Here is a 50,336-nt window from a genome sequence, read left to right as displayed (position 1 = left end):
GTGTCCGGGGGCGGTCCCCCGGACACCCGGGTCGTGCGTCAGCGGGGGCGGACGACGAGGGCGCTGCCGCCGCCGAGGCGGGTGGGTTCGGCCACGGCCAGCACACGGTCGCCGTCGAGGAACTCCAGGGCGGTGGCGGCGCCGAGCGGCCACGGGGCCCAGGGGGGCGGCTCGAAGGCGTGGCCACGAGCCGTCAACGCGGCGCCGTACTGCTCGACGAAGCCGGGTTCGGCCAGGGTGACGGGCAGGTTGAGCTGGCCGGCCCGGGGAGCGGCCACCGCCTCGGGCAGGGGCATCCCGAAGTCGACCCGGTTGAGCAGGATCTGGATCACGGTCGTGATGATGGGCGTGCCGCCCGGTGACCCCAGCGCGAACAGCGGCCGGCCGTCACGGAGCACGATCGTCGGCGCGATGGAGGATCGCGGCCGCTTGCCCGGCCCGGCCAGGTTCGGCCCGCCGGCCGAAGGGTCGACGGTGAACCCGGACAGCTGGCTGTTGAGCAGGAACCCGCGCCCGGGGACGACCAGGCCGCTGCCGCCGATCTCACCGAGGGAGACGGTGTAGGAGGCCACGTTGCCCCAGCGGTCGGAGACCACCAGGTGCGTGGTGTGCCCGCCTTCGGCGGACGAAGCGGCGGACGGCGAGGCCGACGAGGGCGCGCCCGGGGCCTGGCACGGCTGGTAGGAGCCGTCGGGCGAGCCGGGGGCGGCGGGGTGCGGCATGGCGGCAGGCCCGATGAGGCAGGCGCGTTCGCGGGCGTAGCCGGGGGACAGCAGCTCCGACACCGGCACCTCGGCGAAGTCGGGGTCGCCGACGTAGCGCTCGCGGTCGGCGAAGGCCAGCCGCGAGGCCTCCAGGTAGCGGTGCAACGCCTCGACCCGGTCGGCGGGCGCGTCCATGGCCGACAGGATGGCGAGAACCTCGCCCACGGTGGTGCCGCCGGAGGAGGACGGCGGCATGCCGTACACCTCGAGGCCACGGAAGCGGGATCGGGTGGGGGCGGGTGACAGCGTGCGGTAGGCGGCCAGGTCACGGGCGGCCATCAGACCGGGGCGGATCCGGCGGCTCGCCGAGGGGGCGACGGGCGGCTGCTTGACGGTCCTGACGATCTCCCGCGCGACCGGGCCGCCGTAGAACCAGGAGGACCCGTGCCGCGCCAGTTCCTCGTAGGTGCGGGCCAGGCCGGGGTTGCGGAAGACCGAGCCCACCGGCGGCGGCCGGCCGCCGGGCAGGAAGAGATCCTTGGCGGAGCTGACGTCGGCGAAACGGTCCTGGTTCAGCGCGGTCTGCGCGTTGAACTCGGCGTCGACGAGGAAGCCGGAGCGTGCCACGCGGATGGCCGGGCGCAGCGCCTGCCGCAGCGGGATGGTGCCGAACGCGCGCAGGATCGTCTCCCACTGGTGCACCACGCCGGGGACGCCCACGGTCAGGCCGCTGGTGACGATCTCGTCCTCGGGGATGGGCGTGCCGTCGTCCAGGAAGGAGTCGGCCCGCATGGCGGCGGGGGCGCTCTCCCTGGCGTCCAGGCTGTGGACGCGGCCGGTGCGGGCCTCGTAGTACATCAGGTAGCCGCCGCCTCCGATGGAGGTCATGTGCGGTTCGGTGACGCCGAGCGTGGCCGCGGCGGCGACCGCGGCGTCGGCGGCGTTGCCGCCCCGCCGAAGGATCTCGAGGGCGGTACGGCTGGCGTCGGGGTCGACGGTGGCCACGGCGCCGCCGGTGCCCTCGGCGACGGGCCGTCTGCCGTCGGCGGTCACCGGTTCGGCCGTGCCCTCGGTGGCGGGCCGCTCGTCGTCCGAGACGGCGGCCGCTCCGGGCACGGGGATCATGCAGGTGCCGACGATGAGGCAGAGCGCGGGGTGCAGGATCTTTCGCATGGCTCACGGCTCCCTGTCGGCGCCGAGCCCGATGCCGGCGTACACGTCGGGGCGGCCGGCACGGACACGCAGCGCCCAGACGACGCCGGCGACGGCGGCCAGCGGGTAGATCGCGGGCAGGATCCAGCGCCAGGGCGAGCCGGGGCCGACCCCGAGCACGGTGTCGAAGTTGCCCACCCCGAAGGCGAGGACGACGCCCAGCGCGCAGCCGGCCAGCCCGGGGGCGATCAGCCGCCGCCAGAGGTTCTCGACGCCCGGCCGCCGGGCGAAGAAGACGATCACCGCGACGGAGGTGACGACGAGCAGGGCCAGGGTGCCGAACCCGCCGAAGCTGCCGACCGCGACGAAGAGCTGCCGGACGGGGTCGAGCCCGGCGGCCGCCCACAGCACGATGACGAGCAGCGCGGCCCCGCTCTGGGCCAGGGAGCCGGCCACGGGCGCGCCGCGCCGGGAGGTGCGCGCGAAGACGGCGGGCAGGGCGCGCTCGCGCCCGAGGGCGAAGACGTAGCGGGCGATCGCGTTGTGGAAGGCGATCAGCGAGGCGATCACGCTGGTCGACCAGACGATGTAGGCGACCGAAGCCGCGCCCGCCCCGGCGTTGGCGCCGAGCAGGTTGAAGAACAGCGCCGAGCTCTCCCCCTGGGAGCGCGCGACGACCTGGCCGGTGCCGGTGGAGACCGCGGTGCTCCAGGCCGACAGGGCGTACAGGCCCGCCAGGACGGCCAGGGCGAGGAAGGTGGCCACCGGAATGGTCCGCGCCGGGTTCTTGGCCTCCTCGGTGAAGACCGCCGAGGACTCGAAGCCGGCGAAGGAGGCGATGGCGAAGACGAACAGCGCCCCCACCCCCGGCACGAAGAGCTGCTGCGGGCTCAGCGGCGCGAGATCCAGGCCGCCGGCGGCCGGGTTGAGCAGGTTGGCGGCGTTGAAGAGCAGCACGACGGCCAGCTCGCCGAGCAGCAGGACGGCCAGCACCTTGCTGTTGACGTCCACGCGCAGCATGCCGAGCAGCGCGACCACGGCCCAGGCCACGAGCGCGACCGCCCACCAGGGCACGGTCAGGCCCGACAGTTCGGCGACCAGGGGACTGGTGGCGGCGCCGACCAGCCCGTAGAGGCCGATCTGCAGGCCGTTGTAGGCCAGCAGCGTCATCCAGGCCGCACCGACCCCCAACGGCCTGCCCAGCCCCTGCGCGACGAAGGCGTAGAAGGCGCCCGCGTTCCGCACGCGGCGCGCCATCGCCAGATAGCCGAAGGAGAACAGCGCGAGAACCGCGCCCAGCAGCAGGAAGGCCAGGGGGAGGCCGAGCACGCCGGTGATGGCGTAGGCGGCCGGCACGCCGCCGGCCACCACGGTGAGCGCGGCCGTCGCCGAGATCACGAAGTAGACCACGGCGGGGATGCCGAGGCGGTCGCTGGCCAGGCCCCGCGCGGCCGGCCGGAGTCGGGGTGGTCGGTCGGTGATCGTCATCGGGCAGCTCCGTGGGTGTGCGTCACGTGAACACGTGTGGTGCGGGTTCTTCCTCGGGCGTCATCTCGGGGCTGAGCCGCCCGTAGCGCCGGGACAGCCGGAGCACCGGGTCCAGCAGCGCGCTGTCGACCCGCCCGTCGTCCCACACGCTGGGCTCCACGTGGATGTGCACGACCCGGCCGATCACGAGGTTGCCGTTGCCCACGGGGTGCACGTCGACGAGCCTGCACTCCATGTGCGCCTTGGCCTCGGCGACACGGGGCGCGCGCACCACGGCCGACGGCGCCGCGGTGACCCCCACCTCGACGAACTCGTCCAGCTCCGGCGGGAAGGACGAGCCCGAGCGGTCGAGCATGTCGAGCAGGCTGCGGTCGGCGACGTTGACGACGAACTCCCTCGTCGCGCGGATGTTGCGCAGGGTGTCCTTCTCGCCGATGGAGCTCACGGCGATGTGCGGCGGGTGGTCGGCGACCAGGCTGAAGTAGGAGTACGGCGCGAGGTTGCGCCGGCCCGACATGGACTGCGTCGACACCCACGCGATCGGCCGCGGCACGACGAGGGAGGTGATGAGCTGGTACAGGTCGGGCTTCGGCAGCGCGTCGGGGTCGATCTCCCGGCCCGTGGCGAGTGTCGGGGACACGGTCATCTGGTCGTCACCTCATCGGGTCTGCGGCTTGTCGCGGTCACCCAGCGATCGCCGAACCGCATGTACTGGCAGTAGGCCGCGGCACGCAGGTGCCGCATCTTGCGCAGCGTGCTGGCGGCGTTCTGGACGGTCGTGCCCGGCTGGACCAGCGAACGCTCGCCGCCGACCATCGTGTCGGCCACGATCACGTGCCGCTCCAGGTCGATCAGGTCGGCTTCGAGCACGGCGTTCCTGGCCTCCGCGAGGGCCGGCGCGCGGGCGGCGAGCTCGTCGTAGGGGGCCGGCAGCTCCTCCAGGAGGCGGCCGAGCGCGGCGCGATACCTGCGGTGCTCGAGCTGCATGACACCCGTCAGGTTGGTCCGGACGTGCGGCGGGGCCATCGTGGGCCGGACCACGTCCAGGTAGTAGCGGGCGGGGAAGGCGCAGGAGTGCACCATGGCCGCCGTGAACCCCCTGACCAGCACGGCCGCCTGGTCCATGGCCGCGGCCGCGGGCTCGTCGCGGCCGTCGCGGGCCAGCTCCGCGGCCCGGTCGAGCCGTTCGGCCGCGAGCAGGTTGAGCAGGAAGTAGTAGTGGTGGGCCAGGAACCAGCGGTCCATCCAGTCGCCGCCGGGCACGTACCACGACTCCGGCGCGCTCTCGGAGGAGGGGTCCGCGAGCTCGTGGCTGGGCTGCGGGCGCAGCAGCTCCATCACCGTGATCATGCTCTCGACCTCGCACAGGAGGTCGTTCGGGTCGAGCATGGCGACGTCGAGGTCGGCGAGCATGCGGGAGATCAGGATCGCGGCCGTCGTGGCCTGCTGCTCGGCGGTGAGCGGAGCATGCCGGATGCGGAAATAGTCCGAATGCACGGGCACGGGGGGCGGGTACGCCGACGGATCAGGCAGCGGGACGGCCGCCGCCAGCGACCTGGCCACGGCGTCGGTGGCCACCGCGGCCTGCCGTACGGGCCGGCCCGAACCTGAGCCGACGGCGGCCACGACGGCACGCAGGGCGGCCAGGCCCTCCGCCCAGAGCCCGCACAGGGAGGGGCGGAGCAGGGCGGTGGCGCGCTCCACCGGGTCGGCCAGCAGCGCCATGGGGACGGCGCTGCCATGGCGGGTGTTCATGGCCTCTCCCTCAGCCGATCGTCGCGGACACCCGGCCCAGGCTGACCGGCATCCGGGACAGCCCGCGCAGCGTGGCGTTCTCCCACCACTGCAGCTCGCCCGCCAGCCGCACCTCCGGATAGGTGCGGAACAGCGTGGTGAGCACGACCCGGCCCTCGATCCTCGCCACGGCGTTGCCGAGGCAGGAGTGGGTGCCGCGGCCGAAGCCCAGGTGCGGGTTGGGGTGCCTGGTCAGGTCGAGCTCCTCGGGCCGGTCGAAGCGCTCCGGGTCACGGTTGGCGGCGGCGAGCACGGTGACGACGAGGTCGCCGCGGCTGATCTCCCGCCCGCCGACCTCGGTGTTCTTGGTGCACATACGGCTGACCACGTGGACCGGGCCGGAGAAGCGGACCAGCTCCTCGACCGCCGTGTCGACGTCCTCCAGCGTCCCCTCCAGCAGCTCGGGATGCCTGAGGAGGGTGGTGACGGCGTTGCCGAGGAAGCGCGCGGGCACCTCGAAGCCGGCGTGCCAGAAGGCGCGCAGCGAGTTGCACAGCACCTCGTCGGAGTAGTCGAGCTGGCTGCGGTTGTCGGCCACGTAGGCCGAGATGCCCTCGGTGGGCTCGCCGGCCAGCCACCGGGCGACGTAGTCGCTGAAGGCCTCGCGGGCCGCCAGGCCGGCCTCCTCGCTGTCGGGGTCGAGCCCGGCGTCCATGCTGCGGTGCAGCTGGTCGTTGCGCCGGCGCCACTCCTCGTCGGCCTCCGGCGGCGGCATGCCGACCAGGCGCGAGATGGTGCCCAGCGTGAACGGCGTGGCGAAGTCGTGCACGAAGTCGAAGGTCTGCCGGTCGCGCAGGCCGTGGAGCAGGACCTCGGCCCGCTGCCAGGCGTCCCGCTCCAGCTCGCCGAAGTCCTGCGCGCGCATCGCGTCGATGGCGAAGTGCCGCAGCGGCGTCTGGTCGGGCGGGTCCAGGGTCTGCAGGCTGAGCAGCGGCCCGGGGGTGGGCACGCCGACCTTCCTGAAGTCGGTGGTGAACAGGTCGGGGTTCTTCAGCGCGTGGGTGCAGTCGGCGTGCCGGGTCAGGATCCACGCGCCGAGCTGCTCGTGCCAGTAGACCGGATCGGTCTCCCTGAGCCTGCGGTAGATGGGATACGGATCGCGGATGACTTCCGGGTCGAGCGGGTTGAACAACTCGTCTCGCTTGCTCACGGCGACCTGCCCATCCGGCCTGAGGGCCGACTCTGATTCGTGCGGCGGTGGCGGGAATCGCGGCCCGAATTCCGGTAATTGATTCAGGCCGCGATCCACCGGTTTTCATTAGTGGAGGTAACGCACGTCGATCCCCTCCTCTCCGGTTCCCGGCAGGGCTTGGAAGTCGAGGATGTAGGGCGTGATACCGCCTCCGCATAGCCCTCATCATCGAGCGCCAGCACCTCGGATTCTTCGGACCACCAACCGATCCCGTCAAGAAACTCAGACAGATCTTTCGATCCCCTTCAGATACGCAAGAAGTCCGTCAGGAACGGCCGTACGGCATTTTCACTTATTAATGTGACCAGAACTGGATAGTCCAATGAATTGCGCCCGACAGAGAGGACGCGGTGCGGTGTCAACAGTTGCCGATGAGGTCGGCCGGCTATCGGAACAAGACAAACGCGCGCTCCTGGCACAGCTCCTCGGCCAGGACGGTGACCAGGGCGGGGAACGCCTGCTACCCGCGCAGCGCCGCTACTGGGTGTTGCACCAGATGGCTCCCCAGCTGCCCACACACGTCGTCCGCGTGCTCGAGGTCGGCGGAGAGCTGGACCACGAGGCGTTGCGGTCGGCGCTGGCCGCGCTCACGGACGCGCGCGAGGAACTGCGGGCGCGCTTCCTGTCGATCGAGGGCAGGCCGGTACGGCCCGTCGCCGACGCAGGGACCGTCGCGCCGGAGCTGAAGACCTTCTCTGTCGCCGACGCCGAGGAGCTTCGCAAGGTCAGGCACCGCGAGGCCGGCCGCCCCTTCGACCTGGAGACGGCGCCGCTGCTGCGGGCGGCGGCCATCAGGGTCGCGGAGGACCGGCACGAGGTGGTGCTGACGGCTCACCAGGTGGTCTGCGACGAGGTCGCCATGGACCTGATCGTCGGCCAGTTGCTGGAGGCCTACGACGCCGTCCGGCGCGGCGAGCGGCCCGAGCCGCAGCCCAGCGGGATTCCCTACGCCAAGGTGGTCGACCGCCAGCGCGCCTGGCTGCGCACCCCGCTGGCGCGCCGCCAGCTGGCCTTCTGGGCCAAGGCGCTCGCCGGGATCACGCCCGTCGACCTGCCCACCGACCACCCCAGGCCGGTGGGGCGCATGCCGTCCCTGCGCGGCGCCAGGCGAAGCCGTACGCTCAGCGCGCAGGCCGCGCGCGGCGTCGGCGAGCTGGCCGCGCGGTGCGAGGCGAGCAGGGCGTCGGTGCTCCTGGCCGCCTACGCGGAGGTGCTGGGCCGCTACACCCGCGAGCGTGACATCGCCGTCGGCATCCCCGCGCCGGGGCGCGACCACACGCAGAGCGAGATCCTCGCGCCGCTGGAGAACACGCTCGTGATCCGCGCTTCCCTGGCCGACGAGCCCACCTTCGAGGAGCTGGTCCGCAGGGTCCACGCCGCCTGGGCCAAGGGCCGCGACCACCAGCTGATCCCGTTCGAGCACATCGTCGGCAAGGTGCAGCCGGACACCGACCTCGGCAGGGCGCCGTTGCACCAGGTCCGGTTCGTCCCCCACCAGGCGGCCGAGCCGCGGCGTTCGGGCGGCGCCACCTGGACCGCGACCCCGGCCGATGTCGGGCTGTCCGCGTTCGACCTGAGCGTGCACCTCGTCGAGGGCGCCGACGGCGGCCTCGACCTGCACGCCGACTACAGCACCGAGCTGTTCAAGCCGGACAGCGTGGACCTGGTGCTCGGCCACATCGAGGTGCTGCTGGCCGCCGCGGCGGCCGATCCCGCCAGCCCGAGCCACCGCCTGCCCATGCTCTCCGACCGCGAGCTGGACACGGTGATCGAGCAGTGGAACCGCACCGACAGCCCCTTCCCCGGCGACCGGTGCCTGCACGAGCTCATCGCCGAGCAGGTGGCGCGCACCCCCGACGCGCTGGCCGTGGTGGCGGGACCCGACCGGCTGACCTACCGCGAGCTCGACGAGTGGGCCGGCCGGCTGGGCAACCGCCTGCGCGCCGAGGGCGTCGGCCCCGAGACCCTGGTCGGCGTCGTCGCCGGCAGGCGGGTGGCCACCGTGGCGGCCTTCCTCGGCGTGCTCAAGGCGGGCGGCGGCTACGTCCCGCTCGACCCCGAGCAGCCGGCCGAGCGCACCCGCGCGATGATCGCCGACGCGGGCATCAGGATCGTCGTCGTCACCGACCCCGAGGCCGCGGCGCCGCAGCCCGAGCCGGGCGAGGCGTGGATCGACGTCCACGGGGTGGGCGAGGAGTCCGCGGACCTGGCGCCGGCGGACGTCGACCCGGCCAACGTCGCCTACGTGATCTACACCTCGGGCTCCACCGGGCAGCCCAAGGGCGTCGTGGTCCCGCACCGCCAGATCGTCAACTCCACGCTGGCGCGCGGCGCCGACGGCCGTCCCGCCCCCGAGGCGTACGCGATCCCGGTCTCCCTGACCTTCGACGCCTCCGCCGCCGGGCTGTACTGGACGCTCGTCAGCGGCGGCCGGATCGTGCTCCCCAACGAGGACGAGGTCGGCAACCCGGCGCTGCTGGCCCGGCTGGTGCAGGCCGAGCAGGTCACGCACATCACCCACATGCCCTCCTACTACCAGCTGCTGCTGGCGGCGGGCGGGCGCAAGCTCATCTCGCTGCGCGACATCTCGGCCGGAGGCGACGTCTTCCCCTCGCAGCTGGCCGTCGACCACTACCGGACCCTGCCCTGGGCCAAGCTCTACAACGACTACGGGCCCACCGAGGTCACCGTCTGGGCGACCGCGCAGCTGGCCAAGGCGGACGAGGACGGCGCCAGCGTGCCGATCGGCCGCCCGATCCAGAACACCAGGATCTACCTGCTCGACGAGGAGCTGAACCCGGTCCCGATCGGGGTGCCGGGGGAGATCCACGTCGCGGGTGAGGGCCTGGCCCGCGGATACGTGAACGCCCCGGGCCAGACGGCCGACCGGTTCATCCCCGACCCCTTCTCCCCGGCCCCGGGCGGGCGGCTCTACCGGACCGGCGACCTGGCCAGGTACCTGCCCGGCGGGCAGCTGGAGTTCATCGGCCGGGCCGACACGCAGGTCAAGGTCCGCGGCTTCCGGATCGAGCTCAGCGAGGTCGAGAACGCGCTGCAGCGACACCCCGAGGTGCTCAGCGCGGTGGTCGACGTCCGGCGCAACCTGGCCGGCGACGAGAACGAGCTGATCGCCTACGTGCTCCCGGCGGAACCCGGGCGGGAGGTGGACACCGAGCACCTCGCGGCCCACCTGCGCACGATCCTGCCCGACTACATGATCCCGGCCACCATCGTCGTGTGCGAGCGGTTCCCGCTGAACGCGCACGGCAAGGTCGACCGCAAGGCGCTGCCCGACCCGCAGGTGCGCACCGTGACGGTGCCCACCGAGGCCGTCCCGCGCAGGCGCATCGAGCGCGAGATCGCCGAGGTGTTCGCGGAGGCGCTCGGGCTGCCAGGGGTCGGCCTGCACGACGACTTCTTCTCCTTCGGCGGCAGCTCGCTGCAGCTGTCCAAGGTGGGCGCCAAGCTTGCCCAGGTCTACGGGCTGGAGCTGCCGCTGCACGCGCTGTTCAGCACCCCGACCGTGGCCGGCGTGGCCTCCCGCATCGAGCTGTTCGAGCGCGAGGGCTTCGAGGGACTGCGCGCCACCCGCGACCCGGCCGACGACCTGGACAGGGAGGCGTTCCTGGAGGAGTCGATCACCGCGGAGAACCTGCCGCTGGCCGACATCTTCTCGCCCAGGGCGGTCCTGCTCACCGGCGGCACCGGCTACTTCGGCGTCTTCCTGCTCGACCAGCTCATCGCGCAGACCACCGCGGACATCTACTGCCTGGTGCGGGCCAAGGACGCGGCCGCCGGGCTGGCCCGGCTCAAGGCCAGCTGCGAGCAGTACGAGGTGCCCTGGGACGACCGCTTCGACCGGAGAGTCAAGGCCGTCAACGGCGACCTGGGCCGGCCGCTGTTCGGGCTGTCGCCCGAGCAGTTCGACGACCTGGCCAAGCTGGTGGACGTCATCTACCACAACGGCGCCCTGGTCAACTTCTCCATGCCGTACTCCGCGCTCAAGGCCCCCAACGTGGACGGCACCGTCGAGATCCTCCGCCTGGCCTCCCGCTACAAGGCCAAGCAGGTGCACTTCGTCTCCACGATCGACGTGTTCATCGCGGGCCACATGACCCGGCCCTTCCTCGAGGTGGAGCTGCCCAGCAAGCCGCCCCAGGTGCCCTTCAGCTACCCGCAGAGCAAGTGGGTCAGCGAGAAGATCATCCTGAAGGCCAAGCAGCGGGGCCTGCCCATCACGATCTTCCGGCCGTCGATCATGATGGGGCACCCCAAGACGGGCGCCTGCCACGCGCAGAACTACGTCCTGACGGCGCTGCGCGGCTTCCTCGAGTTCGGCATCCTGCCCGACTACGCCGAGTCGATGAACGCGATCACGCTCGACTACGCGAGCGCGGCCATGGTGCACGCCTCCCGGCAGGAGTCGTCGGTGGGCAACATCTTCCACCTGTGGAACACCGACGCGATCTCCCACAACATGCTGTACCCCTGGATCCGCTCCTACGGCTACCCCTTCGAGGTCGTGCCGTTCGACGAGGCGCTGGAGCTGGCCATCAACGCCGGTCCCGACCACCCGATCTACCCGATGGTCCCCGTGCTCCTGCTCTACTCCAGCGGCGACGCCGGCGTGGAGATGACCATGGAGACCGAGGACGCCATCGACAACCGGCTGGAGTGCGTCAACCTGCTCGAGGCCATCAAGGGCACCGGCTGGGAACCCGCGCCGCTGAACGAGAAGTACATGCACGACTGCCTGGACTTCCTCGTCAGACACGGCCAGCTCGACCCGCCCGACCGTTACCCGCGCAAGCGCTGACAGGAGAGGACCGATGAGCGACATCGACGCCGCCACCTTCACGGTGGTGGTCAACCACGAGGAGCAGTACTCGGTCTGGTGGGCGGACCGGAGCCTGCCGGCCGGGTGGCGGGAGGCGGGCTACCGCGGCACCAGGAGCGAGTGCCTGGCCCACATCGACCAGGTCTGGACCGACCTTCGTCCCCTCAGCCTCAGGGAGCGGTCACAGTGAGCGACGCGAAGCAGGGCTCCGAGCTGTCGGAGCTCAAAGCGGCCCTGCTTCGCCAGTGGCGTGAGGGCAGGGTCGCGGCACCGGCGACACCGGTCATCCCGGTGCACGGTCCCGGCCCCGCGCCGCTGTCGTACGCCCAGCGCCGCCTGTGGTTCCTGGACCAGCTGACCCCCGGCTCCTCCGCCTTCAACCTCAGCCACTGCGTGCTGCTCGACGGCCGGCTGGATCCGGCCCTGCTCGCGCGGGCACTGGACGACCTGGTGGCACGGCACGACACGCTGCGCACGGTGATCAGGGTCGTGGACGACGAGCCGCTCCAGATCGTGGACGAGACGGCCAGGCCGTCCCTGGAGACCGTCGACCTGCGTGACCTGCCCGCCGCGCAGGCTCTCGAGGCGGCCCTGAGCAGGGCGCGGGCGGCGGTGGACGGGCCGATGAACCTGGCCGGCGGCCCGCTGGCCCGCCTCCTGCTCATCCGGCTGCCCGAGCAGGACATGCTCGTCATGGTCGTGCACCACATCATCGGCGACGGCTGGGCGCTGGCCGTCGCCCTGCTGGAGCTGTCGTCGGCCTACCAGGCCAGGGCCGCGGGCAGCGTCCCCGTGCACGACGCGCTGCCGATCCGCTTCGCCGACGTCGCCGCCCACGAGCGCCGCAGCGGCGGCCAGGCCGGCGACCTGGCGTACTGGCGCGACCGGCTGGCCGGGATCAGCCCGCTCCGGCTACCCGCGGACGAGCCCCGGCCGCCGGAGTTCACCACCGCCGGCGACTGGCGGGCGCTGCCGTTCCACGACGACGACGACGCCCTGATCCGCGCCGCCGCGCGCGCGGCCAACGCCACGCCGTACATGGTCCTGCTCACCGCGCTGGCCGTCCTGCTCAGGCAGACGACCGGGGTGCGGGACATCGCGATCGCCGGCGTGGTCGCGGGCCGGGACCTGCCGGAGACGCGGGGACTGATCGGCAACCTGACCAACACCGTGGGGCTGCGCGTCGACGTGGAGACCCGGCAGAGCTTCCACGAGCTGCTGGCCTCCGTCAGGCGGACCTGCCTGGAGGCGCTGGAGCACCAGCACGTGCCCTTCGACCTGCTGGTGGAGGAGCTGGACCTGCCCAGGGACGCCTCGTCGAGCGGGCCGTTCCCTGTGACGTTCGTGATGCAGCCGCCCTCTCCCGTCAGCGACTTCGCCGGCCTCCGGTTGGAGCCGGTCCAGCTCGGCTGGCGTACCGCCCGCGCCGACCTGGAGTTCTTCCTCTGGGAGCGGCCCGCCGTCCACGGCAGCCTGGTGTTCCGCGCGGACCTGTTCGGCCCGGACACCGCCGAGCTGCTGGCGCGCCGGTTCGTGGCGACGGTGCGGACGCTGCTCGCGCGGCCCGACACGCCGATCGCCGAGCTCGACCTGCCCTCCGCCGAGGAGCGGCGGGAGCTAGCCCGCCTGGCGACCGGCCCGCGGCGGGAACGGCCGCCGGTGTGCCTGCACGAGCTGATCGCCCGGCACTGCCGCGAGCGGCCGGAGGCGGTCGCCGTGACCGGCGCGCTGACGTACGGCCGGCTGGACCGCCGGGCCAACCGGCTCGCGCGACGCCTGGCCCAGCTGGGCGTCGGGGCGGAGTCGATGGTCGCGGTGTGCCTGGAACGCTCGCCCGACCTGGTCGTGGCCGCGCTCGGGGTGCTCAGGGCGGGCGCGGTCTACGTCCCGATCGACCCGGCGCACGGCCCGCGCCGCCGCGCCGAGGTCCTGGCCGACAGCGGCGCCACCGTCGTGATCGGGACGGCGGCGCCCGACCTCGTCCTGGACGAGGACGAGGACGACGCGCCCCCGGACGTCCCCGTGGCACCGGAGAACCTGGCCTACATGATCTACACCTCCGGGTCGACCGGCACGCCCAAGGGCGTCGAGATCAGCCATCGCGCGGCGGTGAACTACGTGCACTCCCTGTCCGAGGTGCACGGCATCGGCCCGGACGACGTGGTCGGCGCGGTCGCCAGCCCCGCCTTCGACGCCTCGATCGCCGAGATCTTCGGCACCCTGGCGCTCGGCGGCCGGATCCACCTGGTCGATCAGGACGACCTCGGCGACGGCCTGGAGAACGCGTTGGCCGAGGGCGGCGTCACGGTCCTGTCGGCCACCCCGACCCTGTGGCGGCTGCTGCGCCCCGGCAACCTGCTCCTCACGGCGCTGGTGGGCGGCGAGCGGGTCAGCCGGCGGCTGGCCACCGAGCTCGCGGCCACCCAGCGGGCGGCCTGGACGCAGTACGGTCCCACCGAGACCACGGTGTGGGTGACGGTGGCCGCGCTCACCCTCGACTCCCCGGTTCCGCTGGGCGAACCCATCGCCAACACCCGGGTGCACCTGCTGGACGAGGAGCTGAGGCCGGTCCCGATCGGGGCGGTGGGCGAGATATGCGTGGGCGGGGTCGCGCTGGCCAGGGGCTATCACGGCCGGGCGGCGGCCACGGCGGAACGCTTCGTGCCCGACCCGTTCGCCACCGTGCCGGGCGAGCGTCTCTACCGGACCGGCGACCACGCCCGCTACCGCCCCGACGGCACCCTGCAGTTCATCGGCCGCAACGACGACCAGGTCAAGGTGCGCGGCCACCGGGTGGAGCCGGGCGAGATCGAGGCGGCCATCGAGGCCAACCCCCGGGTGCGGGAATGCGCGGTCGCCGTCCAGGACGACCTGCTGGTCGCCTACCTCGTCAGCACCAACAAGGCCCTGTACGAGGACACCGAGCTGATCCCCGCGGTGCGCAGGCGGCTGCGCGAGCAGCTGCCCGCCTACCTCGTGCCCGACCGCTTCGTGCTGCTCGACGAACTGCCCAGGACCCGGACCGGCAAGACCGACAGAGCGCGGCTGCCGGCGCCCGCCCAGGGAGAAAGGACATCCGGCACGCCGTACGTCGAGCCGTGCACGGAGCTGGAGATCGAGCTGGCCGCGCACGTCGCCGAGTACCTCGAGGTGGACCGGATCGGGCTGCACGACGACTTCTTCGACCTGGGCGGCAACTCCATCCGCGCCGCGCAGCTGGTGGTGCACCTGCAACGCCGCTACGACGTCGAGCTGGTGCTCCAGAAGGTGTTCCGCACCCCGACGCTGCAGAACCTGGCGCGGATGATCCAGGAGGACCTCGACCGGCGGCGGCAGCTCGCCGACGAAGGGGAACGCATCCGCTCCCTGGTCGAGGAGGTTCCGGCGGACCGGCTCGACGCGTTGCTCGCGGGCCTGCTCGGCGAGCGAGAACAGAGTTAACGGAGGTGAGCCATGCGGTTCGGCATGTTCTTCGAGCTCCAGCTGCCCCGGCCCTGGCGCCAGGACAGCGAGCAGGAGCTGGTCTCCAACGCCCTGGAGTGGGCCGAGCTGGGCGAGGCCGCGGGCATCGAGTACGCCTGGGCGCAGGAGCACCACTTCCTGGAGGAGTACTCCCACTCCACCGCGCCCGAGGTGTTCCTGGCGGCGGTGAGCCAGCGCACCACGCGCATGCGGCTGGGGCACGGCATCACGCTCATGCCGCCCGCCTACAACCATCCCGCCAGGGTGGCCGAGCGCATCTCCATGCTCGACCTGGTCAGCGGCGGGCGGGTCGAGTGGGGCACGGGGGAGTCCAGCTCCCGGCTCGAACTGGAGGGCTTCAGGGTCAACTACATCGAGAAACGCGCCATGTGGGCCGAAGGCGTGCGCGAGGCGGCCCGGATGATGACGGCCGAGCCGTACCCGGGCTACCAGGGTGAGTACTTCTCGATGCCGCCGCGCAACGTGGTGCCCAAGCCGGTCCAGCGGCCCCACCCGCCGCTGTGGGTGGCCTGCACCAACCGCGACACGCTCAAGCTGGCCGCCCGGCTCGGCATGGGCGCGCTGACCTTCTCCTTCATGGACGCCGGGGAGGCGCGGTTCTGGGTGCGCGAGTACTACGACACCTTCAAGCGCGAGTGTCAGCCCATCGGGCAGACCGTCAACCCCAACATCGCGATGCTGGCCGGGGTCATGGTCAACGAGGACGGCGATCTCGCCCGCGCCCGCGGCGTCGAGGGGCAGCAGTTCTTCAAGTGGGCGCTGGCGCACTACTACCGGTTCGGTGCGCACGTGCCGGGCCGTACCAACCTGTGGGAGGAGTTCAAGCGCACCGAGCCCGAGCCGATGGCGGGGCTGGGGGCGGTCGGCACCCCCGAGGAGGCGGCCGAGCACTTCCGCGGGCTGGAGGAGGCCGGGGTGGACCAGCTCATCCTGCTCCAGCAGGGCGGCCGGTACGAGCACGAGCACATCTGCGAGTCCCTGGAACTGCTGGGTCGCCGGGTGCTGCCCGAGTTCGCCGAACGGCACGCCGAGCGCGAGCGGGCCAAGCAGGCCGACCTGGCGCCCTACATCGACAAGGCGATGGACAGGGTCACCCCCATCGAGGACGTGCCGCCCCCGGTCGTGGAGTCCTACCCGCGGCTGTGGGAACGCGACGGAGTCACCGTGCAGCAGGTGGGCACCCAGCGCGCGCTGGACGCCGCCTCGCTGTGGCGGCTGCACATCGGCGGCGCGGGCGGGGGAGAGAGGCCGGGTCATGGCTGACACCCTGGTCGGGCTGGTCCGTGAGCGTGCGCAGGCCGGCGGTGACGGACACGCCTACGGCTTCCTCGTGGACGGGGAGCAGGACCTCAGGTCGATGACGTACGGCGAGCTGGAGCAGCGGGCCGCCGCGATCGGCGCGCTGCTCGGCGAGCGCGTCGCCCCGGGCGGGCGGGTGCTGCTGGTCTTCGAGCCCGGCCTGGACTTCCTGGCCGCCTTCTTCGGCTGCCTGTTCGCGGGCGTGGTCGCGGTGCCCGTCTACCCGCCGGCGCCCGCGCGGCCCGACGCCGGGCTCGCGAGCGTGGCGCGGGTGGCCGCCGACTGCGGCGCCGAGGCGGTGCTCGCCTCCCCGCTGACGGTCGCCCTCGCCGAGGTCGCCGCGGGCCTGGACGCGCTCCGGGGGCTGCCGTGGCTGGTGCCCGACGGACGGCCGGCGGACGCGTGGCGCGCTCCCAGGGTCCGGCCGGACACCGTGGCCATGCTCCAGTACACCTCCGGTTCGACCGGGTCGCCCAAGGGGGTCGTGCTGCGCCACCGGCACCTGCTTGGCAACCTGGCCTCGATGGACTGGTTCACCGGCCGTCCCGCCACCGGGACGGTGGTCTCGTGGCTGCCGCTCTACCACGACATGGGCCTCATCGGCACCGTGCTCTACCCGCTGTTCCGCGGGATGCCCTGTTACCTGATGTCCCCGATGCACTTCCTGCACCGGCCGCTGCGCTGGCTGGAACTCATCAGCAGGGTCGGCGGCACGATCAGCGGCGGTCCCAGCTTCGCCTACTACCTGTGCACCCGGCGGGCCGACGCGATCCCGCAGGACCGGCTCGACCTGTCCAGCTGGGAGGTCGCCTTCAACGGGGCCGAACCCATCAACCCGGACGTGGCGCGGGCCTTCGAGGCCGCCTTCGCGCCCAGCGGCCTGCGGCCGGGCACGGTGGTCGGCTGCTACGGCCTGGCCGAGGCGAGCCTGATCGTGACCGGCGCGCGGCGCGGCGAGCCGAGGTTCGCCCATGTGCTGCGCGGGGAGCTCGGCGAGGGCAAGGCGGTGGAGTGCGACTCCGCCGACCCGCGCGCGGTCGAGCTGGCCGACGCGGGTGGCCTGCCCCCTGATCACGACGTGCGGATCGTGGACCCCGGGTCGGGGCGGGAGCTGCCCGACGGCGTGGTGGGCGAGATCTGGGTCGCGGCGCCCGGCGTGGCCGACGGCTACTGGCGCAAGCCCGAGGAGACCCGGGCGGCGTTCGGCGCCCGGCTGCCCGCCACGGACGCGGGCTATCTGCGCACCGGCGACCTCGGGGTGCTGCGCGACGGGCGGCTGTTCGTCACCGGCAGGCGCAAGGACGTCGTGATCGTTCGTGGCCGCAACGTCTACCCCCACGACATCGAACGGGTGGCCCAGCAGGTGGACCGCCGCCTGCGTCCGGGCGGCGGGGTGGCGTTCTCGATCCAGGGGGCGGACGGCGAGGGCGTCGCGTTGCTCCAGGAGGTCACCACGCGGGATCCGGAGGAACTGCGCACCCTGGCGGCGGCGATCGCCGGGGCCGTCCTCGCCGACCAGCAGGTGCCGATCTCGCGGCTGTACCTGGTGCCCCCTCGCAGCGTGCTCAAGACCTCCAGCGGCAAGCCACGCCGGTCGGCGACCAGGGACGCGCTGCACAACGGAGACATCACGATCTTGCACACGGACGGTGATATCTCGTGAACCGGGATGATCTGCGGGAGTGGCTCACCACCCAGGTCGCCGAGCTGGGCAGACGGAAGGACGCCGACCCCGAGCAGACCTTCGCGGCCAACGGCCTCGACTCGGTGCGCGTCGCCGAGCTGGCCGAGCGCATCGGCCGCCGGCTGGGGCGGCTCATCGACCCCGCCCTGCTGTTCGAGCACTCGACGATCGCCGCGCTCGCCGCCCACCTGAGCCGCCTCGACGGCGGCGGGGACCCCTCGGCGCCGCGGCCCGTCGGCGGCTGGGCCGTGCCCGCTTCCGGTTCCGGGCCCCGGGGCGCCGCCACGGCCGCGCCCGGCCCGGCCCCCGGCCCGGTCGCCGTGGTCGGGCTGGCCTGCCGCATGCCCGGCGCGGCGGACGCCGAGCAGTACTGGAACCTCCTGCTGACCGGCACCGAGGCGGTGCGGGAGGTACCACAGGACCGGTGGCCCGACGGCGTGGCCGACCCCGACCCGGCCGCACCCGGAAAGCTGATCAGCACCCGAGGCGGTTTCCTGGACGGCCTGGCCGACTTCGACGCGGCCTTCTTCCGCGTCTCGGAGGCGGAGGCGCTGCGCATGGACCCGCAGCAGCGCCTGCTGCTGGAGACCAGCTGGGACGCCATGGAGGACGCGGGCAGCCCACCGGGCCGCCTGAGGGGCTCACGCACCGGGGTCTTCGTCGGCATCGCCACCGGTGACTACGCCCACCGCCAGGTGTCCGACCCCGACCGCATCAGCGTCCACACCACCACGGGCAACTCCTTCGCGGTCGCCGCCAACCGGCTGTCGTACTTCTACGACTGGCACGGCCCCAGCGTCGCGGTGGACACCGCCTGCTCCTCCTCGCTGGTCGCCACCCACCTGGCGATCCGCGCCCTGCGGGCGGGCGACTGCGACCAGGCCCTCGCCTGCGGGGTCAACGCGCTGATCGAGCCGGAACCCTCCATCGGGCTGAGCAAGGCGGGCATGCTCGCCCCCGACGGCCGCTGCAAGCCGTTCGACGCCGCCGCCAACGGTTACGTGCGCGGTGAGGGCTGCGGCGTCGTCGTGCTCAAGCGCCTGGAGGACGCGCTGGCCGCGGGGGACCGGATCTACGCCGTCCTCAGGGGGAGCGCGGTGAACCAGGACGGGGCGTCCAACGGCCTCACCGCCCCCAACCCGGCCGCCCAGCGCGCCGTCCTGCACGAGGCCTACGCCGATGCCGGGCTGGCCCCCGCCGACGCCCGGTACGTGGAGTGCCACGGCACCGGAACCCCGCTCGGCGACCCCATCGAGGCCGGCTCGCTCGCCGCGGCCCGCGGTCCCGAGGCGGGCGAGTGCCTGATCGGCTCGGTCAAGGGCAACATCGGGCATCTGGAGGCCGCGGCCGGAGTGGCCGGGCTGATCAAGACGGTCCTGGCCGTGCACCACGGCCTCATCCCGCCCAGCCTCCACTACTCCACCCCCAACCCGCGCATCCCCTTCGACGAGCACCGGCTCCGGGTGGCCACCCGTCCGGCGAACTGGCCGGACGGGCGTCGCCTCGCGGGCGTGAGCAGCTTCGGTTTCGGCGGGACCAACGCGCACGTCGTCGTCGGCGAGGCTCCCGCCACCGCGCCGGCGGCCCCGAGCGCGGGCCCCCTGCTGCTGCCCCTCACCGCGCGCGGTCACGACGAGCTCGCCGAACTCCTCTCCCGTACGGCCCGCCGCATCGACTCCGCCGACGAGCCGGAGATCCTCGCGGTGGCCGCCACCATGGCCACCCGGCGCACGCACCACCGCCCCTACCGGACGGCCGTGGTCGCGGGCGGTCCGGCCGAGCTGCGCCAGGCCGTCGCCGCGGCCCGGCCGGAGGCGTCCCCTGTCCCCGCCGCGCCGCCGCGCGTCGCCTTCGTCTTCTCCGGCCAGGGCAGCCAGTGGCCCGGGATGGCCCGCGCGCTCCTGACCGGCGAGCCGCTGTTCCGCTCGGTGATCCGCCGCTGCGACGAGGCGGCGCGCGAGCTGCTGGGCTGGTCGATCGAAGCGGCGCTCGACGGCGGTGAGCCGGTGGACCTCGAGCACACCGCGGTGGCCCAGCCGCTGATCGTGGCCGTGCAGATCGCCCTGACCGAGCTTCTCGGCTCCTACGGCATCGTGCCCGCCGTCGTGGCGGGGCACAGCGTGGGCGAGATCTCCGCCGCGGTGGCCGCCGGCGAACTGGACCTCGAGGCGGGGATGCGGCTGGCCGTCGCGCGCGGGCGGCTCATGGCCGAGGCCGCACCCGGCGGCGGCATGCTCGCCGTCGGCCTGCCCGTCGCCGAGGCACGCCGGTGGTGCGAGGACGGCGTCGAGGTGGCCGCGGTGAACGCGCCCACCGCCACCGTGCTGGCCGGCCCGGCCGACAGGCTGGCGGAGGTGGCGCGGGCCCTGACCGAGGCGGGCGTCTTCGCCCGGCGCCTGCCCGTCGCCTACGCCTTCCACTCCGCGTCGATGGCGCGGGCCGCCGAACTGCTCGACGCCGAGCAGGCCGGGTCGGCCGGGTCGGCCGAGCCGGAGGTGCCGCTCTATTCCACGATCACCGGCCGCCGCGTGACGGTGACGGACGGCGAGCGGTGGGGCCGCGGGGTCCGCGAGCCCGTCCTGTTCGCCGACGCGGTCACCGCCGCGCTGGACGACGGCGTGGACGTGCTGCTCGAGGTCGGGCCGAAGCCGGTGCTCCAGGCTTCCCTGCGCGCCCTGGCCGGAACCCGCGCACGGGTGCTCACCTGTGTCGACGACGGCGATGGGCAACAGCTCGCCGTGCTGCGCACGCTGGGCGCGTTGTTCGCGCTGGGCGCGGCCGTCCGGTGGCGGCGCCTCTACCCGTCCGGCTCGCCCGTCGTGAGCGCCCCGGTCACGCCGTGGCGCCGCCGCCGCTTCTGGCTGGACCGCCCCGCGGGCGACCGCCGCGCCGGCGCCGACCCGCTGCTGGGCGGCGCGCTGGACCTGGCCACGTCGCCGGGCCACACGATCTGGCAGGGCGACCTGGACCCGGTGACGCTGCCGTACCTGTCCGACCACAAGGTCGGCGAGCAGGTGGTCTTCCCCGCGGCGGGCTACGCGGACCTGCTGCGCCGCGCGGGCGGGCGGCACGAGGCGGTGGCGGGGCTGCGCCTGCACCGCCCGCTGGTGCTGGGCGGCAGACGCCGCCTGCAGACGACCCTCGACAGGGAACGGCGGACGGTCACCGTCCACGCCCGCGAGGACGACGGCCAGTGGCGCGAGCACGCGGCCGGACGTCTCGTGGCCGCCGCGCCCGCCCCCGCCCCCCTGGACCTGGCGCGCGTGCGGGCACGCTGCCCGCACGAGGTCGCGGGCGCCGAGCTGTACGAGCTGCTGCGCCGGCACGGCCTCGACTACGGGCCCGCCTTCCGCGGGGTCGAGCGGGTGTGGAAGGGGAGCGGCGAGGCGCTGGGCGTGCTCTCCGGCGGCGGGGATCGCGTCCGCCTGCTCGACGCGGCCTTCCACGTGGTCGCCGCGCTCGTGGACCCGGGCCGCGGCCCCGCCCTTCCCGTCGCCGTCGAGGAGCTGACGTGGTGGGCCGAGCCGGACGCGGCCACCCACGTGCACGTGACGCTCGGAGCGTCGAGTGGCGCGGAGCTGACCGCGGACCTCGACCTGACCGGTGAGGACGGGGCGCCGGTGGCCCGCGTCACCGGGCTCACCCTGCGGCGTGCCGTCCTGGACCCGCAGGCCGCCCGCCTGCCCGGACTCCGGCTCTACCAGGTGACCTGGCGCCCACGGCCCGTCCCCGCCTGCCCGACCGGCCGGTTCCCCGGCGGGTGGGTGGTGATCGCCCCGCCGGGGGAGCGGCTGGCCGACCGGCTGGCCGAGCGGGCGGGATTCCGGATCTGCCGCACGACCGGAGATCTCCGGCTGGACGCCGAGGAACTGTCGATCGACCCGGGCCAGGCCGGCCACTACCGGCAGCTCGTGCACCACCTGACGGCCACGGGCCCGCTGCGCGGCGTGATCCACCTGCCCGGCGCCGACGCGGACACGGGGACGCTGTCGGCCGCGCTGCTACTGCGGGCGCTGTCGTACGGCATCGCCGGGCAGACCCCGCGGGTGCTCTTCGCCACCACCGGCGCCCAGCCCGTGGGCGGGCACCCGGTGCGCGACCCGTTCGCCGCGGCCGTCTGGGGGCTGGCGAAGGTGATCCCGCTGGAGCACCCCTCGCTGGAGTTCCTGTGCCTCGACCTCGACCCCGACGATCAGGACCCGGTGTCCACGATCCGCGAGGAACTGGCGGCGCCATGGGCGGACGCCGAGGTCGGGTACCGCTCCGGCCTGCGGTACGTCAGGCGGATCGCGCCCGACGACGGACCGGTGGGCCCGCCGGTCACGGTCCGTGCCGACGGCGGCTACGCCATCACCGGCGGCACCGGCGCGCTGGGCCTGCGGGTGGCCGCGCACCTGGTCGAGCTGGGCGCCCGCCGGCTCGTGCTGATCGGCAGGACGGCACGCGAGGGCGCCGAGGTGTCGGCCTGGCGGGCGCGCGGCGTGGACGTGCGCGTCCTGGTCGCGGACGTGTCCGACCGCCACCAGCTCGACGGCGCGCTGCGGCAGGCCCGGGCCGGCGGGCCGCTGCGCGGCGTCGTCCACGCGGCCGGGCTGCTGCACAACGGCCCGCTGCTCGACCTCGAAGCCCGCGGGGTGCAGGACGTCTTCGGCCCCAAGGTGTCGGGCGCTCGGCACCTGCACGAGCTCACCTCCGGTGACGAGCTGGACTGGTTCGCCCTCTTCTCCAGCGCCGCGGGAGTGCTCGGCTCGCCGGGCCAGGCGGGGTACGCGGCGGCCAACGCCGTCCTCGACGCCCTGGCCCACCACCGCAGGGCCGAAGGCCTGCCCGCGGTCAGCTTCGACTGGGGACCCTGGGCGGCGGGCATGGCCGCCGCCTGGGAGACCGACAACGACCGCGAGCTGCGCACCGCGGCCAGGGCCATCCTCCCCGACGCCGGGGCGGCCGCGTTCGCGAGCCTGGCGGCGGGGGAGCGCGCGCAGCCCGTGGTGCTGCCGTTCGACCTGCGGAACCTGGCGCAGTTCTATCCGTCCGACACGGGCCGGTCGTTCCTGTCCGAGATCGCCACGGCCGAGGTGGACCGGCTGCGGTCCATCGGCACGCAGTCCTCGCACCGGCCCGACCTGGCGACGGAGTACGTCGCGCCGCGCAACGACCTGGAGCGGCAGATCGCGGCGATCTGGCAGAAGGCGATGAGCATCCAGCCCATCGGCGTCCGGGACGGATTCTTCGAGCTCGGCGGGGACTCGGTGATGGCCAACCAGATCCTCATCGACGTCAACCGCGCCCTGGGCGTCACCGTCTCGCCGGAGCGGGCCTTCGACGACTTCTCCATCGCCAACCTGGCGGTGCTGGCCGAGCAGGAGATGCACCGGCTGCTGGAATCACTCACCGACGAGGAGGCCGAACGGCTGCTGGCCCAGGGCAGGGCCGCCCACAGCACGAGCACCTGAGCCGACGGCGGCCCGCGACCGGGATCGGGCGCCTCCACCGGGAAGGCCCGATCCCGTCGCGGGCCGCCGGCGACGCCCGCGATCAGGCGGCGGCGTGCAGCAGCTCGGCGAGGTCGGCAGGCATCGGCATGGGCTGGGTCAGGCCGACCCGGGCGCGGCCCGTGTTGCCCTCGGGATAGCGGCCCAGCGCGGAGCCGGGCGCGGCCACGATGATCCTGATCACCTGCCCGAACGCCTCGCGGCGATCGCGCTGGGCGACGGCCAGGGCGAACATGGCCACGTGGTTGCGGGTGTGCGGCCACGGCCAGGGCTGGGACAGGATGTGCGCCCGTTCCAGATGCCGCCATCGGGCCGCGTCGTCGGTGGCGGCGCGGGCGGCGCTCATCTCGGCGCGGTACGCGGCCCGCACGTGAGCGGGCATCGGACGGCCGGTCATCGGGTGTCCTCCGTGGTGTTCGAGCAGCAGCCATCGCCGCAGGCGACGGACGTGGCAGCGGCCGACCGGCGCGGCGACGTGGCCGGTACGGCGCAGCAGCCGTCCCCGCGCCAGGCCGCCCGCCCTTCCCTGACCGCCACGCCGGCGATCACCAGGGCGGCGACCGGGTCGGCCCACGACCAGCCGAACAGGCTGTTGAGCGCCAGCCCTGCGAGCAGGACCGCGGACAGGTAGGTGCACAGCAGCGTCTGCCGGGAGTCGGCCACCGCCGAGGCCGAGCCGAGCTCGCGGCCGGCCCGGCGCTGCGCGGCCGACAGGAACGGCATCACCAGCAGGGACACCGCGGCCAGGATCAGCCCCGGCGTGGAGTGGTCGGCCTGCTCGGCGCCGAGGAGGGCGCGCCCGGCCTCGACGGCGACGTAGGCGGCCAGCGCGAAGAACGAGATCGCGATGACCCGCAGCGCGGTTCGCTCCCGCCGCTCGTGGTCGGCGGCGGAGAACTGCCAGGCCACCGCCGCGGCCGAGGCGACCTCGACGACCGAGTCCAGACCGAAGCCGATCAACGCCGCCGAGGAGGCGATGCCGCCGGCCGTGATGGCGACGGCCGCCTCGATCACGTTGTAGGTGATCGTCGCCGCGACCAGCAGCCGGATGCGGCGCCGCAGGACGGCGCGCCGCGCCGGGTGCGGGTCGGGCAGCTCCAGCGCGGTCACGACACGCCCTGTCCCGCGACGAGACCGGTCCCGTCGGCGTCCTCGTCCGCCGCGATGCCGTGGACGGGGCACAGGGCGACCGCGTGGCCGGTGGCGGCCAGCAGATGCTCGGCCGAGGCCAGCAGGTCCATCAGCTCGGGCCTGGTCAGGGAGTAGAACGACTGGCGGCCCGCCGGCCGGTAGTCGACCAGGCCGCAGTCGCGCAGGCAGGACAGGTGCTTGGAGACCGTGGACTGGGCCAGGCCGAGTTCGCAGGTCAGATCCACCACCCTCGCCTCGCCTCTGGCCAGCCGCTGCACGATGCGTAGCCGGTTCTCGTCGGACAGGGAGTGGAACAACGCGGCCGCGGGGGACATCCCCGCGGCGATGTCGGCGCTGACGCACCGGCCACCATCATTGATCGCCATAGGGCGATGATATCCCAGAATTGGATCGATATGGAGGTCTGCGAGGTGCGGCGGCCTTCGTCGCGGTGGGCTGAGTGATCGCATCGTCCCAGGTCGGCGGGCATGTCAAGCCTTATACCGGGAGCCGCGGAGCGATAAGGTGGGGCAGGCAGCCTCGACCTGTTCGACTTTCTGCGTGGTGAGGCTTCGTGGGGCACGACGGAGGGCTCCGGGGTCATGCTGCGACGGGCCTGCGCGTCCTGCTGGTCGCGGGCCTCTACGTCGCGGCGGCCAAACTGGGGCTCCAGCAAGAGCTGGTCCGGGGGCAGGTCACGCCGTTGTGGCCACCCACCGGCATCGCCCTGGCGTGCCTTCTGCTGCTGGGCGTGCGCATGTGGCCGGGGATCACCCTGGGCGCCTTCATCGTCAACATCACGCTCGGCCCGTCGATGCCCGCGGTCGTGGCGATCTCCGTGGGTAACACGCTCGCCCCGCTGTGCTCTTATCTGCTGCTCACCAGCGTAGGGTTCCGCAGCTCGCTGCTGCGGTTGCGGGACGCGCTCGCGCTGGTGTTCCTCGGCGCCCTGGCCGGGATGCTGATCAGCGCCACGGTGGGCAGCGCCACGCTGGTGCTGGCCGACGTGGTACGGCCGGGCGAGTTCTGGCCGACGTGGTCGGTGTGGTGGACGGGTGACGCCATGGGCGTGCTGGTGGTCACGCCGTTCCTGCTCGCTCTCCACCGGGCCTTCCAAGGGCCGTGGCACCCGAGTCCGGCCCGGGTGGCGGAGGCGGTGGCGTTGCTGGTCAGCATCTTCCTGGTGACGCTGCTGGCGACGAGCAACTCCATCAATCTGCTGTTCCTCGTCTTCCCGTTCCTCATCTGGGCCGCCCTGCACTTCAGGCTGCTGGGCGCGACGGCCTGCGCGCTGGTCGTCTCCACCGTCGCGATCGTCGCCGCCGCCCGCGGCACCGGCCCGTTCGCGCACCATGATCTGCTGGTCGACATGGTCACGCTGCAGGCCTTCAACGGGTCGGCGGCGCTGACCGCGCTGCTGCTCGCGGTGATCATCGCCGAGCGCGACCAGGCGTACCAGAACATCGAGCAGATCTGCGCCCGGCTCGTCGCCATGGCGACCAGCCTCGAGCGCGGCCAGATCGTGAAGCCGTGGCCGGCCCCGCCTGAGCAGGACTCGTCACCGACCCGCCGCGCCGACAGCGAGCTGCCGGGCTGACCTGTCCCGAACTGTCACATCCGGACGGGCTGTCTCGTCCCATCCACCGAAGCGGCGCACGCCGACGTTGATGTGCACAGGGAGGACAGGTGTCGAACCACAAGCACCACGCGAAGCGAGGGTCGCGATGAAGGTGCTGCTCGCCGGGGCGACCGGCGCCATCGGGCTGCCGCTGCTGTCCGCGCTGGAGGCGGCGGGTCACCAGGTGACCGCGATCATCCGCGACCCCGCCAAGGGGCGGCTCGTCGAGGATCGCGGCGCGATCGCGGTGGTGGCCGACGTGATGGACCGGGACGGACTGCTGCGCGCCGTGGACGGCCGCGCCGTCGACGTGGTCATGCACCAGGCCACGGCGCTCCGCGGCGCGCGCCGCACGCTGCGCCCCGACGACCCCACCCTCGCCCTGCGCGGCAGGGGGACCGCGCACCTGCTCGAGGCCGCGCGCGTGACAGGCGCCCGGCGCTTCGTCACCCAGTCGCTGATCACCGGGTACGGCTACCGCGATCACGGCAGCCGGGTCCTGACCGAGGACGACGTCTTCGGCCTGCGCGTCGGCAACGTGGGCGATCTGGTGACGGACGTCAGCGTGGCCACCGAGCAGCAGGTCTTCGCCGCGGACGGCATCGAGGGCATCGCCCTGCGCTACGGGATGTTCTACGGCAGGAACGCGTTCAGCGACATGTTCGCCGACCTGATGCGCAGGCGAGCTCCCGTGCTACCGCGGGGCAGGACGGCAACCACGTCGTTCATCCATGTGGAGGACGCGGCGGCGGCCGCGGTCGCGGCCATGGAACGCGGCAGGGACGGGCAGGCCTACAACATCGTCGACGACCACCCGGCGAGCTGGCGCGACTTCATCACCGCGGTCGCCCGGGCACACGGCACCCCACGGCCGCTCGCGCTGCCCCGGTGGATGATGCGCCTGGCCGTTCCCTACCTGGGACATCTGATGATCGACACCTCGATGCGGGTCTCCCATGCCAGAGCGACGCGAGAACTCGGCTGGACCCCGACCTACCGCGACATGCGGGCGGGTCTCGGCCTGGCACCTTCGAGCTGAGCCGCGGTCGTGACGCCGAAGCGCGTGGTCGGCCGTCCGTGTGATTGATCACGAGCCCCGGTCCGCCTTCCCGGCGCACCGGGGCGTTCTCACCGACACCCGTCATCGCCGACCGGGCGGAATCTGAACGCCGTGTGCCTGGAGCCGAGAAACGATCAGATCTCGAAGCTCACGTTCCTGAGCGGCCCTGTCGTGATGTCCCACCCGGTCACCGGTTGCCGCCCAGCGCTCGAGGACGTCAACCGTGAGAAGCCATTGGGCGATCGTGAGTTTGGGTTTCACGATCTCGTCCGGCGGCGGCCACTTTCCTGAGTCCGGAACGCCCGGTGTCCACTTGGCGATCTGATCCCAACCGGCCCGTCGGACGCTGCGCGCGAGGTCGGCCCGCTGACGACTGCCGTCTACCGTCTCGACGCCGGCGTCGTTGTCCATGCACGCGTCGACGAGCCCCCACTGACGGAGGGGCATCGCGATGACGAGGCCGACACTCATGACGGGCATGGTGCCGAGATCGCGGGAGGCGGTCAAGGTGGGAATCCGGGAAAGGCTACGTCGCAGCCCTCGGAGGTCCTTTCATCACTGGTAGCTGATCTGGTGCTGATCTCGTTCCGGGTGGAGGGCCTGCCGGAGCTGCCCGGTCGTCACGGATCTGAGGCATGATCACCGAAGGGCGGATCAGCACCTTCGACGCTGGAGGACGAGTCTCATGAGTAAGGTAACGCCGCAGCTGATCGCGGACGGTGCCGCGCCGCTGCACCCGGTGATCTCTCCGGACGGCCGGCGGGTGGCCTACACGGTCGCCTCGAAGATCCGCACGCCGGTGCTGATCCTGCACGGCGAGGACGACACGAACGTGCCGGTCGGCCAGGCCACGTACTTCCATCGTGCGCTGCGGTGGTTCGGGGTCGAGCACGAGTTCGTCGTCTATCCGAGAGAAGGCCACGCGATCCAGGAGCGCAGCCACCAGCTCGACGTGCTGCGGCGCACCCGCGGGTGGTTCGACCGGTGGCTCGTCGATCCCGCATCGGATCGCACCCACGGAGCGGCGGCTCGTTGATCTCCCATCTAGAGTGCGAGCACGGGGTGTCCGGGTCTGCCGCCGCGAACCGATGGTGGGCGCCTTCCCTGCGTCTGCGGAGCCGACTGCCTGAAAGGTGACTGACTGGTGACGGGGTTGACAACTGAGCGGCTGGTGCTGCGCCGCTGGCGTGAGGAGGATCTGGACCCGCTGGCCATGATCGACGGAGATCCGGAGGTCATGCGCTTCATCGGCGACGGTTCGATCCGCACCAGGGAGCAGACCGCGGCCGCGCTCGCGTTCATGGAGCGGAACTGGGACGAGCGTGGCTTCGGATTGTTCGCGGTGGAACTGCGCGAGACCGGGCAACTGGCCGGCTGGGCCGGGCTGACGGTCCCCGGCTTCCTGCCCGAAGTGCTGCCCGCTGTGGAGATCGGTTGGCGGCTGGGACGGCAATTCTGGGGCCGGGGCATCGCCACCGAGGCAGCCGGAGAGGCACTGCGCTTCGGATTCGCCGAGGCCGGCCTCGATCGGATCATCAGCATCTGCCACGTCGATCACCACGCGTCCGCCCGCGTCATGACGAAGCTGGGCATGCGCCAGGAACGCGAGACGGTCGTCCCGGCCCACGGGCAGCCGGTGCGGGTCATGACGATCACCCGCAGCGAGTTCGAGGCCGTCCACGGCGGCTGATCCGCAGGGGTGACGCCGTATCCTCACAGGTCATCGTCATCATGTCCGGCTGGTGGTCTTACCGGATCAAGCCGAATCCGTAACGTACTGTGATTGCATGAGTGCTTTGCGTGAGACGTATGAGTCTCTGAACCTCGAGCCCAAGCCGATCCGGCCTCACATCCTCGCCTGCGCGAGCGTGGTGTTCGGCGACGACTACTACGCCGGCCGCCGTGAGGAGATCAGCCTCTCCGGGTTCGTCCAGCTCAACAAGTGGCCGATGCCCGGCTTCGAGCACCGTGTGGACGAGCACGGCCATGCCGAGTTCGACCTGGAGCTCATCAGCGCTCCCGAGGTCGGCATCAAGGGCTTCAGCTACGAACTCGACGACCGCGTCCAGGTGCTGGCCAACCCGTTCCTGCCCAACACCGGCCGCATCCGGCAAATCGTGCCAGGCAAGAACTTCCCCGCGGAGCTTCGCCTGCGGCACTTCGGCATCCTGGAGAGCAGCACGCTGCGGCTGGCGCACCGCAACGTCATCAACCTCTCCGGGATCGTCGACCACGTTCCGCCCTTCAAGAAGCCGCTCACCGGGCCCCTGTTCGGCCGTCCTCGCGGCGACGGCCCGTTCGACATCGCCCAGGCGCCGAACGTGCTGCGCGGCACCACCCTGCCCGAGGCCTGGTACCCGGCGGACGACGAGAACGAGCCAGTGGGGATCACGCCCACACTGTTCGTCGCCCCGAGCGCGGCCCCGTACCTGTTCATGCTGGTCGACCCTTCATTGATCATGCAGGTGTCAGTGGAAGGCGCCATCGAGGTCGAGGTCGGCGGCAAGACCGAGCGCGTCGAACTGGCCGGCGACCACGCCAAGGCGGCGGGGGCCGAAATCCTGCTGTTCGGGCCCGACAAGCACGGCGAGGGCACCGGGGTGCTGGCCCAGTTGGCTCGCGTCGCCCTGGTGGGCCACTGCCCCGCGCTCGGCGGCCGGGTGATGTTGCGGGCGAGCTGGTCCCGGCCGTCCGGCGGCACGCTCGGCGAGGGCACCGAGGACAGCCTCAGCCGGGTGCGCTTCCCCAGCGAGCTGCACCTCGACGCCGAGTTCGAACTCGTCACCCCGCACGGCACCCTGTACGCGGCCAATCCCGTCCACGTCGGCGGCAAGCTCACCGACCTTGAACTCACCGGCAGCGAGCTGACCCTGCAAGGCGCGGACGCGCCGCTCGTCACCACCGACGGGACGGTCAAGGCGCGCCTGACCGGCACCCGGCTCGCCCTGCGGGCAGCGATCGTCGGCGAGCACGCCGCCGTCAACAGCTGACACCCCGCCACAAGGCAAGCGACCATCGCCCATCAGGGCAAGCCTGCTCTCTGTCCTGTCGACCTTCCCCGGGCACGCCACACAGGGTGCCCGGGGAAGGTGTATCCAGCGCCGCAATGTGTGATCTGAGCGGCCCATCCTCTAGCTGCCGGACAGGGCCGTCTGCCACTCCGGATGCTTGGCGATCAGGCCCAGGCGCCGGCTAGCGCGGTCCTGGGCCGGCGGCGATGACGGCGCGGTCGGGGTCCGGCAGCCACTGGTGCCGCGGGTCGAACGGCCGGAAGGTGGCCTCGACGAAGCGGATGAGCCGGGCCAGGACCGGGTGATGGTTCTGCCGGTGGCACAGCAGCGAGCACGGGTACACGGGCACGGGCTCGACGATCGGGACCTGGACGGTGCGCGGATGCCAGGGGAGCCGGCACAGCTTCCCCACAAACCCGATGCGCTCGCCGGCGCCGATCTCCTCCACGAAGTACTCCCAGCCGAAGTCCGGCCCCGAGGCGTCGATCCGGATGTCGAACGCGGCGCCGAGGAAGCGGTAGAACTCGGCCCACTCGCTGTCCGGGACGTTGCCGGGCATCCACACGGTCGATCCCGACAGCTGTTCCATCGTCACGTCCCGCCGCTCGGCGAGGGGATGGTCGCGGCCCACCAGCAGGTGCAACGGTTCCAGGTAGGCCGGGACGTACCGGAGGTCCTCCTCCAGCGTCCCGCTGACGCGGGCGAAGGCGGCGTCGACGGACCCGCGGGCGAGCGCGCCGCGCGCCGATCGCAGCCCGTTGGAGGTGACGACGTCGATGTCGACGTCCTCGGCGGTCTGGTGGAAGGCCCGGATCAGGTCGATGGACCCGAGCCGGGTGTCCAGCACGTCGACCCGGAGCGACCGGCGCCGGCCGCGTAGCACCTCGAGTGCCTGGTCGGCGATGCCGACGAGGGCGCGCGCGTGATGCAGGAACGTCCTGCCGTCCTCGGTGAGGTCGGCCCCGTTGCGTGACCGGAAGAACAGCCGCACACCGAGGTCGGACTCCAGCTTCGCGATCCGCTTGGAGACGGCCTGCTGGCTGATGCCCAGCCGGGCCGCGGCCTCGCTGAAGGACCGGTCCTCGGTGACGGCGACGAAGGCGCGGACCGTGCCGAGATCGAGGTCCGCCCCGCCTCGCTCGACAACCGATGGTTGTGGCATATCGGCGTGTCGATTGTTGGACAACCGGGCCTGCTCTCGGGTCGAATGCTCGGGTTCGCAGCCGAGCCTACAACTGGGAGGCGTGGTCTTCGGTGAGGTCATTCGTCCATCTCCACGTGCACACCGAGTACAGCATGCTCGACGGCGCCGCCAAGGTCGGCCTGCTGATGGACGACGTCTCCCGGCAGGGGATGCCGGCCGTGGCGATGAGCGACCACGGCAACGTGCACGGCGCGTACGAGTTCTACCGAACGGCTCGCCGGGTGGGGATCAAGCCGATCATCGGCATCGAGAGCTACGTCGCGCCCGCCTCTCGGCACCAGCGGCAGCCGGTGTTCTACAGCGACAACCTGGCGCTGCGCCGCTCCGACGACGAGACCGGCGAGGGCGGTGACGTCTCCGGGCGCGGCCTGTACACCCACATGACGATGTGGGCGGCCGATGCCCGGGGCCTGCGCAACCTGTTCCGCCTGCAGTCCCGCGCCTGGCTGGAAGGACACGTCCAGAAATATCCGCGCATGGACGATGAGCTGCTCGCCGAGCACAGCCAGGGCCTCATCGCCACGACCGGCTGCCCGTCCGGCCAGGTGCAGACCCGGCTGCGGCTCGGCCAGTACAGCCAGGCCGTCGAGGCCGCCGCCCGCTGTCGCGACATCTTCGGCCCGGACAACTACTTCCTGGAGTTGATGGACCACGGCCTCCCCATCGAGCGCCGGGTCCGCGACGACCTGCTCAGGCTCGGCAAGGAGCTCGACCTGCCGCCCCTGGCCACCAACGACTCGCACTACGTCACCGAGGACCAGGCCCAGGCGCACGACGTGCTGCTGTGCGTCGGCACCGGCAAGCGGCTCACCGACGCCGGCCGCTTCCGCTTCGGCGGCAGCGGCTACTTCGTCAAGTCCCCCGAGCAGATGCGCGCGCTGTGGGACGCTGAGGTGCCGGGCGCCTGCGACAACACCCTGCTGGTCGCCGAGCGGATCGGCGACTACGACGAGGTGTTCGCCCATCGGGACCTGACGCCGCGCTTCCCCGTCCCCGAGGGCGAGAGCGAGTCCAGCTGGCTGCGCAAGGAGACCCTGCGGGGAGCGCGGCGCCGCTACGGCGGGCACCCGCCGCAGGAGGTGCTCGACCGCATCGACTACGAGCTGTCGGTCATCGACACCATGGGCTTCCCCGGCTACTTCCTGGTGGTGGCCGACATCTGCCGGTACGCCCGGGAGAACGGCATCGGCCTGGGCCCGGGCCGCGGCTCGGCGACCGGGTCACTCGTCGCCTACTGCACGGGGATCACCCAGCTCGACCCGATCGAGCACAAGCTGATCTTCGAGCGTTTCCTCAACCCCGAGCGCGTCTCCATGCCGGACGTCGATCTCGACTTCGACGACCGGCGGCGCGACGAGATGATCGACTACGTCACCCGCAAGTACGGCGACGACCGGGTCTGCCAGATCGTCACCTTCGGCACCATCAAGGCCAAAGCCGCCATCAAGGACTCCTGCCGCGTGCTGGGCCTGCCGTACGCCCTGGGCGATCGCATCACCAAGGCGTTCCCTGCGGCGGTCGGCGGCAAGGAGATCCCGCTGGCCGCCATCCACGACGAGCACCACGCGCGCCACGGCGAGGCGGCCGAGCTGCGCCAGATGTACGAGCAGGACCCCGACGTCAAGCAGGTGATCGACACCGCGGTCGGCATCGAGGGCCTCACCCGCGGCACCGGCATCCACGCCGCGGGCGTGATCCTGTCCAGCGAGCCGCTGATCGACGTGATCCCGCTGGCCAGGCCCAAGGCCGACGGCCCGGTCATCACCGGTTTCCCGTTCACCCAGGCCGAGGACATGGGCCTGCTGAAGATGGACTTCCTCGGCCTGCGCAACCTCACCGTGATCGGCGACGCCATCGCGGGCGTCCGCGCCAACAAGGGCATCGACATCGACATCTTCGACGTCCCGCTCGACGACGCCAGGACGTACGAACTGCTGGCCCGCGGTGACACGCTCGGCGTCTTCCAACTGGACAGCGGCGGCATGCGGGTGCTGCTGAGACTGATGCAGCCCACCACGTTCACCGACATCGCCGCGGTGAACGCGCTGTACCGGCCCGGCCCGATGGAGATGAACGCCCACACCAACTACGCGCTGCGCAAGACCGGCAGGCAGCCGGTCGAGCCGATCCACCCCGAGCTCGGGGAGGTCCTCGAGCCCATCCTGGGCGACACCTACCATCTGGTCGTCTTCCAGGAGCAGGTCATGGCCATCGCCCAGCAACTGGCCGGGTACTCCCTCGGCGCCGCCGACATGCTGCGCCGCGCCATGGGCAAGAAGAAGAAGGAGGTCCTGGACGCCGAATGGGACCGCTTCTCCACCGGTATGCGCGAGCGCGGCTTCGCCGAGGAGGCGATCACGGCGGTCTGGGACGTCCTGGTCCCCTTCAGCGGCTACGGCTTCAACAAGTCGCACACCGCCGGCTACGGGCTGGTCTCCTACTGGACCGCCTACCTCAAGGCCAACCACCCCAGCGAGTACCTCGCCGCGCTGCTCACCTCGGTCGGCGACGACAAGGACAAGATGGCCGTCTACCTGGCCGACAGCCGGCGCCTGGGTATCAGGGTGCTGCCCCCCGACGTCAACGCCAGCCGGCTCGACTTCGCCGCCGTCGGCTCCGACATCCGCTTCGGGCTGGGCGCCGTGCGCAACGTCGGAGCCGGTGTCGTGGACGCCATCGTCGCCACCCGGGAAGCCGCCGGCCACTTCACCGACTTCAACGACTTCCTCGCCAAGGTCCCGTCCGCCGTCTGCAACAAGCGCGTCATCGAGTCGCTGGCCAAGGCCGGCGCCTTCGACAGCCTGCGGCATCATCGCAAGGCCCTGGTCGCGGTCCACGAGCAGGCCGTCGACGCGGTCATCGACGTCAAGCGGAACGCGGCCCGCGGCCAGGAATCGCTGTTCGGGCAACCGGGCGAGAGCGGCGCCTTCTCGATCGCGATCCCCGAGGGAGAGTGGGACAAGGCCACCCTGCTCGCCTTCGAACGCGAGATGCTCGGCCTCTACGTCTCCAGCCACCCGCTCGACGGCGCCGAACGCGTCCTGGACGCCAACCGCGACACCACCATCGCCGACCTCCTGGCCTCCGGACGGCAGGACGGCGTGTGCCGCGTCAGCGGCATCGTCTCCGGCCTGCAGCGCAAGGTCACCAAGCAGGGCAGCCCGTGGGCGATCGTCACCCTCGAGGACCACGACGCCGCCGTGGAATGCCTCATCTTCCCCAAGACCTACACCCTGTACGGCGAAGCACTGGCCCAGGACCGCGTGATCTCCGTGCGGGGACGGATCAACGTACGCGACGAGACGGTGAGCGTCTACGGCGAGGAGGTCAAGCTCCTCGACGTCTCCCAGGCCGACACCGAGCCTCCCGTGGTGATCTCGGTCCACGAGGCTCAGCTGAACCCGCGGCTGGTCCGGGAGTTCAGGCACATCCTGACCGCCCATCCCGGCCGGGCTCCCGTCCACGTGCGCGTGCACCGCCACGGGACCACCAGCGTGCTGATGGACCTGCAGCCCTTCCGGGTCGCACCGGAACCGGCGTTCTACGGCGACGTCAAGGCGCTGCTCGGGGCCAACGCGATCGGCCACGCGTGATGGGCGACTGGCCGTGCCCCCGATGCCGCGCCGACAGCGTCCTCGCCGTCCTGCGCCGCCCCCACGCCTGGACGAACACATCGGGAAACCCGGTCCGGGGCCACAGCGACGTGCTCCTGTGCGCCCGCTGCGACGCGGACGATCCCCTCACCGGCCCGATCATCACCTACTTCGCCGTCCACGGATCGGCGCGGCCGGAGAACGTGGGGCAGCTCGCCCGGCTCCTGCTGCGCTGGGTCGACCGGGCGCGACCGCCGGCGCCGGACGAGAAGGCGCTGCGAGCCGAGGCCGAGGCCTGGCGCCGGGGCGAGCTGTGACCGCCGGCGATCAACGCCGCCCGCCCGGGTGGCGGGCCGGCGGCGGGTCTCGGCATCGGACCGGGTTCCCGTGCGAGGCACGGGGGTGTGGCGCTGGACGGCCGGGCGGCGGCGGCCACTACCAGCGCCGATCCGACCCGTGATCGCGAAGTGTCACTGGAGCTTCCAGTGCCGTGAAATTTTGCGCCATCAGTGCCGATATCCCCGTACGGACATTGGCTAGGGTGATGCGGGTGGATGACGCGGCGGGGTCCATGAGCGAGCCTTGGCGGGTCGGTGATGTCATCGACGGCCGGTACGAGGTGACCCGCGTACATGAGCACGGCGGGATGGGGCTGGTGTACCGGGTCCGGCACCTGCTGTGGGGCGCCGATCTCGCGGTGAAATGCCCCCGCTCCGAGCTGTTCCGCGACGCAGCCGACAAGGAGCGGTTCGTCACCGAGGCCGAGGTGTGGGTGTCGCTGGGGCTGCACCCGAACGTGTGCGCCTGCCACTACGTTCGCACGCTCGGCGGCATTCCTCGCGTGTTCGCGGAGTACGTCGCGGGCGGCAGCCTGCGTGACTGGATCGACGACCGCAGGCTGTACGAGGGTACGGAACGTGAGGTGCTCACCCGCATCACGGATTTCGCGATCCAGACCGCGTGGGGCCTTGAGCATGCGCACAGCCGTGGCCTGGTGCACCAGGACATGAAGCCCGCGAACGTCCTGCTCGATGAAGAGGGCACCGCGAAGGTCACCGACTTCGGGCTGGCCAGGGCTCGCGCCGTCGCCACGACGACGCCCACACGCGACAGCGCGCCCGGCGTCAGCGTGCTGGTCCCTTCCGGTGGCCTGACCCGTGCCTACGCCTCGCCTGAACAGGCCTCTGGCGAGGCGCTGGGCAGGCGTACCGACATCTACAGCTTCGCGGTGTCGGTGCTGGAGATGTTCACCGGCGGGATCAGCTGGATGGCGGGGCCGATCGCGGGGGAGGCGCTCGCGGCCTACCGCACCGAAGGACCGGGCGCAGCCGGGCTTCCTGCCATGCCGGGTGAACTCGCCGACCTGCTTGAGCGGTGTCTGAGCTTCGACCCCGCGGATCGGCCGGGCACGATGGCCGAGGTCGCCGCCAGCCTGGCCGGGATCTACCAGCGGATCGCGGGTGGCCTCTATCCACGTGCCACGCCTGTGGCGGCCGATCTGCGGGCCGGCGAGCTCAACAACAAGGGAGTGTCGCTGCTCGACCTCGACCGCACGACCGAGGCTCGGGAGACGTTCACAGCGGCGCTGGCGGCGGACCCGCAGCACCTGGAGGCCACCTACAACGCCGGCCTGCACCAGTGGCGCCACGGCGAGATCACCGACGAAGAGCTCGTCACCGGGCTCGAAGCGATCCGCGCCGATGCCGGGGACCCCTGGCAGGCCCGCCACCTGCTCGCCCAGGTACAGCTCGAGCGCGGCGACCTCACCGCCGCCCGCGCGCTTCTCGAAGAGATCGGTGACGAGCCCGAGGTCCAGGCGGCCATGCGGACCGTCCAGTCAGGACGACTCACCGACGCGCGCTGCGTCGAGGCCAGAGCGATCCCGTGGGCGCTGTACCGGGATGACGAGCTGACCGAACCTGACGGGCCGTACAGGATGGGCCCTTACATTCTCACCAGCCTCACCCCCGACGGTCGGCTGCTGCTGACCGGTGGCCGCGACGGCATGGCGAAGTTATGGGACCTGCGCAGCGGGGAGTGCCTACGGGAGATCAGGGCGCACCGCGGAGAGCTGTGCTCGGTCGCTCTCACCTCTGACGGACGCTTCGCCGCCTCCACGGGCAAGGACGAAACCCTGCGGCTGTGGGATCTCGGGACAGGCCGCTGCGTGCGCGCGTTCCCACTCGAACCGCCGCCCCGGTTCGGATACGCGACCAATCCTGTCGCGCTGAACGCCGACGCGAGCACGGTGCTGGTGTCGAACGCGGACGGGCCGATCCAGGTCTTGGACGTCCATGGCGGAAAGATCAGGCGGACCCTCGCAGGGCTCGCAGGCGGCGTGCGCTCGATCGAACTGACCGCCGACGAGGGCTTCCTGCTCTCCACCGGCAAGACCACAGGCGAAGTCCGGCTCTGGGATCTGAGCTCAGGCCGCCACCGGACGATCCGCGCCGCCGACACTCCGACGGTCAGCGCCAGTTGCCTTGACCTGGAGGGCCGTTTCGCGGTCATCGGCGCCAAGGACGCCACGATCAGCTTGTGGGACCTCCGCACCGGCCGCTGCCTGCGGACCATGAAGGCACCCTCCGAGGTGGAGACCCTGTCACTGAGCGCAGACGCGCGTTTCGTGCTCTCCGGCTCGATGGACAAGACCGTCCGCCTCTGGGATGTCGCCGACGGGCGTTGTCTGCGGACCTTCCGTGGGCACCGCTCCGCTGTGCGTGCCGTACGGCTGAGCGTGGACGGCCGCTCCGCGGTCTCCGCGGGCCAGGACAACGCGGCCCGCACGTGGGGCCTCCCCCTCGATTGGAGCGCCACACCGCAGCTGAGCAAGCCGCGGCGGCACGAGGAACTGAGCCGGCTCGCCACCGAGGTCGAGGCCCTGGTCTCCGAGGCGGAGCAGGAGATCGCTGCCTCCCGGTACTCGCGCGCGCTCGACCTGCTCACCCGGGCAAGGGCGATCCCTGGTCACGAGCGAGCGGCTCAGGTGCTCACCGCCTGGCGGGCGCTGGGCCGGCACACGGTCCGTATCGGCCTGCGGGGGGTCTGGCCGACGACGACCTTCGCCGGGTACTCCGTCGCACTCTCCGCCGACGGCAAGATCGCGGTCACTGACGGCGGCGACGGGGCCGCCCGGCTCTGGGACGCCGCCAGCGGAGCCTGCGTGCGCGTCCTTGAAGGCCCTGCGAGCGCGTTGAACGACCTCGCCCTGAGCGCCGACGGCCGACGAGTGCTGGCGGCAGGGCACGATGGCAAGCTCCGGCTGTGGGACGCGGGGACCGGTAAGTGCCTGCATGTTCTGTTCGCGGCCACTCACAGCGCGCACTCGGCGCGGTTCTACGACGGCGGCCGGAAAGCGGTGGCCGCCGTCAATGACAGGCTGCAGTTCTGGGACCTGGCCGAAGGCCGCCTCCTGCGGGCCGTCGAGAAATGTGACATGGCGGACTCGATCTGGGTCAGCCCTGACGAACGCGTCGCCGTGACAACCGGTCGAAGCACGAAGATCACGCTGTGGAATCTCCGAAGGCAACGGCGGTTACGCGTCCTGGAGGGGCACGAGGACCGGGTGAGGTCGGTGTCCATGAGCACCGACGGGCGTTACGTGGTGTCGAGCGGCGACAGGTGCATCCGGTTGTGGGACGTCGCGTCGGGGGCGTGCGTGCGAGTTCTCGAGCACCCGGGCTATGCCATGGAAGCCAGGCTCAGCAGCGACGGGCGCTTCGTGCTCTCGGCTGACGGCGACTCCGTCCTCAGGGTCTGGGATGTCCAGAGCGGGCAGATGCTGCGTGCCCTGGACGGACACCACAGGCGGATAAGCGGGCTCGCGTTCGCCCCCGACGGCAGCTTCGTCCTGTCCGCGGGCGGCGGGACCGTCCAGCGCTGGGAGCTCGACTGGGAACTGGCCGCACGCGAACCAGCGGACACGGCCGAACACCGAGGCGCGATGTGGAGCAGGATATGGAAACGGCGATGACGCGGCCGGCCACCGTCACGTTGAAGCTGGTCAAGGGCGCGCTCGCCACGACCGACTACGTGTTCGACGAGCGGACCACCTGCGTGCTCGGCCGCGCCGACGACTGTGAGCCGCAGTTGCCGAACGACAAGGACCACAGCACCGTCTCCCGGCATCACTGCCTGCTCGACCTCAACCCGCCCGACGCGCGCATCCGCGACTTCGGCAGCCTCAACGGAACCTACGTCAACGGAAAGAAGATCGGCCAGCGCGAGGCGCACCAGACGCCCGAGGAAGGAGCAGCGCTGTCGTTCCCCGAGTACGACCTGGCCGACGGCGATGAGATCAGGATCGGCGAGACGGTCTTCAGGGTCGGCATCCTGCCCGCCGAGGGCGTGGTGAAGCGCACGCTGGAGCTGGCCAGGTGCAAGGTCTGCGACAGGGAGGTGGGCAGCGAGGTCGGCGCCCGCTCCGGTGCGTACGTCTGCGCCGCCTGCCAGGCCAAACCGGCGGAAGTGGCCGCGATGCTGCTGAACCTCGCGCGCGGCGGGCGCCGCGACCTCGCCTCCATCGCCGGGTACACGATCCTTCGCGAACTCGGCCGAGGCGGGATGGGCGCGGTGTTCCTCGCCCGCCACGAGAGCACAGGCGAGGAAGTGGCACTGAAGGTGATGCTGCCGAGGGTGGCGGCCGGCGCCGAGGCGCACGCCCGATTCCTGCGCGAAGTGCAACTCACCAGGGCGCTGCGACACCCGAACGTCGCCGCCCTGTACGACGCCGGATCAGCAGACGGCACGTTCTACTTCACCACGGAGTTCTGCGCGGGAGGCAGCCTCGACCAGCTCCTGAACCGCAGGGGCGGGCGACTCCCCGCCACGGAGGCCGTCAGCCTGGCACTGCAGGCACTGGAAGGCGTAAGACACGCGCACGAACAGGGCATCGTCCACCGCGATCTCAGTCCACAGAACATCCTGCTGAGTAAGGAGGCCGACGGCACCCTTGCGGCGAAAGTGGGCGACTTCGGCCTCGCCAAAGCCTTCGACCAAGCCGGACTGAGCGGGCTGACCAGGACGGGAACGGCCGCGGGCAAGCCCTGGTACATGCCCCGCCAGCAGGTCGTCAACTTCCGCAACGCCTCGCCCGCCGTCGACGTCTGGGCGCTCGCCGCCTGTCTCTACCACGCCCTGACCGGCCAGTACCCGAGGGATTTCCCCGCAGGAAGGGATCCGTGGCAGATCGTCCTGCAGTCACCGCCGGTGGCGATCCGCCGCAGGGACCCAGGCGTACCCAAAGCACTGGCCGCCGTCATCGACAGAGCGCTGCAGGAGAAGCCCGCGATCGGTTACCAGAGCGCGGCCGACCTCCACGACGCGCTCCGCACCTTGACCCCGTGACCGCGGCTTACGCGCCCACCCGGCAGCCTCGATGGCCCTGGTCAAGATCGCCGGGGGGCGAGGGAGACGCCGACGCCACCAGGCCACGGCCGCCGGCCGGCTACAACTGTCGAAGGGTTATCACCCCCGTAGGTTCACCGGGAGAGCGGTCAACCGGCTTCCCTGGATGCCGCCGAGGTCGGTCTGCTGGAGTTCGGCGAGCGGCACCGCGAGGCGTGCGCTGGGGAAGTCGGCCCGTACGACCGCGACGATCGCGCTCAGCTCGAGTTGGGCCAGTTGGGCGCCGGTGCAGTAGTGGGGGCCGGCGCCGAAGGTCAGGTCCGGTCCGATCGACCGGCCGGGATGGGTGTTGATGCCCTGGATGTCGATGAGCACCGGGGATCGGGCGGGCAGCCGTACCCCGGCGAGCTCGATGTCGGCGGCGGTGAACCGCCAGAGGCTGAAGGGCGCCGGCGCGTGGCGGCGCAGCGTCTCCCGGACGAAATCCTCGATCGTGACCTCCTCCCCTGGGACGCCGTCGCCGTCGAAGACGTGAGCGAGAAGGAATCCCAGCGACGGGTCGGTGGTGAGCTGACCGGCGTAGATCAGCGTGAAGATCAGGTAGTGCATCTGGGCCTCGGTGAGCTCTTCGGGGACCCGTTCGCGCAGCTCGGCGGCCAGGCCGTGCCGGCCCTCGTCGAGTGCCGCGGCGGCCAGTTGCCCGAAGGCGGCCATGGCCGCGCTCACCTCGCGGGGGTCGGCGCTGTGCATGCCCCGGCAGGCCGCGATGGCCTGGTCGATCCGGTCGAGGGGTACGCCGAGCACGTCGCAGACCACGGTGAGGGGGAACCGGGTGGTGAAGTCGGCCATCAGGTCGACCGTCTCACCGGTTGCGGCGAGTGCGGTGAGCTGTTCGCGGGCGAAGCTCGTGATCCGTCCGGCGTAGTCCTGCATCCGCCGGGCGGTGAAGAGGGGAGCGTGCGCCCGGCGCAGCCGCGCGTGCGCCGGGCCGTCGAAGGTGGTCAGCGACGGCTGCGCGGCTGCGGTCGGCTCCAGTCCCGCGGTTCGCGGGTCCCAGTGCGCCGGCGCGTAGGCGGTGTCTTTCACGATGTGCGGGTGGACGAGGGCCTCCCGGGCGAGGACATCGTCGGTGATGATCCATGCCGGGCCGCCGGCCGGGGCGTCGGCCCGGACGATGGGACCGGCGGCGCGCAGGGCGGCGCGGGCGGGATGGGGTTCGCCGATCCCGCGGACGGTGACGGCGAACGGGTCGACGGTGGCACGGGGCGCGTCGGTCATGGAGTCTCCTTGGGGGTGGTCTGGATCGGAGGGTGCGGCAGGCGTCACGTGTGGGTGTTCTTGGGGAGGAGGAACATGAGCGCGGCCGCGGCGGCGTAGCAGGCGATCTGCCAGGGCAGGATCGTGGCGAGGGCGTCGCCGTACGCGACGAGACCGGAGGCTCCGTCGCGCAGGGAGCCGTCCAACCGGGCGAAGAACACGACGCCGAGGACGGCGACGCCGAGCGCGTTGCCGATCTGCGTGATGGTGGTGAGGACACCGCCCGCGGCTCCGGCGTCCTGGGCGGGCACGCCGGCGAGAACGACGTTGATCAGGGACGGGGCGGTGAGACCCAGCCCCAGACCTCCCATGAACAGGGGCATGGCCAACTCCCAGGAAGAGGGTTCGCCGCCATCGCCGACGATGAGGAGCAGTACGACCTGGGACGCGGCCAGGAGCAGCGCGCCGTAGACGAGAAGGGCTCGACCGGCACGGTGGGCGAACCGGACGCCGATCCCGGAGGTGATGATCGAACCGACGGCGTACGGCAGGATGACCAGCCCGGTTTCGAGGGCGGTACGTCCGGCGCCGAGCTGGAGGTAGAGGGACAGCAGCAGGAAGAAGGAACCGAGCGCTCCGAAGAACACCGCCCCCGTCAGGTCCAGCCGGGTACGGCCCGGCGAGCGGGATTCGGGCATGGCTCGGGCCCCTACGATCAGCGCGATGATCGCGATCGGCACGTTGACCCAGAAGATCGCCCGCCACCCCAGACCGAACAGGTCGGCTTCGACCAGAAGCCCGCCGAGCAGCGGTCCGGCCACCGAGGCCAGACCGAGCACGGCACCGTAGGCACCCAGAGCCCTCGCGCGTGCGCCGGGCTCGAATGACGCGCGGATGACGCCGAACACCTGCGGGATCATCAGGCCGCCGGCCAGGCCTTGCGCGACGCGCATGCCGACCAGCGCTCCGGGGCTCGGCGCCAGCCCGCAACCGGCCGAGGCCAGCATGAACGCGGCCAGCCCCAGCAGGAAGACGCGGCGGCGCCCGTACAGGTCACCGATGCGGCCCCCGGTGATCAGGCCCGCTCCGACCGAGAGCGTGTAGCCGGCCAGCATCCACTGCAGTGCGGCCTGGCCGGCGCCGAGGTCCTGGGCGATCGCCGGGGCCGCCACGCTGACGATCGTGGCATCGAGGAGCTCCATGAAGGACGCGGTGAGGACCGCGGCCAGGACGACGGTCGCCGTGCGGCCGGTCAGGAAGAGCGCAGGTGCAGCTCCGTCGCCGTGGCGGCGGGTGGGGGTGGTCATGCTGGGCTGAACTCCCTTGTCAGGAGGCAATGGGATAGCATGTCTGCGCAACACAGTAGCTGCGTCACGCAGCAAAAGTATCACGAACTTCACTGCGCGACGCAGCGAAATAAAGGGGAGGGGTGCCACGATGGCGGAGCCGGGACCGGGCAGAGAAGCGCTACTTGCCGAGGTCACGAAGGACGTGGTGCCAAGCTGGGCGATCCTGGTCGTTCAGCTCAACAGCCTGGTCGCCGAGCGGCTGGGGGTCACCGACACCGACGTGCAATGCCTTCACGTACTGGGCCGTCACGGCCCGACGACACCGGGCATCCTGGCCAAGCACGTGAACCTCACCACCGGATCGGCCTCACGCATGATCGACCGGCTCGTCGCCGCAGGCTGCGTCCGCCGGGTGGCTGACCCTCACGACCGCAGGAAAGTGCTCATCGAGCCCACCCAGGAAGGACTCGACCGGGTCAGTGCCGCCTACTCGGGACTGATCACCCGCACACGAGACGACCTCGGCGACTTCGACGACGCGGAGCTCGCCACTGTCGTCCGATTCATGAGAACGGCCGAACGCAGCACCGCCGCCGAAATCCACCGGCTCCAAGCCATGGACGGCAGCGCGGGAGTGCACGCCCAGCACACCGCTGGTTAGCCGACGTCGGGAACCCATCGAACGACGGCGGGAAGGGACTGGCGCGCAGCATTGCCCAGGTCGAATTCGCCCGGCCAGGAGAGCACGCGCGGTTGTCCGACGAGAACGTCGCGCCTGCTGCCCGGCCGTTACCGGCGTTCCCGGCCACTGCGGGCTGCTCGCGGTGTGGCCTGGCCATTGATCGTTTCTGGTCGCAGGACCGGCGATGTCGGTGGTCGGTCGGCGGCTGTCCACGATCCCCCTCATCTGGTCGCCCTGACGTCGGGATTAGGGTGAAACTCGGCGGAGGAATGAGGTGCCGAGATCGACGATCGGCAAGGAGACCTCGATGGACTACGACCTATTCGAACAGGGCGACATCCAACTGCAGAGCGGCGCCACACTGCGCGACGCCAAGCTGGCTTACAAGACCTACGGCGAGCTCAACGCTGACAAGAGCAACGCGATCGTCTATCCGACGTGGTACTCGGGCCAGCACTACGACAACGAGTGGCTCATCGGCGAGGGCATGGCACTCGATCCATCGCGATATTTCATCGTCATCCCCAACATGTTCGGCAACGGGCTCTCGTCGTCGCCGAGCAACACCCCGCCGCCACATGACGGGGCACGGTTCCCGGACGTGACGATGTACGACAACGTCCGAGCCCAGCACCGTCTCATCACCGAGCGGTTCGGCATCGAGCGCCTGGAACTCGTCACGGGCTGGTCGATGGGGGCCGGGCAGACCTACCAGTGGGCGCTCAGCTACCCCGAAATGGTCCGTCGGATACTCCCCTTCTGCGGCTCGGCGAAGACCAGCATCCACAACATCGTCTTCCTTGAGGGCGTCAAGGCCGCGCTCACCGCCGACTCGGAGTGGAACAACGGCTGGTACCGCGAGCAGCCGCGGGTCGGACTTCGGGCGATGGCCCGCGTCTACGCCGGCTGGGGTTTCTCCCAGCAGTTCTACCGGGAGAAGCTCTACGAGCGCGAGCCGCTCCGCTACGGCTCTCTGGAGGACTTCCTCGTCGGCTTCTGGGAGGGGTTGTTCCTCAAGCGCGACGCGAACAATCTCCTTACCATGCTGTGGACGTGGCAGAACGCCGACATCGGCAAGACCCCGGGTTTCAGCGGCGTCGAGGCGGCACTCGCCGCCATCCGCACACCGGCGATCGTCATGCCGGCCCAGCAGGATCTCTACTTCCCGCCCGAGGACAACGAGTGGGAGGTCGCCCACATGCCCCTTGCGGAGCTGCGGATCATTCCCGGCTCGTGGGGGCACTTCGCCGGAGGGGGGCTCAACCCGGTGGACACGAAGTTCATCGACAACGTGCTCAAGGAGTTGCTCGCGCGGGAGGTCTAGGAGCTGTTTCTCAGCTCTCCTGACGGTGGGCACCGGTTTGTCGCTCTTGGTCATCCCAGCACCGTGACCGGCAGATTTGCGCAATCCCGTGCGGGTAGAGGTGCCGCGACCGGCCCACCGTGGCGCCGGTCCGGGGGCGCAATCTGCCACTGAAACGCATGGAGACGCGTATGACGTACGGGATCTGGGAGTATCGGCCCTCGTCCAACTACAGCGCGGACGCCGGCCTGGTCGGCTACAAGGTCGAGGCGACCGACGGCTCGATCGGCAAGGTCGACGAGGCCAGCGAGCAGGTCGGCTCGGCCTACCTCATCGTCGACACCGGGCTGTGGATCTTCGGTAAGAAGGTCATGCTGCCCGCCGGCACCATCGACCGGATCGACACCGAACAGCAGAAGATCTACGTCGACCGTACCAAGGAGGAGATCAAGAACGCTCCCGAGTACGACCCCGACAGGGGCCACGACGACGTGGACTACCGCGAGCGGATCGGCGGCTACTACGGCCCGTTCTACGGCGGTGCCTAGCCCCGATGCCGTGCAGTTGACGGCGGATGTGTGGCCGCTCCCGCAGACGACCTGCCGGCGCAGGCCGTGGCGAGGGCGCCGTCATGGGCCCACGAACCGGCTCTCTTCAGGGCGCTGCGCTGCGCATCCGACCTGAGGTCCATCGTGCGGCGGTCGGCGAGCTCCTCCGACAGTCCCCGGCCGCCAGGAACAACAGCGTGCGCGCCAGTCGTGAGCGGGCCGCCGAGCTGCGCCGGCGGTTGGAGGAAGCGGGCTGGGCAGCCGCAACGTCTCCAGAGCGAGTTGGATCAGGCTCGTGCCGTGCGTGAGCAGCCGGTGGGCGAAGGGGAGGAACTGCGTCAAGCGCGCGCCTCAGCCCTGCTGGATGCGGCTGGTCCTGGGCCGGAGAAGTTGATCACGCGTGCCCTGGCGGGTTCCGGCGTGGGGGGCGCACCCATCAGGGTCGAGGCCAGGTCCGGACCGGCCTTCGTGGTATACGGTAGGGGGGTACCGTACGTTGAGGAGGACGCATGCGACGCCTGACGGCACTGGACCCGGCAGACGCACCCGAGAAGTCCCGGGAGCTGTTGAACGACATCATCGGCAGGAGGGGCGGAGTGGGCCAGATGGTGTCCACGATGGCCCACTCACCTGCGCTGCTGCAGGGATACCTCGACTTCTCCAAGGCCATGAAGCGGACGAAGCTCCCGCGGCCGCTCAGCGAGAAGATCTCGCTGGCCGTACAGGAATGGATCGGTTGCGCCTACTGCCTCGACGCGCACGCCGAGGCCGGTCGCGCGGCCGGCCTGAGCGAGGCGGACATCGCGCTCGCCCGCCAGGGCACCTCCGTCGACGCCCGTGAGGCGGCACTCATCGCCGTGGCCGTTCGCGTGCTGGCCGAGCCGTCCTCGCTGACCGACGAGGACGTGGCGGAGCTGCGGGCGCACGGCTGGAGCGACCGGATCATCGCGGAGATCGTCGGCCTGGTCACCCTCAACCTGCTGACGGGCGCCTTCAACCTTCTCGCCGGCCTGGAGCCGGCCGAAGAGAGCGTGTAGGGGACGGGCCGTCACCCCGGCCGGCTCCGGGACGGCCGCGGCCGATGACGCCCGCGGCCGTCCCGGCGGAGGCCGTCCTACGCTTGGGCGATGCGGCCGGTTGCCGGGGCGCGGTCATCGCGGTCAGCGGGGCCGGCGGGGGCTCGGCCCTGCAGGTGCACGGCCGCCGCGCACGCCCATCCCACGACGGCCAAGCCGCACCACGGCAGCGCGGGAAGACCCAGCGACCGGCTCGCGTCGAGGGCCGCGCCGGTGAGCAGGTTGCCCACCGCGACGCCGATGCCGGACAGCGTGCTGTAGAACCCGTAGGAGGTCCCCACCAGCCGGTCGCCGCCCAGCTCCGTGATCGTCGCCATCTCGAACGGATAGACGACCATCGTGGCCACGGTCAGCAAGGCGGCGGTGAGCAGCGCGGGAGCCAGCACGAGAGCCGGTGGCGGTGTCATCGGAACGGCCAGCGGCAGGAACGACGCCCCCATGAGCGTCAGACCCCGCACGATGGCCTGCCGTGCCGTCCATCGGGCTCTGATCCATGCGGTCAGCCGTACCTGGCCCGCCACGGCCAGCCCGCCGGACACGGCGAACAGCAGCATGACGCCGACCTCGCCCCCCGTGAGCCGCCGCACCTCCAGCGGCAGGCCGAGATAGACCTGGAAGTTCAGGACGTACGAGCCGGCCATGGCCAGGGAGAACAGCAGCAGGGGGCGGTTGCGGAGCACCTGCCGCCAGCCGTGCAGGATCGATCCGTCACGGTGGCCGGCCCGCGCGGGCATGGCCCTGACCTGCGCGACGGCCAGGAGGGCGAAGAGCGCGGCAGCCACCAGACACGTCAGCCGGAAGCCCGCGCCCTGGAGAAGCAGCCCGATGAGCGGCCCGATCAGGATGCCGGCCTGGTAGAAGACGTTGAAGGCGGCGAACGCCGCCACCTTGCTGTCGCCCGCTTCGTGGGCGAGGTAGGCGCGCGCGGCGGGGTTGAACAGGGCGCCGGCCAGTCCGGTGAGCGCCGAGGCGATGATCAGCACGGGTACCGCCTCGGCCAGGCCCAGCAGCGCGAATCCGGCGGTGCGCAGGACCAGCCCGGCCAGGATCATCGGCTTGTAGCCCAGCCGGTCGGCCAGGCTGCCGCCGAGCAGGAACATGCCCTGCTGGCTGAGGTTGCGCACGCCGAGGATCAGCCCGACGAGCCAGACGGCCAGGCCGAGGTCCCCGGCCAGATGGTTGGCCAGGTACGGCATCAGCATGTAGAAGCCGATGTTGATGGTGAGCTGGTTGACCAGCAGCAGCCTGATCGGCTTGGTGAACGACCTCATGGCGCCACCGGGTCGATGACGGTCGTGCACCGGGTCCAGCGCCGCACTTCGGTGTCGAGCGGGTGGCCGACCTCGTCCGGCTCGGGATCCGGCTTGCGGGAGAGCAGGCCGTGGTCGTCACAGTAGGCGTCGTTGTAGATCGTGTCGGCGTAACGGTGCGGACCGTCGGGGAAGATCGCGGCGATCCGCGTGCCGTCGGGGTGCGTCCTGGCCAGCCACGAGGAGACCAGGGCCACCGCGCCCACGCTCCAGCCGCCGCTGGCGTAGTGCCCCGACGCCAGGCGCCGGCAGGCCCAGACCGCCTCGTCGGGTGCCACCCAGTGGATCTCGCTGAAGCTGTCGTAGGCGACGTTGCGCGGATGGATGCTGCTGCCCAGGCCGCGCATCAGCCGCTGCCGGGCGGGCTGACCGAAGATCGTCGAGCCGATAGTGTCGACTCCGACCAGGCGGACGCCGGGGCAGAGCCGCCGAAGCGTCCGATAGACGCCCGCGCTGTGACCGCCGGTGCCGACGCTGCAGACGAGCACGTCGATCCGGCCGAGCTGGTGGGCGAGTTCCCTGGCCAGGTCGTCGTAGGCGCTGACGTTGTCGGGGTTGTGATACTGGTCGGGGCAGTGGCTGCCCGGGTTCTCCTCGAGGAGCGCGCGCACGCGCTCGCGCCGTGCCTGCTGCCAGCCGCCGGTGGGGTGCGGCGCCGGCACCGTGTCGACGCGGGCGCCGTAGGCGCGCAGCAGCCGATGCATGGCGGGCTCCATGCCGGGATCGGTCACCAGGACGACCGGGTGGCGGTAGACGATCCCGGCCAGGGCCAGTCCCAGTCCGAGCGTTCCGCTGGTCGACTCGATGATCGAGGCTCCCGGCCGGAGCGCTCCCCTGCACCGCGCTTGCGCGATCATGTACAGCCCGGGGCGGTCCTTGATGCCGCCGGGGTTGCATCCCTCCAGCTTCGCCCAGAAGCCGCGCTTCCCGTCGCCCCAGAGTTCCGGCACCCACAGCACGGGGGTGTCGCCGACGAGGCTCGACAGTTTCGGCGCACGGCAGAGCCGGCGCCTCTCGGTGGTTCCCATGATGAATGTCCTTGCCATGACGCGTGCGTACGGATGTCTCGGGCAGGCGTGTGCCGGGCACACGCCTGCCTGCTACACCCGTGTCACGCACACCATGGTGAGGATGGCGACCCCGCTCGGCTTGGCGGCGTCGGCCGGCTGGTCCGGCCGCGACGGGGGCAGCTCCGTCAGTTCCTCGGCGGCCACCCGCGCGCCGGCCGGTACGGCGAGGCCGGGCCCTGGGCTCGGCTGGGTGGCCGGCATGTCGCAGCTCTCGGTGTGTTCGTGGCCGCCTGGAGCATGGTGGTGCGAGTGAGAGGTGGTGGCGCCCGTCGCGTGAACGTCGGCGGCGGCGTGGTGACCGTGCGGGCCGAAGGCGCACATCAGGAGGTGCAGCACGACGGTGACCGCCAGCAGCCCGAGCACGATGGAAGCTCGGCGAGCTGGCGTCCGTGGCGCGCGGCTCCAGGTCACGCTGACGACGCTAGCTCACCGAACGTATGCATTACTTCTACACTGAGTTAACGAGATGTGCGAGTCGCGACGCTGTCCTTTCTGGAGTTCGCGATCTACTACAGTGGATAGGACGTGTGATCGGGGGAGTGCTGTGATCAAGGGAGCGGGCGCGAGGCTGCCGCGCTGGCTCGTCGTGGTCGCGCTCGCCTTCGGCGTCGCCTGCATGCACTCGCTGGGCCACGTGAGCGCCGATCACGCGATCTCCGAGCACGCGATGCCGCACCACGGGCAGGCGCCCCAGGCGGTGCCGCAGGGCGGTGACACACCCGGGCTCGACCCGACGGCGGTCTGTCTGGCCGTCATGACGCCCTTCCTGGTGCTGTGGCTCATCGCCGTGAAGGGGAGCGCCGGACGGCGCCTCCTCGTCGTGCCGGTCTCCCTCCCGGGCCCGGACCGGTTGGCCAGGCCGCCGCCCAGGAAGACGGCGGTGCGCCTGGCCGAACTCTCGGTTCTCCGCGTATAGGCCGGCCACTTCCGCGGACAGCCGGACCGGCCCTGTCCGCGGCACGGTCCAACGCATCGGAGATCGAGAGAAGGCAAGCAGTATGGACGACAACCGATCCGGAATCCGCAGGCTCGCGCTGACCGCGGTCGCGGGAGCGGCATTCCTGGCGGCGCTGACGGCGTGCGGCGGCGGCGCGACGGCCGGGCACGGCATGAGCGCCACCGGCGCCCCCGCCGTGACGACGACCGGTGCCGGGCACGGCATGAGCGCCACCGGCAGCCCTGCCGTGACGCCGACCGGCGCCCAGCCTGGCGCCGGCTTCAACGACGCGGACGTGATGTTCGCGCAGATGATGATCCCGCACCACCAGCAGGCGGTCGAGATGGCCGAGCTGGCCGGGACCCGCGCGTCCGGCGCGGAGGTCAAGGACCTGGCCGTGAAGATCAAGGCCGCGCAGGATCCCGAGATCCGGACCCTGCGGGGCTGGCTGAAGGACTGGGGCAAGCCGGAGTCGGCCGGACACATGGCGGGCCACGGCATGTCGGGGATGATGAGCGAGGACGACCTGAAGAAGCTCGAGGCGGCCAAGGGCGCGGCGTTCGACCGGCTGTTCGCCCAGCAGATGATCGCCCACCACAACGGGGCCATCGAGATGGCCAGGACCGAGCAGGCCCAGGGGTCCAGTCCCGCGGCCAAGGAGCTCGCCAAGACGATCGAGACGACGCAGCAGGCCGAGGTCGCCCAGCTGCAGCAGATCCTCGATCGGCTCTGAGCGGGTCAGCGGCGGCGCACGAGCATCCCGCCGATGTACCAGT

The 50,336-nt window shown here is 71.7% G+C and carries 36 protein-coding genes; 21 read left to right on the top strand and 15 right to left on the bottom strand.

Annotated features, from left to right (window positions below):
- Positions 1-38: 38 nt before the first annotated feature.
- The 5 genes from ggt to ACWEVS_RS41800 are packed head-to-tail and all read right to left on the bottom strand — an operon-like array spanning position 39 to position 6,288.
- The gene (ggt, locus tag ACWEVS_RS41820; protein ID WP_452556420.1) at positions 39-1,877 is read right to left on the bottom strand and encodes a gamma-glutamyltransferase; all 1,839 of its coding nucleotides are present in this window, start codon (positions 1,875-1,877) and stop codon (positions 39-41) included.
- Between the two features lie 3 nt (positions 1,878-1,880).
- Positions 1,881-3,344 (bottom strand): APC family permease, encoded by a 1,464-nt coding sequence (locus ACWEVS_RS41815; protein WP_449930275.1) that lies wholly within the window; start codon positions 3,342-3,344, stop codon positions 1,881-1,883.
- 22 nt (positions 3,345-3,366) lie between these two features.
- Positions 3,367-3,990 carry a flavin reductase family protein gene (locus ACWEVS_RS41810; protein ID WP_354915409.1) on the bottom strand — a complete coding sequence of 208 codons (624 nt, stop codon included), beginning with the start codon at positions 3,988-3,990 and terminating at the stop codon, positions 3,367-3,369.
- Positions 3,987-5,099, bottom strand: coding sequence for a hypothetical protein (locus tag ACWEVS_RS41805; RefSeq protein WP_449930276.1), 1,113 nt, complete (start codon positions 5,097-5,099; stop codon positions 3,987-3,989). The genes ACWEVS_RS41810 and ACWEVS_RS41805 overlap by 4 nt, the downstream gene beginning before the upstream one ends.
- Positions 5,100-5,109: 10 nt before the next feature.
- Entirely contained in the window at positions 5,110-6,288 is a 1,179-nt protein-coding gene (locus ACWEVS_RS41800; RefSeq protein WP_354915404.1) for a cytochrome P450, read from the bottom strand.
- Between the two features lie 397 nt (positions 6,289-6,685).
- Between ACWEVS_RS41800 and ACWEVS_RS41795 the strand changes: the two genes are divergently transcribed.
- From ACWEVS_RS41795 to ACWEVS_RS41770, 6 genes are read left to right on the top strand one after another with little or no spacing between them, the layout of a single operon-like run.
- A complete protein-coding gene (locus tag ACWEVS_RS41795; protein ID WP_452556418.1) occupies positions 6,686-11,146 on the top strand; it encodes an amino acid adenylation domain-containing protein in 4,461 nt (1,486 codons plus the stop codon).
- Positions 11,147-11,159: 13 nt separating this feature from the next.
- Complete coding sequence (locus ACWEVS_RS41790; protein WP_354915398.1) at positions 11,160-11,357, top strand: MbtH family protein; 198 nt, start codon at positions 11,160-11,162, stop codon at positions 11,355-11,357.
- Positions 11,354-14,608, top strand: a complete 3,255-nt coding sequence (locus tag ACWEVS_RS41785; protein ID WP_452556416.1) for a non-ribosomal peptide synthetase — start codon at positions 11,354-11,356, stop codon at positions 14,606-14,608. The genes ACWEVS_RS41790 and ACWEVS_RS41785 overlap by 4 nt, the downstream gene beginning before the upstream one ends.
- 12 nt (positions 14,609-14,620) lie before the next feature.
- On the top strand, positions 14,621-15,913 hold the full coding sequence (locus ACWEVS_RS41780; RefSeq protein WP_449930283.1) for an LLM class flavin-dependent oxidoreductase: 1,293 nt from the start codon (positions 14,621-14,623) through the stop codon (positions 15,911-15,913).
- Positions 15,906-17,612, top strand: a complete 1,707-nt coding sequence (locus ACWEVS_RS41775; RefSeq protein ID WP_452556414.1) for a fatty acyl-AMP ligase — start codon at positions 15,906-15,908, stop codon at positions 17,610-17,612. Before ACWEVS_RS41780 ends, ACWEVS_RS41775 begins: the two co-directional genes overlap by 8 nt.
- Positions 17,609-23,086 (top strand): SDR family NAD(P)-dependent oxidoreductase, encoded by a 5,478-nt coding sequence (locus ACWEVS_RS41770; RefSeq protein WP_452556412.1) that lies wholly within the window; start codon positions 17,609-17,611, stop codon positions 23,084-23,086. Before ACWEVS_RS41775 ends, ACWEVS_RS41770 begins: the two co-directional genes overlap by 4 nt.
- Before the next feature lie 82 nt (positions 23,087-23,168).
- On the opposite strand, the gene ACWEVS_RS41765 is transcribed toward ACWEVS_RS41770, so the two are convergent.
- Genes ACWEVS_RS41765 through ACWEVS_RS41755 form a run of 3 tightly spaced genes read right to left on the bottom strand, consistent with a single transcriptional unit; the run spans position 23,169 to position 24,642 of the window.
- Entirely contained in the window at positions 23,169-23,522 is a 354-nt protein-coding gene (locus tag ACWEVS_RS41765) for a DUF3703 domain-containing protein (RefSeq protein ID WP_449930289.1), read from the bottom strand.
- Entirely contained in the window at positions 23,519-24,235 is a 717-nt protein-coding gene (locus tag ACWEVS_RS41760) for a cation transporter (protein WP_452556410.1), read from the bottom strand. The genes ACWEVS_RS41765 and ACWEVS_RS41760 overlap by 4 nt, the downstream gene beginning before the upstream one ends.
- On the bottom strand, positions 24,232-24,642 hold the full coding sequence (locus tag ACWEVS_RS41755; protein ID WP_452556408.1) for an ArsR/SmtB family transcription factor: 411 nt from the start codon (positions 24,640-24,642) through the stop codon (positions 24,232-24,234). Before ACWEVS_RS41755 ends, ACWEVS_RS41760 begins: the two co-directional genes overlap by 4 nt.
- Before the next feature lie 188 nt (positions 24,643-24,830).
- Here ACWEVS_RS41755 and ACWEVS_RS41750 point away from each other — a divergent pair, with 188 nt between their 5' ends.
- Positions 24,831-25,853, top strand: coding sequence for an MASE1 domain-containing protein (locus ACWEVS_RS41750; RefSeq protein WP_452556406.1), 1,023 nt, complete (start codon positions 24,831-24,833; stop codon positions 25,851-25,853).
- A gap of 127 nt (positions 25,854-25,980) precedes the next feature.
- Positions 25,981-26,913 carry an NAD-dependent epimerase/dehydratase family protein gene (locus ACWEVS_RS41745; protein ID WP_452556404.1) on the top strand — a complete coding sequence of 311 codons (933 nt, stop codon included), beginning with the start codon at positions 25,981-25,983 and terminating at the stop codon, positions 26,911-26,913.
- Positions 26,914-27,015: 102 nt separating this feature from the next.
- Here the strand turns inward: ACWEVS_RS41745 and ACWEVS_RS41740 are convergent, their stop codons facing one another.
- Positions 27,016-27,405, bottom strand: a complete 390-nt coding sequence (locus tag ACWEVS_RS41740; RefSeq protein ID WP_452556402.1) for a hypothetical protein — start codon at positions 27,403-27,405, stop codon at positions 27,016-27,018.
- A 214-nt stretch (positions 27,406-27,619) separates the two neighbouring features.
- Here ACWEVS_RS41740 and ACWEVS_RS41735 point away from each other — a divergent pair, with 214 nt between their 5' ends.
- The 3 genes from ACWEVS_RS41735 to ACWEVS_RS41725 all read left to right on the top strand — a co-directional run bounded on the left by ACWEVS_RS41735 (position 27,620) and on the right by ACWEVS_RS41725 (position 29,924).
- Positions 27,620-27,970 carry an alpha/beta hydrolase family protein gene (locus ACWEVS_RS41735; RefSeq protein ID WP_452418201.1) on the top strand — a complete coding sequence of 117 codons (351 nt, stop codon included), beginning with the start codon at positions 27,620-27,622 and terminating at the stop codon, positions 27,968-27,970.
- Between the two features lie 108 nt (positions 27,971-28,078).
- Entirely contained in the window at positions 28,079-28,624 is a 546-nt protein-coding gene (locus ACWEVS_RS41730) for a GNAT family N-acetyltransferase (protein ID WP_452556400.1), read from the top strand.
- A 97-nt stretch (positions 28,625-28,721) separates the two neighbouring features.
- Complete coding sequence (locus ACWEVS_RS41725; RefSeq protein WP_452556398.1) at positions 28,722-29,924, top strand: DUF6004 family protein; 1,203 nt, start codon at positions 28,722-28,724, stop codon at positions 29,922-29,924.
- Between the two features lie 202 nt (positions 29,925-30,126).
- Here ACWEVS_RS41725 and ACWEVS_RS41720 read toward each other — a convergent pair whose 3' ends face one another.
- Positions 30,127-31,107 carry a LysR family transcriptional regulator gene (locus ACWEVS_RS41720; RefSeq protein ID WP_452556396.1) on the bottom strand — a complete coding sequence of 327 codons (981 nt, stop codon included), beginning with the start codon at positions 31,105-31,107 and terminating at the stop codon, positions 30,127-30,129.
- A 92-nt stretch (positions 31,108-31,199) separates the two neighbouring features.
- On the opposite strand from ACWEVS_RS41720, the gene dnaE reads away from it, so the two are divergent.
- The 4 genes from dnaE to ACWEVS_RS41700 all read left to right on the top strand — a co-directional run bounded on the left by dnaE (position 31,200) and on the right by ACWEVS_RS41700 (position 40,088).
- On the top strand, positions 31,200-34,742 hold the full coding sequence (dnaE, locus tag ACWEVS_RS41715) for a DNA polymerase III subunit alpha (RefSeq protein ID WP_452556394.1): 3,543 nt from the start codon (positions 31,200-31,202) through the stop codon (positions 34,740-34,742).
- On the top strand, positions 34,742-35,059 hold the full coding sequence (locus ACWEVS_RS41710; RefSeq protein ID WP_449930311.1) for a DUF6300 family protein: 318 nt from the start codon (positions 34,742-34,744) through the stop codon (positions 35,057-35,059). The genes dnaE and ACWEVS_RS41710 overlap by 1 nt, the downstream gene beginning before the upstream one ends.
- Before the next feature lie 254 nt (positions 35,060-35,313).
- Positions 35,314-38,715: a protein kinase domain-containing protein gene (locus ACWEVS_RS41705; protein WP_452556392.1), complete on the top strand. Its 3,402-nt coding sequence runs from the start codon at positions 35,314-35,316 to the stop codon at positions 38,713-38,715.
- On the top strand, positions 38,700-40,088 hold the full coding sequence (locus tag ACWEVS_RS41700; RefSeq protein WP_452556390.1) for a protein kinase domain-containing protein: 1,389 nt from the start codon (positions 38,700-38,702) through the stop codon (positions 40,086-40,088). Before ACWEVS_RS41705 ends, ACWEVS_RS41700 begins: the two co-directional genes overlap by 16 nt.
- A gap of 120 nt (positions 40,089-40,208) precedes the next feature.
- On the opposite strand, the gene ACWEVS_RS41695 is transcribed toward ACWEVS_RS41700, so the two are convergent.
- A complete protein-coding gene (locus tag ACWEVS_RS41695; protein WP_452556388.1) occupies positions 40,209-41,366 on the bottom strand; it encodes a cytochrome P450 in 1,158 nt (385 codons plus the stop codon).
- Between the two features lie 44 nt (positions 41,367-41,410).
- The gene (locus ACWEVS_RS41690) at positions 41,411-42,652 is read right to left on the bottom strand and encodes an MFS transporter (RefSeq protein ID WP_452556386.1); all 1,242 of its coding nucleotides are present in this window, start codon (positions 42,650-42,652) and stop codon (positions 41,411-41,413) included.
- Positions 42,653-42,782: 130 nt separating this feature from the next.
- Here ACWEVS_RS41690 and ACWEVS_RS41685 point away from each other — a divergent pair, with 130 nt between their 5' ends.
- The 4 genes from ACWEVS_RS41685 to ACWEVS_RS41670 all read left to right on the top strand — a co-directional run bounded on the left by ACWEVS_RS41685 (position 42,783) and on the right by ACWEVS_RS41670 (position 46,204).
- The gene (locus ACWEVS_RS41685) at positions 42,783-43,295 is read left to right on the top strand and encodes a MarR family winged helix-turn-helix transcriptional regulator (protein ID WP_452556384.1); all 513 of its coding nucleotides are present in this window, start codon (positions 42,783-42,785) and stop codon (positions 43,293-43,295) included.
- A 328-nt stretch (positions 43,296-43,623) separates the two neighbouring features.
- Positions 43,624-44,640 carry an alpha/beta fold hydrolase gene (locus ACWEVS_RS41680; protein WP_449930323.1) on the top strand — a complete coding sequence of 339 codons (1,017 nt, stop codon included), beginning with the start codon at positions 43,624-43,626 and terminating at the stop codon, positions 44,638-44,640.
- 170 nt (positions 44,641-44,810) lie between these two features.
- A complete protein-coding gene (locus tag ACWEVS_RS41675; protein ID WP_449930325.1) occupies positions 44,811-45,167 on the top strand; it encodes a PRC-barrel domain-containing protein in 357 nt (118 codons plus the stop codon).
- Positions 45,168-45,676: 509 nt separating this feature from the next.
- Positions 45,677-46,204, top strand: coding sequence for a carboxymuconolactone decarboxylase family protein (locus tag ACWEVS_RS41670; RefSeq protein WP_449930327.1), 528 nt, complete (start codon positions 45,677-45,679; stop codon positions 46,202-46,204).
- Positions 46,205-46,281: 77 nt separating this feature from the next.
- Here the strand turns inward: ACWEVS_RS41670 and ACWEVS_RS41665 are convergent, their stop codons facing one another.
- The 3 genes from ACWEVS_RS41665 to ACWEVS_RS41655 all read right to left on the bottom strand — a co-directional run bounded on the left by ACWEVS_RS41665 (position 46,282) and on the right by ACWEVS_RS41655 (position 49,034).
- The gene (locus tag ACWEVS_RS41665) at positions 46,282-47,514 is read right to left on the bottom strand and encodes an MFS transporter (RefSeq protein WP_452556382.1); all 1,233 of its coding nucleotides are present in this window, start codon (positions 47,512-47,514) and stop codon (positions 46,282-46,284) included.
- Entirely contained in the window at positions 47,511-48,581 is a 1,071-nt protein-coding gene (locus ACWEVS_RS41660; RefSeq protein WP_449930331.1) for a PLP-dependent cysteine synthase family protein, read from the bottom strand. The genes ACWEVS_RS41665 and ACWEVS_RS41660 overlap by 4 nt, the downstream gene beginning before the upstream one ends.
- 72 nt (positions 48,582-48,653) lie before the next feature.
- Positions 48,654-49,034: a hypothetical protein gene (locus ACWEVS_RS41655; protein WP_452556380.1), complete on the bottom strand. Its 381-nt coding sequence runs from the start codon at positions 49,032-49,034 to the stop codon at positions 48,654-48,656.
- A 133-nt stretch (positions 49,035-49,167) separates the two neighbouring features.
- On the opposite strand from ACWEVS_RS41655, the gene ACWEVS_RS41650 reads away from it, so the two are divergent.
- Positions 49,168-49,539: a hypothetical protein gene (locus tag ACWEVS_RS41650; RefSeq protein ID WP_452556378.1), complete on the top strand. Its 372-nt coding sequence runs from the start codon at positions 49,168-49,170 to the stop codon at positions 49,537-49,539.
- 82 nt (positions 49,540-49,621) lie between these two features.
- Positions 49,622-50,293, top strand: a complete 672-nt coding sequence (locus ACWEVS_RS41645) for a DUF305 domain-containing protein (protein WP_452556376.1) — start codon at positions 49,622-49,624, stop codon at positions 50,291-50,293.
- Positions 50,294-50,336 lie beyond the last annotated feature (43 nt).

This window comes from Nonomuraea sp. NPDC003754 (assembly GCF_053605785.1).
Note: the sequence above shows the minus strand (reverse complement) of the source record. Positions and strands in the feature narration are given on the sequence as shown.

What these genes read in the sequence shown, in the direction of transcription:
- ACWEVS_RS41810 (WP_354915409.1), bottom strand. Translation starts at nt 3,990, where the DNA reads ATGACCGTGTCCCCGACACTCGCCACGGGCCGGGAGATCGACCCCGAC.
- ACWEVS_RS41735 (WP_452418201.1), top strand. Translation starts at nt 27,620, where the DNA reads ATGAGTAAGGTAACGCCGCAGCTGATCGCGGACGGTGCCGCGCCGCTG.
- ACWEVS_RS41680 (WP_449930323.1), top strand. Translation starts at nt 43,624, where the DNA reads ATGGACTACGACCTATTCGAACAGGGCGACATCCAACTGCAGAGCGGC.
- ACWEVS_RS41660 (WP_449930331.1), bottom strand. Translation starts at nt 48,581, where the DNA reads ATGGGAACCACCGAGAGGCGCCGGCTCTGCCGTGCGCCGAAACTGTCG.
- ACWEVS_RS41765 (WP_449930289.1), bottom strand. Translation starts at nt 23,522, where the DNA reads ATGACCGGCCGTCCGATGCCCGCTCACGTGCGGGCCGCGTACCGCGCC.
- ACWEVS_RS41740 (WP_452556402.1), bottom strand. Translation starts at nt 27,405, where the DNA reads ATGAGTGTCGGCCTCGTCATCGCGATGCCCCTCCGTCAGTGGGGGCTC.
- ACWEVS_RS41705 (WP_452556392.1), top strand. Translation starts at nt 35,314, where the DNA reads ATGAGCGAGCCTTGGCGGGTCGGTGATGTCATCGACGGCCGGTACGAG.
- ACWEVS_RS41675 (WP_449930325.1), top strand. Translation starts at nt 44,811, where the DNA reads ATGACGTACGGGATCTGGGAGTATCGGCCCTCGTCCAACTACAGCGCG.
- ACWEVS_RS41725 (WP_452556398.1), top strand. Translation starts at nt 28,722, where the DNA reads ATGAGTGCTTTGCGTGAGACGTATGAGTCTCTGAACCTCGAGCCCAAG.
- ACWEVS_RS41690 (WP_452556386.1), bottom strand. Translation starts at nt 42,652, where the DNA reads ATGACCACCCCCACCCGCCGCCACGGCGACGGAGCTGCACCTGCGCTC.
- ACWEVS_RS41755 (WP_452556408.1), bottom strand. Translation starts at nt 24,642, where the DNA reads ATGGCGATCAATGATGGTGGCCGGTGCGTCAGCGCCGACATCGCCGCG.
- ACWEVS_RS41685 (WP_452556384.1), top strand. Translation starts at nt 42,783, where the DNA reads ATGGCGGAGCCGGGACCGGGCAGAGAAGCGCTACTTGCCGAGGTCACG.
- ACWEVS_RS41645 (WP_452556376.1), top strand. Translation starts at nt 49,622, where the DNA reads ATGGACGACAACCGATCCGGAATCCGCAGGCTCGCGCTGACCGCGGTC.
- ACWEVS_RS41695 (WP_452556388.1), bottom strand. Translation starts at nt 41,366, where the DNA reads ATGACCGACGCGCCCCGTGCCACCGTCGACCCGTTCGCCGTCACCGTC.
- ACWEVS_RS41780 (WP_449930283.1), top strand. Translation starts at nt 14,621, where the DNA reads ATGCGGTTCGGCATGTTCTTCGAGCTCCAGCTGCCCCGGCCCTGGCGC.
- ACWEVS_RS41805 (WP_449930276.1), bottom strand. Translation starts at nt 5,099, where the DNA reads ATGAACACCCGCCATGGCAGCGCCGTCCCCATGGCGCTGCTGGCCGAC.
- ggt (WP_452556420.1), bottom strand. Translation starts at nt 1,877, where the DNA reads ATGCGAAAGATCCTGCACCCCGCGCTCTGCCTCATCGTCGGCACCTGC.
- ACWEVS_RS41710 (WP_449930311.1), top strand. Translation starts at nt 34,742, where the DNA reads ATGGGCGACTGGCCGTGCCCCCGATGCCGCGCCGACAGCGTCCTCGCC.
- ACWEVS_RS41745 (WP_452556404.1), top strand. Translation starts at nt 25,981, where the DNA reads ATGAAGGTGCTGCTCGCCGGGGCGACCGGCGCCATCGGGCTGCCGCTG.
- ACWEVS_RS41815 (WP_449930275.1), bottom strand. Translation starts at nt 3,344, where the DNA reads ATGACGATCACCGACCGACCACCCCGACTCCGGCCGGCCGCGCGGGGC.
- ACWEVS_RS41670 (WP_449930327.1), top strand. Translation starts at nt 45,677, where the DNA reads ATGCGACGCCTGACGGCACTGGACCCGGCAGACGCACCCGAGAAGTCC.
- ACWEVS_RS41790 (WP_354915398.1), top strand. Translation starts at nt 11,160, where the DNA reads ATGAGCGACATCGACGCCGCCACCTTCACGGTGGTGGTCAACCACGAG.
- ACWEVS_RS41665 (WP_452556382.1), bottom strand. Translation starts at nt 47,514, where the DNA reads ATGAGGTCGTTCACCAAGCCGATCAGGCTGCTGCTGGTCAACCAGCTC.
- ACWEVS_RS41775 (WP_452556414.1), top strand. Translation starts at nt 15,906, where the DNA reads ATGGCTGACACCCTGGTCGGGCTGGTCCGTGAGCGTGCGCAGGCCGGC.
- ACWEVS_RS41700 (WP_452556390.1), top strand. Translation starts at nt 38,700, where the DNA reads ATGGAAACGGCGATGACGCGGCCGGCCACCGTCACGTTGAAGCTGGTC.
- ACWEVS_RS41720 (WP_452556396.1), bottom strand. Translation starts at nt 31,107, where the DNA reads ATGCCACAACCATCGGTTGTCGAGCGAGGCGGGGCGGACCTCGATCTC.